Here is a 54,467-nt window from a genome sequence, read left to right as displayed (position 1 = left end):
AGGACCCGGCCCGCGCCGAGCACGCCCGGCAGCGCTGGGTGACGGCCCCGCCGACCGGCTGAACCACCGGCGGCGCCACCCGGCGACCCGGCGGATGCCCGGGAGCGCCCTCCACCTAGGGAGGATCACTTGCGGGCGGCCCCGGGCCACTTCTTGCACATCTTTGGCAATTGCGGAATGCTGGCGGCAGCGGCGCTGGAGATCATCTGACCGCGCGGCGGGCCGTTCCCGTCGCGCGGCACCGATCCGGCCCGCCGCCGGCCACGCCGCACGCCATCGGCCGCGGTCACGGCCGGCCCACCTCAGGGCCCCGGCGCGGCGAACGCCGGGGTCGTGCGACGAACAGACCGGGAGCATGTGATGGGTACGCCGGTGTCCGTGCGGGTGGCGGCGATGGCCGTCGGCGCTGTCCTGGCCGTGGCGGGCTGCTCGTCCCCGACGAGCACGTCGACGGGCCCGGGCGCGGCCGGCACCCTCGTCGTGGCGACGGCGGGGGAGCCGGAGGCGTTGAACCCCGTGCTCAACTACGGGGTCGACGGCGGCTCGCTGATCTTCGACGGGCTGGTCGAACGCGACGCGCGCAACCAGTTGGTGCCGGCGTTGGCGCGGGAGCTGCCGGCCGTCTCCGCGGACGGCAGGACCGTCACCGTGAAGCTGCGCGACGGGGTGCTGTTCCACGACGGCAGCCCCCTGACCGCCCAGGACGTGGTCTTCACCTACCAGGCGGTGCTGGACCCGAAGGTCGACTCCACGCTCCGCTCCGACCTCGACATGCTCGCCTCGGTCACCGCGCCGGACCCGTCGACCGTGGTGTTCTCCCTGAAGTACGCCTACGCGCCGTTCCCGCAGCGGCTGGCGTTGGGCATCGTGCCGGCCAAGGCGCTGGCCGGGCAGGACGTCAACAAGGCAGAGTTCAACCGCAGGCCGGTGGGCACCGGACCGTACCGGGTGACGTCGTGGACCCCGGGCGACCGGCTCGTCCTCGCGGCCAACGAGAAGTACTGGGGCGGCAGGCCCGCCAACTCCGGCGTCGTGGTCGCGTTCGTCCCCGACGACAACGTCCGCGCGCAGCGGATGCGGGCGGGCGAGTTCGACGCGGCGGAGCTGGCGCCGAAGCTCGCCGCCGGTTTCGACGGGCTGGCCGGCCACCGGGTGGAGCGGGTGCCCACCGCCGACTACCGGGGCGTGGTGCTGCCGATGGGCAACCCGGTCACCGGCGACCCGGCGGTGCGGCGGGCGCTGAACGCGGCGGTGGACCGTGCGGCGATGGTCACCGGCCTGCTCGGCGGAGCGGGTGAGCCGGCGTTCGGGCCGGTCCCGCCGTCGTCGGAGTTCGCCGAGCCGTCGATCGTCGGCAAGCCCGCCGCCGACCCGGCCGCCGCGACCGCCGCCCTCGACGCCGCCGGCTGGAAGCCGGGCCCGGACGGCATCCGCGCGAAGGACGGCCGGCGCGCGGCCTTCGCGCTGATGTACCCGGCCACCGACAGCCTGCGCAAGGAACTCGCCCTCGCGGTGACCGCCGACGCGAAGAAGGTCGGCATCGAGATCACCCCGGAGGGCCTGACCTGGGACGCGATCACCCCGCGGATGAAGAGTGACGCGGTGGTCATGGGCTTCGGCACCCCGTACGACCCGGACTTCCTCTCCTACAAGCTGTTCCGCTCCGACTTCGCCGGCCAGGGCTTCTTCAACCCCGGCTCCTACCGGTCCGCCGTTGTGGACAAGGCGTTGCAGGACGCCCGCGACAACGCCGACCCGGCCACCCGCAAGGCCGCGTACGCCACCTTCCAGAAGCAGCTCGCCACCGACCTGCCGTGGGTGTTCCTCACCTACCTCCAGCACACCTACGTCGTGAAGGACGGCCTCGCCGGGGTGACGCCGCGGGTGGAGCCGCACGAGCACGACGTGGCCAACAGCCTCTGGTGGAACATCCACACCTGGACGAGGAAGTGACCGCACCGGCCACCCCCGCCCGCCGCCGACGGCTGGCGGGAGCCGGTGCCGTGGTCCGCCGGCGCCTGCTGGTGGCCGTGCCGATCCTCGCCGCCACCAGCGTCGGCATGTTCGCCCTCGGCGCGGCCTCGCCGATCGACCCCGCCCACCAGTACGCGGGCGCGGCGGCGTTCACCACCAGCGAGGAGAACCTGGCGCAGATCCGCGCCAACTGGGGGGTCGACGACCCGCTGCCGGTGCAGTACCTCCGCTGGGTGGGCAACCTGCTCCAGGGTGACCTGGGCTGGTCGACCAGCCGGCACGAACCCGTCACCTCCGTGCTGGCCGCCCGCGCCGGCTGGACCCTGCTGCTCGTCGGCGCCGCCCTCGCCCTCGTCCTCGTGGCGAGCCTGCTGCTGGGCACCCTGGCCGCGTACCAGCGCGGCGGCTGGTTCGACCGGGTGCTGCGCGCCGGCGCGTACGCGGTGCAGTCCATGCCGGTCTTCTGGATCGGGTTGGCCGCGATCGCCCTGTTCGCCCTGACCCTCGGCTGGCTGCCGGCGGGCGGGCTCACCGACGTCACCGCCACCACCACCGACCCCGCCGACGTGGCCCGGCACCTGGTCCTGCCGGTAACGGTGCTGGCGGTCGCCCAGGCGCCGTGGTTCGTCCTGTTCATCCGCGACGCCGTCGCCGAGAGCCTCCGCGACGACCACGTCCTCGCCGCCCGGGCCCGGGGCCTGCCCGGCCGCACCGTCCTGTTCGGCCACGCCCTGCGCACCGCGCTGCTGCCGTTCCTCACCCTCGTCGGCACCCACCTGCCGGAGCTGATCGGGGGCGCCGTCCTGGTCGAGACCGTGTTCTCCCTGCCCGGCCTCGGCGCGGTGACGGTGCAGGCCGCGCTGGGCAGCGACTTCCCGCTGCTGGCCGCGACCACCCTCGCCACCACCGTCGTGGTACTGGCCGCGAACCTGGCCACCGACCTCGCCTACTCCGCCGCCGATCCCCGGGTACGCCTCGATGACTGACCTCGCCCGCCCCGCCCGCGTCCGGCGGCCGAAGCCGCGGGCCGGCCGCGCCGGTACCGCCGTCGCCTGGGCCGTGCTCGTCGGCGCGGTCGCCGCCTGCCTGCTCGCCCCCGTCCTGTGGCCGCTCGACGAGAGCGCCGTCGACCTGGCGCGTACCCGGCTCGCGCCCTCGGCCGCGCACCCGGCCGGCACCGACGACCTGGGCCGCGACGTGGCCCACCGCGGCCTCTACGGCCTGCGTGTCTCCCTGCTCGTCGGCGCGGTCGCCGCGCTCGTGGCGACCGTGATCGGTGGTTTCGTCGGGGCGGTCGCCGGCACCCTCGGCGGCTGGGTCGACCGGGCGCTGATGCGGGTGGTCGACACCATCGCGGCGCTGCCGCACCTGCTGCTGGGCATCTTCATCGTCGCGATGCTGCGCCCCAGCCTCGGCGCGGTGATCGTGTCGATCGGGCTGACGCACTGGCTGTCCACCGCCCGCATCGTCCGCTCCGAGCTGCTCAGCCTGCGCACCCGGCCGTTCGTCGACGCCGCGATCGCCGGCGGCGCCAGCCGCGCGCGGGTGATCACCCGGCACCTGCTCCCGCACGTGCTGCCCCGGCTGGCCCTGGCCACCACGCTGATGGTGCCGCACGCCGTCTGGCACGAGACCGCGCTGTCCTTCCTCGGTCTCGGCCTGCCCCCGCACCTGGCCTCCATCGGCAACATGATCAACGACGGGCAGCGCTCCCTGCTCACCGGCGCCTGGTGGGCCAGCCTCGTCCCCGGCCTGCTCCTCGTCGTCGTCACGCTGGCCCTGGCCACCCTCACCGGCCGGTGGCGCGACCGCCTCGACCCGCGCGTACGAGCGGAGCTGAACCTTTGACCACCACCCGCGAGCCCCACGCCGCCACGGCCGGCACCGCCGCCACCGGCGACGCCACGCCCGTCACGGTCGGCAGCGCCGCCTCCACGGTCGGCAGCGCGGCCGGTCCTCGTCCCGCCCTGCTGGAGGTCGACGGGCTGACCGTCCGCTTCCAGCTCCGTGACGCCGTGGTGCGGGCCGTCACCGACCTGCGCCTCACCGTCCACCCCGGCGAACTGGTGGCCGTGGTGGGGGAGTCCGGCTGCGGCAAGTCGGTGCTCGCCCACGCCCTGCTCGGCCTGCTCCCCGGCAACGCCACCGTCTCCGGCCACGCCCGGCTGCGCCCGCCCGGCGGGGACCAGGTCGACCTGATCGGCTGCACCGAGCGCCACCTCGCCCGCGTCGTACGCGGCCGCGCGGTCGGGCTGGTGCCGCAGAGCCCCGCCACCGCGCTGACCCCCGTACGCACCGGCCGGCGGCTGCTGGCGGAGACCCTGCGCGCCCACGGGCACGCCCGCCGCGACGCGCCCTCGGCGGCCGAGCGGGTCGCCGCCGACGTCGGGCTAGACCCCGCCGACCTCGACCGCTACCCCCACGAGCTCTCCGGCGGCATGGCGCAACGCCTGGCCACCGCCCTCGCACTCGCCCCCGACCCGCCGCTGCTGCTCGCCGACGAACCGACCACGGGCCTCGACCGGCCCCTGGTCGACCACACCCTCGACCTGCTGCGCCGCCGCTGCGACGCCGGCAACGCCGTCCTGCTCATCACCCACGACCTGGCCGCCGCCCGCCGCGTCGCCGACACCGTCGCCGTCATGTACGCCAGCCGGGTCGTCGAGCGCCGGCCCACCGAGGCGCTGTTCGCCGCGCCCGCCCACCCCTACACCGCCGGCCTGCTCGACGCCCTGCCCGAGCGGGCGTTCCGCCCCGTGCCCGGCCACCCGCCGATGCTCACCGACCTGCCCGCCGGCTGCGCCTTCGCCCCGCGCTGCGACCGCGCCACCGACACCTGCCGCACGCCGCCCACCCCGGTCGTGGACGGCTCCGGCCAGGTCGCCTGCCACCACCCGCTGCCCGTCGGAGCGCCGGCATGACCACGACCACGGCCACCCGTCGACACCTCGGCCCGGAGGCGACCGCCACCGCGCTCGCCGCCCACCAGGTCACCGTCGCCTACGGTCGGCAGCGCGTCCTCGACCGCGTCGACCTGCACGTCGCCCCCGGCGAGACGGTCGGGCTGCACGGGCCCTCGGGCAGCGGCAAGTCCACCCTGGCCCGGGTACTCGCCCTGCTGCACGCCCCCGACGCCGGGCACGTCACCCTCGACGGCCACCGGGTCGCCGGAGTCCGCCACCGGCTGCCGGCGGCCGTCCGCACCCGCGTCGCGATCCTGTTCCAGAGCCCACGCGCCGCCACCGACCCGCGGCTCAGCCTCGCGGACATCGTCGCCGAACCGCTCCGCGCCACCGGCGTACCGGCCGAGCAGGCCAGGGCCCGCGCGGCCGAGCTGGCCGACCTCGTCGGCCTCACCGCGGACCTGCTCGCCCGCCGCCCGCACGCGGTCAGCGACGGGCAGCTGCAACGGGCCTGCCTCGCCCGGGCGCTCGTGCACCGGCCGGCCTACCTGCTCTGCGACGAGGCCACCGCCATGCTCGACGCCTCCACCCAGGCCCACCTCGCCGCCGTCATCACCGACTACCAGCGGCAGCGCGGCGCCGGGGTCCTGCTGATCACCCACGACCCGGCCCTGATGGCCCGCTGGGCGACCCGGGTCGTCGACCTTCCGCCCCCGCCGGGAGCGTGAACCGCCGCGCGCCGCACCGTCCACAGTGGTGAAGAAGGCCGCTCCATGGCATTCGTCACCGTGGCATTCGGGGCCGGGCGCAGGCTAGGGTGACGCTGCCGTGGTGTTCGGGAAGCCGGTGGAAGACCGGTGCGGCCCTCGCCACTGTGATCGGGAAGTCCGCGGCCCTCGTCGTCAGAGGTCACTGGGCGTGTCGCACGCCTGGGAAGGCCGGCCACGGACGCACCTCCCGTCAGCCAGGAGACCGGCCACGGCACTGCGATGACCCGTCCACGAGGTGCTGGAAGGCGGTCCCGATGCGCGTGCGCGCTGTGCGGTCCACCCTGTCCCGGCGCGTAGCCGCGCCCCTGTCCGTCCTCCTCGTCCTGCTCGGCGCCTGCGCCACGGACGACGACCCCGCCCCGGCATCCGGCGCGCCGGCCACCCTGACCAACTGCGGCACGCCGGTCACCGTCGCCGCCCCGCCCCAGCGGGCGGTGACCCTGAACCAGCCCGCCACCGAGATCATGCTGGCGCTCGGCCTGGCCGACCGCATGGCCGGCACGGCGTACCTGGACGACGCGATCCTGCCGGAGCACGCCGCCGCGTACGCATCGGTGCCGGTGCTGTCCGGAAAGTACCCGGCCAAGGAGAAACTCCTGGAGACGGCGCCGGACTTCGTCTACGCCTCGTTCCACAGCGCCTTCGGCGACGAGGGCGTCGGCGACCGGGCCGCCCTGGCGGGGCTCGGCATCGGCACCTATCTCTCACCCGCCGGGTGCCCGAAGCCGCACCGGCCGGGAAAGCTCACCGTCGAGGACGTGTTCGCCGAGATCCGGGACGTCGCGGCCGTCTTCGGGGTGCCGGAGCGGGCCGAGACGCTCATCGCCGACCACCGCGCCCGGATCGCCGCCGCTGCCGCCAGGCTCGACGGCACGCGGGACGTCTCCGTGCTCTGGTGGGACGCCGGCACCGACGCCCCGAGCGTGGGCGCCTGCTGCGGCAGCCCCAACATGATCATGTCGGCGGTCGGGATCGGCAACGCCTTCGGCGACCTCGCCGGCGGCTGGGCCGACACCAGTTGGGAGAGCGCCGTCGCGCGCGACCCCGACGCGGTCGTGCTGGTCGACGCGACCTGGGACCCGGCCGCCGCGAAGCAGGCGTTCCTGGCCCGGCACCCCACCCTCAAGGACCTGCCCGCGGTGGCCGGGCAGCGGTTCGTCGTCATTCCGTTCTCGTCCACCACCGCCGGGGTGCGGGCGGTGCTCGGCGTCGAGGCGCTCGCCGCGGGGATGGCGCAGCTTCCCGCCCGAGCGGGCCGCTGACCGCCGTGGCGCGCCGTACCGCCGTGGCCCGCCGTCTCGCCGTGGCCCGCCGTCTCGCCGTGCGCGGTCGGGCCGGCGCGGATCCCGGCGCCACTGCCTCCGGGGTCCGGCGCGGCCGGCCCGTCCGTCCCGTCGGCACCGTCGCGCTGCTGGTCACGTTGCTGGCGGTGCTGGTCGTGTCGATCGGGGCGGCCGTCACCGTCGGGCCGGCCGACATCCCCGTGTCGACGGTCTGGGCCGTCGTGGCCGACCGCCTGGGCCTGGCCCACGCCGACGTGCCGCTGCTGCGCGAGCACATCGTCTGGCGGCTGCGCCTGCCCCGGGTGCTCGGCGCCGCAGTGCTGGGCGCCGGGCTGGCGGCCGTCGGGGCGGTGACACAGACCGTCACCCGCAACCCGCTGGCCGACCCGTACCTGCTCGGGGTCTCCTCCGGGGCGTCGCTCGGCGCGGTCGCGGTGCTCGTCCTCGGCGTCGGCGGCGGGGTCGCGGCGCTCACCGGGGGCGCCTTCACCGGCGCGCTGGCCGCGTTCGCCGTCGTGGCGGCGGTGGCCGGCCGGCGGGCCGCGCTGGCGCCCACCCGGGTGGTGCTGGCCGGGGTCGCCGTCGCGCAGCTGTGCGGGGCGGCGACGTCGTTCGTCATCGTCTGGGTCGCCGACCCGCACGCCACGCAGAGCATCACCTTCTGGCTCTCCGGCTCGCTGGCGCGCGTCGACTGGCCCGCCCTGGCCTGGGTGGTACCGGTGCTGGCCGCCGTGCTCGCCCTCGTGGCGGCGCACGCCCGCACGCTCAACGCCTTCGCCTTCGGCGAGGACGCCGCCGAGACCCTCGGCGTGCCCGTCACCCGGGTCCGGTGGCTGCTGCTGGTCGCCACCGCGCTGCTCACCGCGGCGCTGGTCGCCGTCAGCGGCGCGGTGGGTTTCGTCGGGCTGATCCTGCCGCACGCCGCCCGGTTCCTCACCGGCGCGGACCACCGGCGCCTGCTGCCCGTCGTCGTCCTCGCCGGCGCGATCTTCATGGTCTGGGTGGACACCGCCGCGCGGACCCTGTTCGCGCCCCGCGAACTGCCGGTGGGCGTGCTGACGGCGCTGCTCGGGGTGCCCGCCTTCGTGGTCCTGCTGCACCGGGCCCGGCCGGCAGAGTCGCGGCGACCCCGGGGACGGTGGGCCGGGTGCCGGAAGGCGGGCGACTGATGCTCGCCGTCACCGACGTGTCCTGGGCCGTCGCGGCCCGGCGGATCCTCGACGACGTCACCTGCGCCGTGCCGGCGGGCAGCCTCGTCGGGCTGCTCGGCCCCAACGGCTGCGGCAAGACCACCCTGCTGCGGATCGTCGCCCGGCTCGTCGCGCCCGACAACGGGCGGGTCACCATCGGCGGCGACGACGTCGCCACCCTGCCCCGCGCGGCGCTGGCCCGCCGCGCCGCGCTGCTCGCCCAGCACGCCGACACCGACCTGGACCTCACCGTCGAGGAGGTGGTGCTGCTCGGCCGTACCCCGCACCGCCGCTCGCGATGGTCGGACAGCGACGCCGACCGTGCCGCCGCGGCCGACGCGCTGGCCCGGGTCGACCTCGACGGGTACGCCGGCCGCCGCTGGCACACCCTCTCCGGCGGCGAACGGCAGCGGGTCCAGCTGGCCCGCGCGCTCGCCCAGCAACCGCACCTGCTGCTGCTCGACGAGCCCACCAACCACCTCGACATCGGCCACCAGTTGCAACTGCTGCACCTGGTCCGCCGCGCCGGGGTCACCACCCTCGCCGCGCTGCACGACCTCAACCTGGCCGCCATGTTCTGCGACACGGTGGTCGTCCTGGCCGCCGGCCGGGTCGTCACCGCCGGCCCGCCCGCCGAGGTCCTCACTCCCGGGCTGCTCGCCGACGTCTACGGCGTCCAGGCCGACGTGGCGACGCACCCGGGCACCGGTCGGCCCACCATCACCTACCACCCGCCCGCGTCGTGACCCGGCACGTGCCGCCGGGCTCGACCGGGACCAAGGAGTCGGACATGACCGCCACACCGGGCTGTCTGGTCACCGTGTGCCGCGACTGCTGCTGTGGCAGCACCCGCAAACACCCCGCCGTCGACCACGACGCGCAGCTGCGGCGACTGCGGGCCGCGCTGCCGGCGCCGCACCGGGTACGCGTCAGCGCCTGCCTCGACCTCTGCGCGCAGTCCAACCTGGTCGTCGTCCACCCCGCGCCGTCGGCGCGACGGGCCGGCGCGCGGCCGGTCTGGTTCGGTCTCGTCCTGCACGACTCCGTGGTCGACGACATCACCGACTGGGTGCGCGCCGGGGGGCCGGGCGTCGCGCCGCTGCCCGCCACCCTGGAGCTGTCGGTGGTCACCCCGACGCTCCCCACCGGCGGGTGAGACGGCCGGGGCTGCCCGGGCCGTCGTGCCGACGACCTGACTTTCGGCAGTAACGACGCAGGTGGTGGCTTTGTAACCTGGCCCCGTGGCAGGTTGGTGGCGCGGCGGACGGCAGCGGTGGATGCCTTTTCCCCGCTCCGGAGGGCCGCCTTCCGGTGGGCAGGCCGGATCGTGGGTGAAGGTCCTGTCCGACGTGTCGCTCTGGGCGGTCCTGTCGGCGCCGATCGCCTGGGACCTGGTCGTCGCCCCGACCGGCCCGTACGCCGGCTGGCGGCTGGTGGGCTGCCTCCTGCTGATGGCCCTCGCGGTGGTGGTCAGCCGGCACCACCCGACGGTCTCCCTGCTGATCGTCGTGGTGCCGACCGCGTTCGAGGGCAACTTCGTGTTCGCCGTCCCCGTGATGAGCTACCTGGTGGGCCTGCGGATGCCCCGGGCCCGCCCGGCCGCGTATACGTTCGCCGTGATCGCGGCGGGAGGCACCGCGCTGACGGTCGGCGTCCTCGGCTCGGGCGTGACCACCTGGTTCTTCCTCACCACCACCCTGCTTTTCGTCGGGGTGTTCCCCTGGCTGGTCGGCCGCCACCGCCGCCAGCAGCGGGCGCTCGTCCACGCCGGCTGGGAACACGCCGATCTGCTCGAACGGCAGCAGCGCGCCGCCGCCGAGCGGGCCCGGATGCGGGAGCGGGCCCGTATCGCCCAGGACATGCACGACTCCCTGGGCCACGACCTGGCCCTGATCGCGTTGAAGGCCGGCGGGCTGGAGGTGGCCACCGACCTCGACGAGCGGCACCGGCGGGCGGCGGGGGAGCTGCGTGCCAGCGTCACCGCCGCGACCGAGCAGCTCGCCCAGATCATCGGCGTGCTCCGGGAGGACGGTGCGCCGGCTCCGACCCGGCCGGCCGCCGAGGGCGTCGCCGACCTGGTGGGGCGGGCCCGCGACGCCGGGATGACGGTCCGGCTCAGGTGGGACGGGTCCGAGGCGCCGGCACCGCCGATGGTCGAGCGGGCGGTGCACCGGGTGGTCCAGGAGGCGCTGACCAACGCCACCCGGCACGCGCCGGGCGCCGCCGTGACCGTCCTGCTGACCCGCTCGGCCGAGCAGACGGTGGTGAGCGTGGCGAACGAGCCCCCGCCGGGCGGTCTGCCGCCCGGTGTGGCCTCGACGGGTTCCGGCCTGCTGGGCCTGCGGGAGCGGGTACGGCTGGCCGGCGGCGCGCTGAGCGCCGGGCCACGAGGCGGCGGTTTCGAGGTCACCGCCCGCCTGCCCCACGCCGCCGGCGCCGTGTCGGTCGACGCCGACGAGGGCGTACGCCCGGTCCGGCCGGCGTCGGCGACCCGGTTGCGTGAGGCGCGGCGGCGGGTGCGGCGCAGCCTCGTGGTGGCCGTGGCCGCCCCGGTGGTGGCCGCCGGCGTGCTGTCACTGGCCTACTACCCGTTCGCCACCTTCGACGCGGTCCTCGAACCGGCGGACTTCGACCGGATGCGGATCGGCCAGCACCGCACCGAACTGCGGGGCCTGCTGCCGGAGCGCCAGGTCGTCGAACGGCCGGACCCGACGGGGTGGTCGCTACCCCCGGGCGCCTCCTGTGAGTTCTACACCGACGGCAACTTCCCCCTCGGCCAGGCCGCCTACCGGCTCTGCTTCGCCGAGGGCCGGCTGCTGACCAAGGACCGGATGTCCGACTGACGGCGGTCGGCGGCCGGCGACGACCTGGCTCGGCTGCCGGGCTCGTCATTCACGCGATGCGTTCCCGCGCGGGCCGAATGCCGTCCGCGCCCGACCCCGAGGAGATGCGGTGATCCCGGTCCTGCTGGCCGACGACGAGGCGATGATCCGGGCCGGGGTGCGCGTGATCCTGGCGGCGGATCCCGAGATCGAGGTGGTGGCGGAGGCCGCGGACGGGCGGGCCGCCGTCGACCTGGCCCGGGCGCACCGGCCGCGGGTGGCGCTGCTGGACATCCGGATGCCGAAGCTGGACGGGCTCGCGGCCGCCGTGGAGATCCGTCGGCTCGTGCCCGACACCGCGGTGCTCATGCTCACCACCTTCGGTGAGGACGACTACGTCGCGCGGGCGCTCGGTGACGGGGCCAGCGGTTTTCTGCTCAAGGCCGGAGATCCGCGTGAACTGCTGGCCGGGGTGCGCGCGGCGGCCGACGGCGGCGCCTACCTGTCGCCGCGGATCGCCCGGCGGGTGATCGAGCTGGGCGGCGCGCGGATGGCCCGCGGCCCGGCCGCCTGGGCCCGCATCGGGACGCTCACCGACCGGGAACGTGAGGTGCTGGCGCTGGTCGGGGCGGGGCTGTCCAACGCGGAGATCGCCCGGCGGCTGTTCCTGGTGGAGGGCACGGTGAAGAGCTACCTGAGCACGATCTTCGCCCGGCTCGGCGTGCGGAACCGGGTGCAGGCCGCGATCGTCGCGTACGACGCCGGCCTGGTGGACGACGCCGGGTGACGGCGGTCGTGTCGGACCGCCGCCACCCGGCTCCGGATCAGGCGTCCCGGGACCGCAGCACCGCGTAACCGGCGAGCATCGCCGCGAGGGCCCACGCGGCGAGCAGGGCGAGGCCGGCCGCCGGCGGGTACGGGTCGGTGTCGCCACTCATGAAGTGGGATCCGGCCACCCCCGGCAGCCCGTCGACGAGCCGGTTGACGAACTCGATGTCGAGGGCGCCGAGCGAGATCGGCACCACCATGAGGATCATGAACACGGTGGTCAGCGTGCCGACCGCGCTACGCAGCACCGTCCCGAGCCCGAGGGTGAAGACGCTGATCAAGGAGAGGTACGCGGCCACCGCCAGCACGTCGCCGACGGTTTCCCCCGCCCGGAACCGGCCCCACCCACCGAGCACCGGGTCGGCGACGGCGGAGCCCAGCGCCCCGAGCAGCGCGCCCACCACGAACGTGACCACGGCGACCACGGCGGTCTTGGCCAGCAGCAGTCGGCCCCGTGACGGGGTCCACTGCAGCGTGCTCCGGATCGTGCCCGTCGCGTACTCGGCGGTGATCACCAGCATCGCCAGCGCGACCACCGTGAACTGCGCCAGGAGCACGGAGCTGATCGCGACGGTACCGACACCGACCACCCCCGGGTCGTCGGCGGGGTCGGTGTTGGTGTTCTCGTTGACCACGTAGATGGCCTCCTGCCCGGCCGCCGCCGCCATCAGCAGGGCGCTGGCGAGCAGGTTCCACCAGACCGAGCGCACCGACCAGAGCTTGGTCCACTCGCTGGCGACAGCACCGGTCAGGCCGCCGCCGGTCGGGTCGCCGCGTCGGGTCGACCGGTCGGCGGCGGGCAGGGTTGTCGTGGCCGTCGTCATCTCCGCGCCCCCGATCGGGTGGTCGCCAGCGCGCCATACTCGACGTCGTCGGCGGTCAGTTCCATGTACGCCTCCTCCAGTGACGCCTCGCGCACGCTCAACTCGTGCAGGCGTACGCCGATCTCGTGCGCCAGGTCGCCGACCCGCTCGACGCCGGCGCCGGTGACGACGAGCGCGCCGTCCGCCTCCTGCTGGACCGCGACGCCCGCCGCGACGAGCCGGCGCCGCAGCTCGGCCAGGCCGGCCGGTTGTGGGCTGCGGACCAGCACCGCCGTCGACGAACTGCCCCCGATGACCTCGGCTATCGGGGCGTCGGCGAGGAGCCGGCCCTTGCCGACCACCACGAGTTGGTCGGCGGTGAGCTGCATCTCGCTCATCAGGTGGCTGGAGACGAAGACGGTCCGTCCCTCGGCGGCCAGGGACCGCATGAGCTGGCGGACCCAGCGCACCCCGTCCGGGTCGAGTCCGTTGACCGGCTCGTCGAACATCAGCACCCCGGGGTCGCCGAGCAGGGCGCCGGCGATGCCGAGGCGCTGGCCCATGCCGAGGGAGTAGGTGCCGGCCCGCTTGCCGGCGACGGTGGTGAGGCCCACCGTGGCGAGCACCTCGTCCACGCGTCGGGTGGGGATGCCGTTGCTGCGGGCCATCGCCAGCAGGTGGTTGCGGGCGTTCCGCCCCGGGTGCACCGCCTTGGCGTCGAGCAGCGCACCGACCTCGCGCAGCGGGTGCCGCAGGGTCGCGTACCGCCGGCCCTCGATGAGCGCCTCGCCGGCGGTGGGCCGGTCCAGACCGACGATCATGCGCATCGTGGTGGACTTCCCGGCCCCGTTCGGGCCGAGGAAACCGGTGACCCGGCCCGGGGCGAGGTCCAGGGTCAGGTTGTCGACGGCTGTCGTCGCGCCGAAGCGTTTCGTCAACCCGCGTAATGTGATCATTGTTCTCCCGGTGAAGGTGCCATCTCGACGTCGACGCTAGGAATCGGCGGGGCGGGGCACAGCCGCCGATCGGCATCGGTCGGCCCTGACGAAAGTCAGGACCCGGGTGCGCCCGCCGTCGAGAAGCGCGGGGCCGGGCCCGTGACCGGCCCGACCTGCCGTCCACTGTGGTGTCTCCCGGCCCGAGGCCCGCCGCCCCTGAGATTTCTCAGGGCCGACATGGTTACTTCCGGCAGATGCCGTCGGCGAGCGCCCCGGGCGAGCCTTGCCGCATGCGAACGATTTCTCGACGATGGCTGTTGGGCGGCGCCGCGGTCGCGGTGTCGGCGGCGATGGTGTCGACCGCGCCGGCGGCTCCCGCCCTGGCCGCACCGGACCCGGGAGCAGGCTCGACCCCGCCGCCGGCCACGAGCGCGCCGCTGCGGTTGCGTCTTCCCGCACCGACCGGCCCGCACCCCGTCGCCGCCACCGAACTGCATCTGGTCGACCGCGGCCGGCCCGATCCGTGGGTGGCCGCCAAGCCGCGGGAACTCATGGTCACCGTCTGGTACCCGGCTCGCCCGGCGGGCGGCGAACCACTCGCGCCGTACCTGCCGCCGCTGGCCGCGCAGCGGTACGGCGAGAATCTCGGCGGCATGCTCGGCGTCCCCGCCGGGCAGGTCGACTGGGCGGGCATCACCACCCATGCCCGGGCCGGCGCGCCCGCCCGCGCCAGGCGCGGAGGATTCCCGGTGGTCGTGTACTCGCCCGGCGGCGAGCGGCCCCGCGCGGAGGGCACGGTCCTCGTCGAGGAACTGGCCAGCCGGGGCTACGTCGTGGTGACGGTCGACCACACGTACGAGGCGCCGGTCGTCGAGTTCCCCGGCGGACGCGTGGAGACGCAGCGCCTACCCGACCTGGAACCCGCCGACCTCATGCGCGCACAGATCCACACCCGGATCCAGGACACCCGGTTCGTCCTCGACCAGCTCGCCGTCCTCGCCCGCGGCGGCAACCCCGACGCCGGCGAGCGCCCGCTACCACGCGGCCTCGGCGCCGCGCTGGACCTGTCCCGCGCGGGCATGTTCGGCCACTCGGCCGGTGGCTTCACCACCGCCGAGGCGATGCTCGCCGACCGGCGGTTGGACGCGGGAGCGGACCTGGACGGCAGCATGGCGTACGGCAGGGACGACCTCGGCGACGTGGCCGAGCACGGGCTGGACCGCCCGTTCCTGCTGATGGGCGCCGGTCTCGTCGGCGGCAGGCCGTACACCCACCTGGACGCCCCGGACTGGCGGTCGTTCTGGGCGAACTCGACCGGCTGGAAGCTCGACCTGTACGTCCCCGAGGGCCAGCACTTCACCTTCACCGACCACCAGGTGCTGCTGCCGCAGCTCGACGCGGCGTTCCCGCTGCCGGAGGGACTCGTCACCGGCCTGATCGGCACCGTCGACCCGGGCCGGATCGTCGCCGCCCAACGCGCCTACCTCACCGCCTTCTTCGACCAGCACCTCCGCCAGCGACCCCGGGCGCTGCTCGACCGCCCGTCGCCGAGGCACCCCGACGTGACCTTCGTCCGCTGACCAACCGTCGAGGACGCCGCCGGCCCGTCAAGGCGGGCCGGCGGCGTCGTCGGCCCTACGCCCCAGCGCCTGCCAGGCGGGAGCGGCGTTGTCCGTCGTCGCTCAGGGCCGACCCACCTGGACCTTCGTCGACGTCGCCGCCGACGTCGCCGCGGGGCGTTGCGGCACCACCACGAGCCCGTAGTTGTAGTTGGCCATCAGCAGATCCTTCAGGCCGTCGTCGTTGATGTCGGCCACCGCGAGACCGCGCGGGGTGAAGGAGCTGGCGGGCGGCAGCTGGGAGACGCGGAACTCGTTGCCCAGCCAGCCGTCCGGCCGTTGCAGCAGGACGCCCGCCGAGCTCCAGCCGCCGTGGGTGACGGCGACGTCGTCACGACCGTCGTTGTTCACGTCGGCGATGGCGATCGCGTCCGGCACCTCGTAGACCGGGTAGCGGATCCACTGTCCGAGCACGCCTGCGCCGTCGTGGGTGAGCACCTGCACCTGGGCGTCCGGCGCGTTGCCGGACACGGTGACGACGACGTCCTTCCTGCCGTCCCCGGTCACGTCGCCGACGGCCATGGAACCGACCACGCGCAGGTACCCGGCGGGAGCCTGGTATCCCACCGGGTCGGCGAACGATCGAGGCGCCGTCTGGGTGCTGATCCGGATCAGTTGTCCGAGCTGCGCCACCAGGTCCGGCCGGCCGTCCCCGGTCATGTCGACCACGTCCAGCACGAAGCCGCGGTGCGGCGAGACGAGAGCCGCGGGGGCGAAGCCACCGGTGTCGTCGCCGTACCGCACGAGGACGCCGTTGTCGCTCACCGCGACGATGTCCGTCCGGCCGTCACCGTCCAGGTCGCGGAGCTTGAGGTCGATCAGGTCGTCGGCGAACGACAGGTGCTCGGCGGCGGAAAGCCCGGTCCCGGTACGGCGGAACACGTCGACCCCGTCGCCCGTCGCGACGACCAGTTCGTTGGCGCCGTCACCGTCCACGTCACCGATGACCGGGTACATGCTGCCGCCGGTGGGCGTCGACATCGCCACCTGCTGCCTCAGCATGAGCTGGTTCTCCGCTTCCTGCACGAACAGGAACGCGGAGTGGTCGTGGGCGTCGTCGGAGTACTCGGTCGTCGTGACCACCACGTCGGAGAGCCCGTCGCCGGTCAGGTCGCCGGCGGCGACGGCTTCCTCCCGGGAGCCGAGCTTCAGCCACGAGGGGCCGTCGAAGACCACCGAGCCGTACGGCTGGGTGACCACGGGCACGGCGTCGGCGGACGCGCTCGCCCCGGCCGGTTGCCAGTCGTACCCCTGGAACTGCGCGTAGACCGGCTTCGGGGTCCATCCGCTGCCGTCGACCATGGCGATCGCCGTGCCGTCGGTGCCGTGGACGCTGGCGAACGCGACCGCGCCGGCCGCGGACATGAACGCCACCTCACCGCTGGGAATCCGACCGTCCGCGTAGCGCACGCTCGCGATGAGCAGGATCCGCTGCCCCTGCTCCACCGAGCCCGGGGACACGGTGACCGTCGTCGTCGTGGCAGGGCCGGTGTAGACCCGTACGGCGTCGGACGTGGCCGTGGCGCCGCCCGCCGCGACCGCCCGGATCCAGTAGACGTAGCGGGTGGCGACCGTGAGGCCGGTGTCCACGTACTCCGTCGACGTCGTGGTGCCGACCACCGTCTCCACCGGTGCCGCGCTGCTCAGCCGGACGATCTCGTACCGCGCGGCGCCGGACACGCCCTGCCAACGCAGGGTCATGCTCGTCTCCGCCCCGGTCGCCCGCACGCCGACGGGCTTCGGAAGCGAGGTCAGCACCGACGCCTCGGTCGAGTAGCCCGACGCCCGCTTGTCGGAACGGGACCGCACGACGTAGTAGTACGTCGTCTCCGGCGCGACGGTGTCGTCGACGTAGGACGTCCCCGTGGCCGTTCCCACCGGCGCGTACGGGCCACCCGACACGGTTCCGCGCCGTACCTCGTAGCTGCTGGCACCGGCCGCGGCCTGCCAGCTCACCTCGACCCGGGACGCGGAAACCGCCGCCGCGCTGACCGAGGCCGGTGGCGTCAGGGCCGCCGCGAACGCCGGTGTGGTGGACGCCATCACCGCGAGCAGGGCCGTCAGCAGGGCCATCACGACACGGCCTGGCCTTCGCTTCTGCGACAACATGCACTCTCCAGATCCCGGGGATTCCGTCGTACGCAACAGCGCTGACGCATATGGGAACGTCACTGCCGGCACGGGTCCACCGCCGGCCGTCCGAACGCAGCGCCGGGTAGCGCCTCGCCCCCGCTGGAACGGCAGCCGACGAGAGAAGTCGGCTCAGATGATGATCTCTACACAGTCTGCGGGACCCAGTCAGGCGGCCGGGCGGGCTGGCCGTCCCGATCTTGTTCGACCGGTGGATGACCTCCGGCGAGGACAGTGTCGCGGCGTGACTCGGCACGCACGAGCCGGCGGCTGACCAGGTGCTCCCAGGCCCGCTGGGCGACCGACGCGGGCACGGCGGCCAGGGCCGACTCCGCCTCCGGCAGGGTGCGCGGCACGGTGAAGAGCTGGAGCAGCGGCACCAGACCGTCCGGGATGAAGTGCAACTGGCCGTCGACGCGGCGGAAGGCGAACCGGCCGGGCGGGGTCGCGCCGGCGGATGCAGACCACTGGAAGTAGTACCGGTAGGCCTGCGCGACCTCCGGCTCCGGCCGGGGGATCACCGTGCCGTTGAGGACGTAGCTGACCTCGCGGTCCGGCTGGGCGAGGCCCACCACGGTCATGATGTCCATGCCGTACCGGTCCTGATAGAAGTACGTGTGCGCGCAGTCCGTGCCGCCCACCCAGGGCCGCCCGAGGTCGTTGCCGGTCAGCGCCGCCTTGGCCTTCTCCAACTCGGCCAGCGCGCGGTCGCCCGGCGCGCCGCCGACCTGCTCGAAGCTCAGTGCCCGGGCGATGTCGTGGCCGGGATAGGGCACGACGTTGCGCAGCCCGAACCGTTCGGGCTGTTTGGCGACGATCGACCCCGAGGTGAGCATGAACGTGCCCAGCCCGCCGAACGTCCACTTGTCACGGTGCTCACGCAGGAAGTCGACGGACTCCATCGCCTCCTCCACCGTCTCGGAGGGGAAGCCGGTGAATCCCATCATCTGCACACCGATCCCGGCCCTCGTCATGGCGTCGATCGTCTGCGACACGCGGGCCGGCGTGGTGCCCTTGTCGATCAGGTCGAGGACGCGCTGGTTCGCGGACTCGAACCCCACCGAGACGGAGACGCAGCCACTGTCCTTCAAGGTGCGGCACCGCTCTTCCGTCCAGTACTTCTCCAGGCGGATCTCGGCACCCCAACGGAAGTCCAGGCCGATCTCGACCACCCGCTCGGCGAACCGCAGGATCGTCGCCGGCGCCAGGACGTCGACCGAGAAGTAGATGAACTTGGCGAACTGGGAGATGGCACCGACATCGGTGACCATCTTGTCCACCGGATCCTGCCGCCACGGGCTGGTCGGGCTGTCGCCGTTCAGGCCGTAGTCGCAGAACGTGCACTTGTTCCAGTAGCAGCCTCGGGTCGGCGAATAGTAGACGAACGGCTCCGGGCTGAGGTACTGCTCCCACGGCAGCGTCGAGTAGTCCGGCGTCGGCAGAGTGGCCAGCTGCTCGTACTTGAACATCGGCAGGGCCCGGCCGATCCCGTGCCTCGGGTGCAGCCGCACGTTGGGGTGGCCGCTGGGCAGCCGGCCGGCGTCGAGGGCGTCGAGGATCTCCAGGTACGCAGTCTCACCCTCGCCCACCACCAGCGCGTCGAACACGTCGAAGATCTGGAAGACCATGTTCTTGTCGAGGGCGTACTTCCAGACGTCGGAGACCTCGGTGCCGCCGGCCATCAGGAACACGCCCGGCAGCGCCCGGCGGATCAGCCGTGCCATCCACAGCGCGAACGGCAGTTGCGAGACGAAGGTGATGTTGATGCCGACGACGTCGTGCCCGCCAGCGACCAGCCGGGGCAGCAGCCGCTCCTGGTAGTAGGGGGTGAACGCGTTGCTCAGCCGGGCCAGCGTCGCCTCGTCCGTGAGGTCCCGGACCGACGAGGGGTTGAAGTGGTCGTACGGCTGGAAATCGAAGCCGTTGTGGAACTGCCCGGGCAGCCCGGCGGCACCCAGCGTGTTCATCCAGCCGGTGACGGTCTCGACGGCGTGCTGGTACCGCGGATAGTCGTAGAACCGCACCGGGTCCTGCAACACTCGCACCGCCTCGGCCGTCTGCTCGGGCGACACCTCGCCGGCCCGCAGCCGAATGGCGGCGGCCGCGGCGGCCGGCATCCGCCCGTCGAACACCGACGGCACCGACGCCTGGCGCATCAGCCAGTCGTACGGGACGTCGGTGTAAGAGTGGTGGAACGCCTCGATGTTGGCGTCGATGATCGTCGCGGCCGCCTGCCCCTGTGCCCGGGCGTACGAGTCGAGGTAACACAGCGAGTGGTACCCGCAGGTCGGATCGGTCAGGGGCGGATAGATCAGGGCCGGACGCATGTGTCCTCCTCGTCATGGCAGTGCGGAGCGGCCTCGGCGGTTCAGCCCTGGGGCGAGCCGGCGCGCTCCCGGATGGACCGGCTGGCGCCCTCGACGTCGTCCGTGTCGAACCGGACCTCGCCGGCGTGCACCGTTTCCCGGCCCCGGATCCGCACCGGCGTCTCCGGGGCCAGGGTCACCGTGAGCACGGTGCCGCTCATGCCCGGCACCGCCACGTAGTCGTCCGCGACGGCCACCAGCCCCTTGTATTTGGGGTGGTAATCGCGCCGCACGGAGCGGATGGAACCGACGTCGACAGAAACCGCCGCCAGGTGCCCCATGCGGATTACCAGACGACTCGAGTCGATGTAATGGGGCCTCGTGTGCAGGCCGGCGTAGAAACCGAACAACCAGATCGCGCTGTATATGGCGAAAACGAGGAGCACCGTCCGCAACCAGGCCCACGGTACGAGGAACTCCACCAGCATGACCTCCACCGGAATGATCACCATCATCACGATGATGAACACCTTGTGGGTCGAACCGTATTTGATGACGCTGGCGCCGGCCGGTACGTCCTTGCGCCCGCGGACGAGCAGAGCGATCGACACGAGTGAAGCGAGTTCCTGGTGCAGCAGCATGACTATGGGCCGGGGCAGCACGGTTGCGGCCGCCTGGAACAACGCCTCCCACCGGCTCTCACCCTCGCGGCGCAACTGGCGGTAGACCACCCGCGCGGTGACGGCGAGAGCGAGCGCCAGCACGCCGCAGAGCAGTTCGAGCCCGATTGCGATCACCACCGCGTCGCCGAGATCGAGCAGGCCGGTGGCCACCAGCAGCAACTCGACGGCGATCACCGAGACGGCCGTCCATTTCAACAGCTTCGGCATCAGACGCGGGGGATCGTGCGCAGGGGAACGACCGGCGCGTTTCGGCTCGTTCACCGGTCTACCTCCTTGAGACAGGAAAGCTCGGCCGGAACAACTTGGTCCTCGTCTCCGCCGCCTGACCGGCCACGGCGAACGGTCTCACCTTCCCCGATCATTCTGTTCGCCAATTGTCGCTCACCATCTCCGGGTCGAAGTGCCGCAGGGCCCGCCCGCAGCCGCACCCGAAGTCGAGGACCGACAGGTCCGGGCCGGTGAGCGGCCGGCCGGCGGCCCGTGCGCTTCGCCGCAGGTCGTCGCACGCCATCCGGCCGATCGATTCGAACACCGGCTCGCTCCCCGCGGCGGTCGCCCGAACCCGCGGCGGCGCCGGGGGCAGCAGAGGGCGCGACCGGACCGGGGTCTGCTGGTCAACCAAGGCGCTGCCTTCCGGTGAGGGGCTCCCCGACCGGCACGCTGGCCGGGACGGTCCAGCTGTTCTCGGCGACCAGCCAGCTGTCGCCCACCAGTCCCTGTTCGATGTAGGCGTAGGGCAGCACGCCGTAGCCCCGCTCGCCCCATTCCGGTCCCCAGCTGTTACGGACGCGGAAGTGCCGGCCGGCGTCGTCGAAGCCGGTCAGCAGGGCGATGTGCCGGCCCAGCGACCGTTCGTTCTCCCGCGGCATCGGGATGACGCCAGTGCCGATCGCGGCGAACTGCGAGACGTACAGCGGGAACTCGCACGCCACCGGGAGCCCGACGCGCAGCGCGTCCCGCAGCACTGCGAGGTAGCGGGACGCGTCGATCGAGTCCCGCCGGATGCGCCAGGAGGTGACCTCCGCCGGGCAGTCCGGCGACGGCGCGAGGTCCGTCGGCGGATCCGCGTTCACCGTCGAGGCGTCCCACGGCCAGGAGGCCTCGTCCGGCAGGCCGAACCGCTGCCAAGCGGCGATGCTCGACTCGATGTGCGCGCCGCGTCGGTCGGGCGTGCCCATCAGGCGGCGCGCCATCCGGTAGTTGAACAGTACCGACGGCTGGACCATGGTGTGCCGGGCGCGCCTGGCGAAGTAGGCGGCGAGCGCCGTCACCACCGCCGCGGTGCACAGCGGCACCGTGCCCTGGTCGATCACCGGAGGGAACCAGCCGTCCAGCGTCACCCGGCCCTCCGGTTCCGCCGGCCACGGTGGCGCGATGGCAGCGTCGTCCCAGTGGAACGGCGCCGGGTCGCGGCCGGCGCGACCCGGCGGCTCAGGCGCCGCCGACACGCTCGGTGACCCGCTCGGCGTGGACGACCTGCATGACCTTGGCCAACCGCTGGTCACGCATGAGGACCGCGTCGCGGAAGCCACGCAGGGCCTCGGGTGTGAAGTCGGCGGCCGGCCGCTGCTCGGGCAGGAAGTGGTGGTAACGGTCCTTGCCCTGCACGAGCAGGGCACTGTCCGGCCCGTGCAGCGGGCGGATCGACGGCGACAGATAGTCCACCGCGAAGCAGATCCGCTCCTCGTCGGTGGAACTCGGCCCGCTGCTGTGCACCGTGGTCGGCTGGTGGAGCGAGGCCTGACCGGGCCCGATCTCCACGGCCACGACGTCCTTCTCCTGGACGTCGTAGTCGGCCTGTTCGCCCTGCATCAGGCCGGCGATCGTCCGGTCGACGAACTCGTGCCGGACGAGACCGGCCTCGTGCGAGCGCCGGCAGTACAGCATCGTACCGTTGCGGCGGCTCGTCGGGGTCAGCGCCAGCCAGATGCGCACCACCTTGCCGTCGGCGCCCTCCCACCCGAAGTACGGCGCGTCCTGGTGCCACGCCAGCCGGCTGTTGCTGTGCCCGGCCCGGACGAACAGGTTCGTCGACCAGACCAGCAGGTCCGGCCCAACGAGGCTGGCCGCGATTTCGAGCAGCCGTGGGTGGTGGACCAGCGCGTCCGCCCACCGGGCCACCAGGTGGATCTTGGGATAGTTCCAGCGGCGGCGCAGCAGGCCGCCGACCCGACCGGTCACCGTGCGATAGGCGCGGTAGGCGGCGAGGGCCCGGTCCACCTCGGCCGGTGTCAGCACCTCGACCGGGAACAGGTAGCCCTGCTGCCAGAAGTGCTCGATCTCAGCCGGCCTGAGCCGCGAGGGGGACTCCGCCACGGTGCACCCCCAATGCACGCTCGACCTTCTGTCCCTGGTTGCCGGCGAGGTAGTCGCGCATGGTGCGCAGCAGCAGCCGGGCGTCGTCCGCCTTGGCGTCCGGCGCGTCCGTGGCGAAGTACCGCGACAGGGCAGCGTGCTCGTCCTCGGGCACCCTGCCGCGGATGGCGAGCAGCGTCGCGCGGGCGGTCCGCTGCGGGAAGTAGATGTCCTTGGCTGCCTGCAGGAACGCCTCGGCCGTGGCCGCACGCACGACGCCGGACTCCAGCGCCGCGCGGACGGCGACACGCAGGTTCACCATCGGTTCGGAGACGGGCGCCCCGGTCTCCTCGTCGAAGGCGATGGCGACCTCGTCGTCGGCGTCCACCTCACCCGTACGGTAGGCCTCGAAGATCTTGCCGACGCCGACCATGCCCCAGTGGTGGCACTCGGCCGCCCGCAGCGCGCCCATGCTCGAGGAGCCGAAGACCTTGATGCCGCGGTCGACGACTTCCAGCACCTCCTTCGGCGACACGCACAGGGTGGACAGGAACTTGCCGTCGATGATGCCGATCGCGCGGGGCAGCACCGGCCGACGCAGGATCTCCGCCAGGTCGCCACGGGCGATCGGCGGCAGATATTCGGCTTCCAGTTCCTCAGCTGCGGCCGGGACGGGAAGACTCGGGCCCAGATAGACAACAGCGCTCATCGGTGCGCTCCTCAGCGTGCGTTCGCGGTGGCGAGGGTGCGGTGCCGTGCCGAGATCTCCTGCACCGCGCGTTTCCAGGCGGCCGTCGCTCGGTCACCCAGCTTGCAGTGGTCGACCGCCCACGACTCGAGGCCGGGCACGATCATCCGGACGACGTTGACGGGGATGTGCGGCGGCGAGAAGTCGACCACCACGGCCCGCCGGATGCCGCTGCTGCGCAGCCGGCCGAGCATCAGCCGGACATCGTCCATCACGTCGTCGTGCTGGTACGTGGGGAGGTCGGCGGCGTCCAGCACCCGGCCCATCGGCTTCCAGATCCAGGCGCCCTTGTCGAAGGTGGACGACCGGCGTACGTGGTACATGTGCTTCGGCACGTCGCTGCCCGGAAGGCTGATGTCCTCGCGCATCGCCTGGATGTCCACCACCCGGCCCTGCGCGCACTCGGTGATGGCCCGGATGATCGCCACCTCGGCATCCGGGTGCGTGCCGAACCCGCCGTGCCCCTGTGACACCGTCGGGCCCATGTCCTCGGCGGTGGCCGCCATGAAGCTTGGGATGCCGAGGTCGCTGTTCAGCTGGATGACACGCATCTCCAGGCCGGCGGCGTGGATCTTCGCGATCAGCGACTGGGCGCGCTCCGGCAGCGAGCTCACGGCCACGTGCGGGTTGAGTTCGCGCAGAAAGCCCGTCACCTCCCGGGACTGGGCGGGCACCGACGACAGGCCCTTCTCCAGGACCTGGCTGAGTTGGCTGCTGAGGACCTCGCTGATCGTGATGGCGTCCCGTTCGATCACCTCACACAGCGCGTGGCAGATGGCCTCCTCGATGGTGTTGCCCGAGGCCAGGCCGTTCGTCGTGGTGATCTTGTAGCAGGGCGCCTCGTGGAACTTCGGGGAGTAGCAGGCGCCGTCCTGCGGGACGAGCACCTCCTCCTCGTTCAGCAGGTCGTACCCGAGGGTCCAGGAGATCGGCAGGTCGTCGGTGTAGTACGGGGCCAGCTCGAAGACATATTCGCTGGGGTGCATCACCGACCGACCCTGCGCGACCAGCTCGTTGTAGGTGGCGATCGCGTCGGGGCGGCGGGGAAGCCAGGCGGAGAAGCGCTCGATGCCCTCCATCACCGCGGAGGTCTTGGCGTCCATCGCGGTCAGGCCCTTGCCGTTGTAGACAGAAATGATGTCGTTCGAGCGCGGCGAGATGGCGTTGTAGACCGGGATGCCGATCCGGTCCAGGCCGGTGATGTCGGCGACCCGGGTGATGCCGGCGCGTAGCAGGTGCGGCTGTATCCTGGCGTACGTCTGTGCGCTGGTGATCTCCCGATGGGTGCCGACACCGTTCACCTTCGGTGCGCTGGTGCGTAGTTTCACAGCGTCCCCTCCCCGTCCAGTGCGATGCGGGCGCGACCGTCGCCCTCGTAGTGATAGGTCAGCGTCAGTTCGTCACCGGGCTTCACATGGTGCCCCTCGGCGAAGGCCCAGCCCGCGGTGAACCAGTGGCTGCGGTCGCCGCCGTCCCACGGTGCGGTGGAGAGATAGGTGGTGGGCCCGATCTTCCCCTTGAAGAACACGATCGCGGCGTTCACCACACCGGGACGGGACACCGGCACCGTCACCGTGTTCGAGAACTTCCGTACGTCGTTGTGCAGGCTCAGGTTGTACAGCGGCACCGGCTCGGACAGCGGCTCCCACTCCTGCACCCGTTCCGGACGTTCGTAGAAGCCGGCGACCCGCTTCATGTCCTCGTCAAGCATCGGCGAGAAGTCGACCCCGAACCGGTCCTGCCAGCGGCTGATGTGCTCAGGCAGCACGCGGTGCCGGGCCCGCATGTCCTCGGGCATGCAGGCGAGATAGACGTACGACTCAAAGGACTCCGGGATCAGCCGGGCGTCCGGGGTGAGTAGCCGCCGACGGGCGTCCTGCAGGTTCTCCCAGATCACCATGTCGAGGCAGTCGTTGCCGACGATGTCCGTGGTCAGTACGGTCGCCCGCTCCGGCAGTTCGGTCGTGGTGGACCAGCCACGGATCATGGTCACCCGGTCGGCGTAGCCGTTGTGGGCGATGACCTTGGCAGCCAGGTCACCGGAGCGGGCCGGTTCCAGGGCGTAGACGTGCCGGGCGCCGGCGCGGGCCGCAGCGATCGCCAGGATCCCGGAGCCGGTGCCGAGGTCCAGCACGACGTCGTCGGGGGTGACCGTCTCCTCGATCGCCTTGATGAACAGGTTCTTGCGCAGCGGGTCCTCGAGGATGGCGATGTTCAGGTACGCCAGCCCGTAACCGCCGATGGGGAACATCAGATCGGTGTAGCCGTCCGGCGCGTCCGTGGTGAGGATGCCGGAGTTCACCATCGCGGTCAGCGTGCCGATGAGCTCCTCCACAGCGCGGTGACCGGTGAGTCGTGGACGCAGCCGCTGGATCCCCTCGGCCACCGACCGCGGCTCGTAGAACACGTCGAGCAGCGACATCGCGTGCTGCCCGAACTCGAAGATCCGCCGGTCGTGGTGGATCCGCACCTGATGGGCGCTGTCGACCTCGACCAGGAGTTCGGGAACCCGACGGAGAACGGTGGTGGAGCCTACGGACATGTCAGTCCCCCAATGTGTTTGCTTCGGAGCGGTGATGGTCGTCCGGTGCGCCACCGGCGGCCCGGATCAAGGCGTGCAGCAACGCGGTCCGGTAGTCGCCCATGGAGCCGGTCTCCGACGTGTCGCCAGCGACCGCCAGGCCGTCCACGGGCTCGACCACGGTGAACCCGTCGTCCCTGAGTTGCTGGACGTTGCGGCGTACGGCCGGCTTCGCCCACGTGGTGGCGTTGGTCGAAGGCACCACGATCACCGGGGCGGCGACCGCCATGATCGTCGAGGTGGCGAGGTTGTCGGCGATGCCGTGGGCCAGCTTGCCGACGAAGTCCGCGGTGGCCGGCAGCACAATCGCCACGTCGGCCCACTCGGCCAGCGACACGTGCGAGCGCGCGTCGGCGGGCAGGTCGTCCCATTCGACGTACACCTCGCACCCGGCGACGCGGCGGATCGATTCGACGGTGACGAGCCGGGTGGCCATGGGCGTCAGCACGACCCGGATCCGGCTCAGCCGCAGCCGGTTCTTGAGCCACAGCAGGATGTGCGGCAGTCCGAGCACCGCGACGGATCCGGCTCCGAAGACCAGAAGGCGGATCTCGCTGAAGTCGTGACGCGTCCCGGTCACCGGTCACCCTTCGGGAGAAGATCGGCGAGTTCCCGCCACCGCCCTGTGGCGGCGGCCGCCACCTGCTCGACGTGGTCCGCCGAGCCGACCGCGACGACGCCCTGCGCGTAGTGCTCGAGCAGCCGGTCCGCGACCAGCGCCGGGAGCCGGTCGAGGCACGGCTGCCCGGCCACGGTGCGGTAGCCGGCGAGGAAGCAGCGCACGAGCGCCGGGAACCGCGCGGCGCCGGTCCCCACGGCGGCGGCCTCGATCAGCTCGGCGAGGAAGTAGGCCAGGTCGCGGTCCGGGTCGCCGACGCCGGCCTCGCGCCAGCCCATGACCACCGGGCGATCCAGCGGTACGACCAGTCCGGACGAGAACCGGCCGTGCACCAGGCAGTCCGGCCGTGCCGGGGGTCCGGCGGCGGAGGCGGCCAACGCGAGGACCCCGTCGCTGCGCCGGATCAGGTCGGTGCGCGCTGCGGCGACCCGGTGGGTGACGGCGGACGCCGCAGGTAGCCAGGCCGCCCGGCGCCGGCCCGGGAGGAACGACACCTCGGCGGCGGGTACGGCGTGCAGCCGACCGAGGAACGCGCCGAGTGCGGTGCACGCGCCCTCCCACGCTCCGGCGTCCGCGTCCGGCGGAGCCCCGAACAGGGGGTCGCAGAGCAGCATCGGAGTGGGAAGAACCGGCCAGGTCGCCAGGTCGGGCCGGACCAGCTCGGCCGGCGCAGCCGGCACGTCGCCGGCGGGCAGCGAGCCGGAGAGGCGCTGCAACTGGGCGGCGTCCAGATAGTCGCCGGGGGCGTGCGCCTGCTCGAACCACCGGTACCCGGTCCCCGAGCGCACACAGCGACGCGCCACGAACGGGCCCTCCATCGATCGCACCGTCGTCACCGTCGTGGCGCCGGCCGTCACGGCGCGGCTCCGAGGAGCTGGGGCGCCTCGTACGGGCGCTCGATGGACAGGCCCTCCTGACGGAAGCGCTCGGCAACGGCCTCGATTCGGCCCTCCAGATCCGTCACACCGCCGGCGTGCGCGGCGACCAGGCCCTCCGCCACCAGCGTGCACCGGTTCTCGCCGAAGCTGACCGTGCGCCCGCTCAGTTGCGGCTCCACCGCAAACGAGATGCCGGGCAGCAGCGGCTTGACGAAGCACGGCGGGTCGTCCCGGAGCCGGCCGGTGAGCTGCCCGTGTATCTCCGGCACCATGGACTCGTGATCGAGCCAGTCGGCCTCGCGCAGGTAGAGCACGCCGGCGTCGCGCCGGACGTAGGCGCTCGGATGGTTGGCCAGCTTGAAGCTGAAGGGGACCTTCCGGCGGTTCAGCTCGCCCGTCACCACGCGCATCACGTCCGGCGCCGCGTCCGGGCCGGCCAGGGTGAAGTAGACCCGGACCATGGTGGACTCGTCGGACTTGTGCGGGGGGCCCTCGTCGCCCACCGCCATGTACCAGCCGAGCACCGCGTAGCGCCGCCAGGGCGGCAGCACGACCGCGACCTCGTCGTCGGGCGCCAGCGGGCCGTCGTGTACCAGGTCATCGGCGGCGGCCAGCACCGTGATGCCGTCCTTCTCGATCAGCCAGGCATCGTCCCGGGGGGACCGGACGCGCCAGCCCGGAACCCGGTATCCGGTGCCCGTGTTCGCCGCGTGGATCTGCTCTGTGAACGCGTAGTCCTCGTGATCCACCAACGCGGCGGCCACCTTCCCGCCGCCGATCAGCAGGCGGGCGGCGGCGTCGTCACCGGCGTAGTAGGTGAGGTAGATGACGCGGGACAGATAGGACACCACGGGATAGTCGGACCGCGCCTCCATGTCCCGTGGCGGGGTGAGGCGCCCGAACCGGGGGTGCGAGAAGGTTCTCTCGTCGAGGATCACCACCTCGTCGGCGATGCGGCGGATGACGTCGCGGTACATCGTCATTTCATGATCACCTTTGGGGTCGGATCGGCGATGAGTCGCTTGCCGTAGAGCAGGCACAGGTGGCCGACCTGGGTGAGCATGCCGAGCTGCTGGAGCCGCATCGCGGCCTGGAGCAGCAGAGCGACGCCGGCATACCGCAGGATGCGCAGCTCGGTGTCGTCCGGGATGCCGGTCAGCGCGCGATAGGCGGACAGGAACGTGCGGGCGTTGCGCCGTGCCGTCCGCAGTGCCTCGACGTCGCCGTGCCGGCGGACCGACTCCACGAGGAACTGCCCGACCAGATAGCCGACGTCGTAACACGGGTCGCCGAAGCCGGCGAGCTCCCAGTCGATGAGCCGGACCGGGCAGTCACTGCCCGGGTCGCGCGGGAAGAGGATGTTGTCGTCCCGCAAGTCGTAGTGGACGATCGTGTCCGGCCGCCACTGCGCGTGGAGCTCCTGGAACTCGGGCTCGAGCTGCTGCATGACACGCAGGTAGACGTCGAAGTCGAGGCCGGCGCCACAGGCGTACTCGTACGGCGTAAGCAGCGTGTTGGTCGGCACCGGCGGGTGGAGCAGCCATTCCGGGTACTTCCGGTAGGCCTCCGCGATGGGCGCCTTGTGCAGGTCGGCCAGGGCGGCGGCCAGGTTGACCAGATGGGTCACGTCGACAGCCGGATCGCGCTGGGTCAGCTCCCGCAGGCTGTCGCAGTCCTTCACCACGTCCAGCGCGATGGCGCGGGTGCCGTCGCCGCACGCGGTGATGTGCGGCACCGCCTGCCGGGCCCGCGGCGACAGGTCGAGCTCCCGGAGCATGCCGAGCACGACCCGCTCGTAGTCGTTGTCAAGCTCGGTGTCGGTGTCCGGGAACTTCACCAGGCGTGCCGTCCCGTCGTCGAGCTCGACCATCAGGACGACGCGCCGGGAGGAGCACCGTTCCACCCGCACGATCCGCTCCTGCTCGAGGCCCAGCATCGCGAGCACCGCGTAATCGGGCCGGAAGTCCGCCAGATCGTTTCCAATCTGGCGGGGAGCCAGGCGCCGACCCGGGCGCGGGGTGAAAAACCCCAGCGCCCGGGCGCGCAGAAGCTCGAGTGCCCCTGTGCTTTCCGTCATGTCTGCTTGGTTCAGCAGTGGGTCGCAGGCGTCACGACGACCGAAACGAAAGTGCCCTGAACGCCCTCGTCCGGGTTCATTCCGACCTGCTCCTCGAGGAACTTCTGCAGTTCCTCGGAGGAGACGCCGGCCAGTTCGCTGAACGAGGCGTCGATTGAGTCGACAGCCGTGGCCGCGTTGGACTCGTCGGCCTGGATCTGGCTGATCAGATCCTCGATGCTCTCGGCTGGAGCAGTCATATTTCCTCCCAGGATAGAGATTTCGGCTCGTGGTGAGCCGGCAGGAGGAGCCTCGCACGGCGCCGCATGGCGAACGCGTCGAGCGAATGTTGGCCGGAGATCACTATTGCTTCTCCGGTCATCTGGTGCAGCCGAAACAAGCCGGCCGAAGGCGATCGTCGCCGTCGCACCGCAATGTCCTGATAAGGTCTTGTGGGCGCGTCACACCGAATCGTCGTCGCGGCGCAGAATTGACCGATGCAGTTGCTGGAGCATGGCGCCCGGCTGCACCCCGAGATCCCGGTCCAGAATGCGCCAGAATTCCTGGTAGGCGCCGAGGGCCCCGCCGATGTCGCCGGAGCGGTAGTAGGCGCGCATGAGGTGAGCCCAAAGTCCTTCCCGCATCGGGTGCTCGGCCAGCAGGGCGCGGATCTCCGGGATCATGAGCCGGTGCTCCCCGAGGCGGAACTGGAGCGACAGCAGATCCTCGTACGCCACCAGCCGCAGTTGATTGAGGGACTCGATCTGCGCCCGGAGGGCCTCGGCCACCGCCAGGTCGGTGTGGCCGGCGTCGCCCCGCCACAGTCCCAGGGCCACCCGCAGGGTGGACGCGGCGGCGGCCACCGCGCCGGCGCGGGCCTCTTCGTCGGCGTGCCGGACCAGGCGTACGAAGACGTCGGCGTCCAATTCCATGGGTTCCACACGTAACCGGTAGGAATTGCCGTCGGACTGCCCGCCCCGTTTGACCGACGACAGCCTTGGCGGACTTTCTTCGGCAATCGTGAGCGCCTTGCGCACCTGTGCCACGTAGGACCGGACGTTGGACCGCGCCGAGTCCGGCGGGTTGTCCCACAGCGAATGAATCAGCTGCGCCTGGGTGACGAACTGGTTGGCCCGTAAGAGCAGTACGGCGAGCGCGCTGCGGGCCTTGTTCTCGGAGAGCGCCTGCTCGACTTCCTTGTCACGGCCGGGGTCGGCGCTCCACGCCACGGTGGGCCCGAGAATTCCGAACCGTAATACCGATGAGTAACTTTCCCCTATCGCCGGTTTGGTCGCCCGAGCGTTCCAGGAATCGCGCATTGGTGCAGGTGACAAGGCCATTTGGTGCCAGCTCATGTGACTCCCCGTTGTCCCCATGATATGAGCGTCCAAGGTGGGCTTTACCCGTGACGCACGAGGTTACCAGGGTAAATGTGATCATGGGGGCCTGTCATCAAGGCGCTGGAGACATAACGGACGAGGCACCGAAAGCGATTCTGAAGGTTTCTGCGGCGCCAACAGTGCGCCGTGGGAGCCCCAACGTCTGCGACCGCTGTGGAGGCGAACCGTTCCAGCGCCACGACGACAACCCAGACCGCATCACCGCGGGCCTGCAGTCCTACCGACCAGCCGTGGCAGCCACACTCAGTCACTACCGCGCATCAGGCAAGCTGACCTCCATCGACGCCACCCTCACGCCGGCGGAGATCACCACCAAGGCAATCGCGTAGCAGCCGCATCGCTTCCTGATCGAGACGGCGGCCATCCTCACCCTGTTGATCAAGCCCTGCCATCACGACGCGAGACGCTACCTCGTCGACGTGTCACGGATCTGCGCCGTGGTCATCGCATCGACGCACAAGGCAAGCCGCGCGGAATCGTCGTCGGCCGCCCGGAACCACTACCGTCGGCTAACAGCCGGCCGTCCGCGCTCGTCTCGGTGGAGTACGCCGAGGCGAGCGCGGGAAGGATCATTCTGGAGGGCCTCTGGTGGAACCAGGCACGACTGCCGGCGGTCCAACCTGACATGCGCGCGGTCGTCTCCCTCAGCTCTGTCCTGCTGGGCCTGTTCGTCGGCGCTCTCATGCTGCGTTCCGGCTGGGAGCTGCCGGTGCGAACCTCCTGCTCAGGCGACGTATGCACGTCGCAGTCGTGGGTCGACGTCGACTGGGACCGCGTCAACTGGGAACTGAAGCCAACCAGGATCGCCTGCTTCGAGGCCAACCCGGCCAACCACGATGTCCTGATCGGGCCCGGCGACGAATGCGTACGGTCCCGCGGCGACGTCATCGAACACCAGGCCACCTACGAAGAACTACGTGAAGAGATCCAGCAACGGCGCACCCGGGCACTTGCGTTCGCCGGCGCCGCGATCGCGCTGCCACCGATCCTCGTCGAGGTGTGGTGGCGGGTTCGCCGCAGGCCGGCACCGACGACACACTGACTCCACGCTCCCCACCCTGATCGCGGCATGTGCGCTGGGCAGATCCATCTCTGTGTCATGCCGCAACTGCGCGACCCAATTGCGCGGGGGGTCTCGTGGTTGACGCCCAATTCACGGCCCACGTCACGGATCGTGCGGCCGGAATCCAGCACCAACGCCGCGGCCTGACGCCGGAACTGCGACGGGTACCGAGCTGATGCCGGTTCGGCGTGTCGCGTCGATGAAATCGCTCGGTTCCATCGGCGAGCGCGTGGTGCCTCGTCAGCTCGAATTCAGCTTCGACACAGGCGTGGCTGGTCGCTGCCGAAGATTGCTAGAGGCCGAGTTGGACCGGATGCGTCGGCGTGCCGGTGGTGAGAAGCGCCGTCAACGGTGTGGCGAGGTCACGGGGCGAAAACAGATCATGGCCGGCGTAGCTGACGATCTCCGAGAGCTGCCACCAGCGGAACGCGGCCAGGTTCTCGGCGGCGAGTTGGTCGTCGGTCAGCTCGCCCCGGGGCTGGAAGTGGCTCGCGCGGATGAGGAAGTAGTCATTGATGATGCCGTCGAAACCGGACGCGTGGTCGGCGGCGACGACTTCCTGGTGCCAGACGTGCGGCGGGTCCACGGTGATCGTCAGACCGGTCTCCTCGCGGAGTTCGCGACGCAAGGCCGTCAGCGGCTCCTCGCCGGGTTCGATGCCGCCGCCCGGTGCCGCCCACACGGCCTTCGCCTGGCCCGGCACTGCCGGGTGAGGGGAGACGAACTGGCACAACAGTATGCGGTCGTCCTCGTCGAGCACGATCGCGCGGACGGACCGACGCAGGTTCGGCGTCATGGTCTGTCGAACGCGGCGGCGCGGCGAACGATGATCGACATATCCGGAGACTATCAGCCCCCCACTCGGTCTTTTATGGCTTGCCGTTGGCGCTGTGCTGACCAACCTCGTTTCCCTGTCCCATTTGTGGTTCGGCGATGGGGCGGTCGGCGAAGCGGTTGTCCTCGCGGGCGGCGGCCAGTTTGTCGGCGAGGCTTCGGACCCCGGTTTCCTGATCGCGCACGGTGCGTTTGAGGGCGAGGTTCTCACTGGTCATACGAATTCGGTCGTCTTCGGCCCAGCCGGTATTCAGGTCGCGGATTTTGCCGAGGAGTTCGGCGATGTGCTCGCGCTGGCGCAGGATCTCGACGACCACGCCAGGGACACCCTTCTCGTGGCGTGGCGCAGGCTGGCTACGGTACCGACGGCGCCACTGCCGTGGTTGCTCGGCGTCCCAGGCAACCGTGACGGCGGTGCAGACAATTTTCTTCATGCGGGTTCGGGCCGGGGGTAAGTGGGCCGAGGGGCTCAGGCGTGTACGGGACGTGGGACACGAGCAAGCACAGTTCGCAGAGTTCTATCGGGTCCACCGGGCCGCCTGCGCGCGGGCGGTGGTGGCCAGCACGGGCGACCGCGAGGGCGCTGAGGACCTGGTGGCAGAGGCGTTCACCAGGGCTTGGATGTCCTGGCGGAAGGTCAGCAGGCACCCGGCGCCCCAGGCTTGGGTGGTGCGTACCGCCCTGAACGTGCGGGTGTCGGCCTGGCGGCGCCGCCGCCGCGAGGTCGCCCTGGCTGACGGGCACGACGTGGCGGTCGGCCAGGACGCCGGGGGCGTGGACGCGGCGCTGATGGCGGCGCTGCGACGGCTGCCCGCCCGCCAGCGAGAGGTGATCGCGCTGCGGGCGTTTTTGGACCTGGACACCGAGACCACCGCTCAGGTGCTCGGCATCGCTGCGGGAACTGTCACCGCTCACCTTTCCCGGGCCGTCGCGACGCTGCGCGGCCAGTTGGTACCCGCCGAGACTCAGGAGATCAAGCAGTGAGAGACCAAGACGTACTGCGTGCGGTGGCGGACGGCCTGTCCGGCCTGGACATGGATCGGCCGGCGGAGGACATCATCGCCGCGGGCAATACGCGGCGCCGACGGCGGCTGGCCGCAGTGACCGCGGCCGGGGTGATGCTCGCCGGGCTGGCCTTGGCCGTGCCGGCGCTCACCGGCCCGGGACCCGCCTCGCCGCCGTCCGCGGAGCGGCCGGCCAGCATGGCTCCGACGCAGCTGGTCGCCTTCTCCGTGGCCAGCAAGCCCAACGGGACGGTGCTACTCACCCTGTCGAAGAAGCAGGTCGCCGACCCGGACGCGGTTCGAAAGGCGCTGTCCGAAGCCGGCGTGCCGGCGGAAGTCAGGGTCGGCTCGATCTGCTCCTCCGTGCCCGCGCCCCGACTTAATGAAAGGATCTTCCCCTCGCATAGCGAGGCGGACGCGAACACTCTCCTGGTGATCAACCCGTCGGCCATTCCGAAGGGCGCGGTGGTGAGCATCGGGTACAAGGACTCCCACGGCCCGGTCGCGTTCGGCCTGGCCTGGAAGAACCGGATGACCTGCAGCAACATGTGATCATCCTGGCCGCCGTACCCCCTCGTCGAGCAGCTCCGGCGGCCGCGAGCCGCACGACAGAGATCGCATACCCGCCACCGCTGAAGACGCTCATCGGCGTGCGGTGCGGACCGCTCAGGTCCGCACCGCACGCGCCAGTTCTGCGCGCCCGAAAATCCGGCGTGTTCAGTCGGGAACGAGGAATCAACACGCATCGCCGAACCCCCGGGTACGGCGCCGGAGAAAAACGCGACGATGCGGACGCCGCGCCGGTGAGCGGGCGCGCACCAGGTCGATCACCTCGGGCTGGACGGCTGTTTCCGAGAACTCCTACTCGGCAGTCGGCTTGCTGGCGCATGCCGGCCGCAGTGCGCTGGCGCGCGCGGCGGCCAGCGTGATCCGCACCGCCTGGTCAGCGGTCGCCTCGTCGACTGGCTCGGCGGTGATGAGCAGGCGCAGGTAGATCGGCGCGGCAAGGGTCTTGAGCAGTTCGGCCGCGTCGGTGTCCCGGGGAGTTCGCCACGCTCGATGGCGCGGGCTATTACCGGTTCGGCTCTCGTGAGCCGATCGTCGAACACCTGCCGCCTTGCGGCGGCGATCTGCGGGAGATGGGCCGCCCCGGTGAACATGGCTGCGAGGATGGCCCGCCCGGTCGGACTGGTGAACGTTTGGACAAGCGAACGCGCCAGCGCTGCGATCGCTTGCCGAAGATCAGCTAGAACGCTGTGGGTCCTGCGTATACAGGCTTAACGCTGCCGCGAGTCGGGAGCCGAGTCATCCTTCCTCGTCGTCGAGCAGTTCGCGGCGCCATTCGGCGAATCGGCTTCGGAGTTTGTCCAGCGCTCGGCCGGTGACGCCGTACTGGGCGAAGTCGTCGGGATCGAGCTGGGTGGCTTGTCCGAGAGCGTCGGCGAAGATGCGCCGGTCGAAACCACGGTCGGCGCGCTGCGCGAGGCCGAGGAGGGCCTGGCGCGTGTAGCGGCCGGATCGGAGCGCGGCGTCAATGTCGATGAAGTCGCGAGCGAACGCTCGCCCGTAGAGGGCACTCATCTTGTTCGCGACCGCGTCGTCCGGGTGCAGTACCGGCCCGATCGCCATGAGGATCGGTTCGTTGGCACGCCAGTCCACGCCGAGTTCGACCGTGGAAATCCGCATGCCGTCGGTGACAGCCAGCCGGGCGAACGTGTCGTACTGCCGCTCGGTCTCGATGGTCAGGCCGTCGTCCCGGTAGGCCTGTACGACGGCGGCGACCGCAGCGGTGAACTCGTCGCGGCGGTCCCAGGCGGTGAACAGGTCGACGTCCTCACTGGGCCGCTCGACAAGTCCAGCGGCCTGCACGGCGTAGCCGCCGGCCAGCGCGAAGCCGTATCGATCGGCGGCCGCGAGCCCGGTGCGGGCAAGGCGTTCGTGGAAGGGGTCCACCTCTTATCCCGCGTTGCTGCGGGTTGCGGTGAGTTCGGGGAAGGCGTCCTCCCAGCGTTGGCGGAGCTGGGGTGGCAGCCACAGGGTGGGCCAGAGCCGCCGGAGAAGGTCGGCATCGAGCCAGGTGTTCAGGTCCTCGACGGTACTGGCTTCGGTGAGTACCACCTTGTACATGCTGGCCAGGCGTGCGGCCCGGTTCAGGTCGTACTCGGCGTGGCCGGACCAGTCGAGATGACGCGGAAGCGTCACCGTGCCTCCGGTGGGACCGTGCAGTTCGGCGAGGGTTTCGGCGACCACGTAGGGCTTCCGGTCACCGTAGGGCCGGTAGTCCGCCGGCGGCCGGGGGGATGTCCGGCGCCGGCTGAGGTTGGTCGCCCGCCGGACTTCCGGTCGGAGCGCCTGACGGATCGTCTCTCGGCTGTACCCGGTGACCCGCTGCAGATCCACCGGCCGCCAGCCGGCCGCATGAAACGCTCGCAGCTGCTCGTCCCGCTCGGTCAATGCGGCCGCACGCGTCGCCTCGTACCTGGAGACAACCGCATGCAGCTCATCCTCGGAGAACCGATCCATACCGTCAGCCTACTACGCTAGGCCCAGCACGCTTGGCTTTCTGTCATATCCCTGTAACCGGCGGGACCAGTCTTGGTGACCGCGATGGGATGCGCTCATGGGGTCGAGGGTCAGGTTCGCGTGCTGGGCGCCGCTGTTCTCGTGCACCGCGACCGGGTAGAGCAACTCGGGGCTGAGCTGTCCCGCATTCAGGACGAGCAGCCGGCCGCCCGGATCCGGTTTCTGGGCCCGTGGCCCCCCCGTACTCCTTCAGCGCATTGCCCGCAGAAGCGGCGAACCTCGTCGGCGTGTTGCTGCGACTCGATCGCCGACCGCTATCTCGCTCTGGGTCGTCTCGATCCGCTGCCTGAGCTGCTCACGCGACTCGGTCTGCGCGGCGAGCACCTCTGCCCTGGTGAAGGCCAGACGCTGCTCGAGCGTCTCCAGCCGTTGGACGAAGTCCATGGTTTCTCCTCCACAACCGGTTCGGCGGGTGTAGGTCTCACGCACAGCGTGACGTGGCCCGGATGAGTCCGTCTCACCCGGGACGGGTGACATTGCGACCGGGCGCACGACGCGCGAAAAGCCCGCCACGGAGGCTGGCGTTTCATCAGCCTCGCGCCCGGGAAGCCGCGCGCGATGAGCGAGGTCGACGACCGAACCACGGCCCGACAGGTGTTGATCGCCATCGGCCTGGTCCTCGCCACCGCCGCCGGACTGGCGCTGGTATGGCAGACGCGTAGGGTGCTGGGCTGGACAGTGGTGGCGGTGTTCCTGGCGGTGGCGCTGAATCCGCTGGTGGAGCGCGTGCAGCGGCGATGGGTGCGACGGCGGGCGGTGGCCACGCTTGTGGTGTTCCTCGCCTTCCTCGTCGTGCTCGGCGCGCTCGCCGCGTTGGTCCTGGTCCCCCTGGTAGAGCAGGTGGGCCGCTTCGCTGAGCGGGCGCCGGAGCTGCTGCGGGAGACCCGGGCCGGTCAGGGCCCCGTCGGTACGCTGCTGCAGCGGTTGCACCTGCGGCGGTCCGCCGGAGCGCACATCGACCAGCTGCAGCAATACGGCGGCCGAGTCGGACGGTCGACGGTCGGGGCGCTACGCGCGACGGTGCAAGGTGTTGCGGGAGCGTTGACAGTGATGGTGCTCGCATTCCTGATGGTCGTGCAGGGGCCGCGGCTGGTCGCCGGGGCGCTGGCGGTGGCCGGCGAGGGCCGGCGGGAGCGGCTACGCCGTATCGGGCGGGAGTCATCGCGCACGATCACCGGCTACGTGAGCGGCAACCTAGTGATCAGCGTGATCTGCGGGCTCGCGACATTCGTGGTGCTGGTTCTGACCGGGGTGCCGTTCGCCGGCGTCATCGCCCTCGTCGTCGCGGTGGCCGACCTGATTCCTCTCGTAGGGGCGACCCTGGGGGCGATCGCCGCCGGCGGTGCAGCATTCCTGCACTCGCCCACCGCCGGGATGGTCGTCCTGGTCTTCTTCGTCGCCTACCAGCAGGTGGAAAACCACCTGCTGCAGCCGGTCATCATGTCCCACACGGTGCAGCTCAACCCCCTGGCCGTGCTGATCAGTGTGCTGATCGCCGCGGAACTCGGCGGGCTGGTCGGCGCGCTGCTGGCCATACCGGCGGCCGGCATCATCCGCATCATGCTGCGCGAAGTCGTCCCCGTCACCCAACGCGATTCCTGGGCGGAACCGGGCGAGACATGACGGCGACGTTCCTCGTGGCTTGGCGCCGCCGCGACGTCCGACTGGTGGACGGCTCGGCGTTGCCGTGGTTGCTGGTCGTCGCCACCAATGCGGTCCGCTCCGAGTGGCGGTCGGCCCGCCGGTGGCTGGCGCTGCTCCGACGCCTGCCAACGGAGCGGCACACCGATGGCGACCTCGCCCAGTGGAGATGGAAGATGTCTTGAGCGGGAGGTCCCAGGTTGAGCCGCACCGTCGTCCCGCTGGCACCGAACGCAGCCTTCACCGCCTGCGTCGTTACCTGAAGCGCAGCCAGCATGGGTGCCGCCTTCTCGGGCGGCACGTCGGCGATGCCGCCGAAGTGACCTGCCGGAACGAGAAGCATGTGACCTCTGTTGTTCGGTCGCTGGTGCAGTGCCGGAAAGACAACGAACTCGTTGTTGACGGGCCCTACGAGGGTGGTCTCCAGTTTTCGGCGTGGGTGAAGCCGAGGGCTGACAGCGCGCCGGCCACCGCCGTCCGGTGTTCGGTCTCTACGTCGGCGGCCAGCGTCGGCGCACTGTCGGTGATGGTGACTGGGTATGCCGTGAGTGGGGCGGTGCCGGAGTGGGCGACGGTCAGCTCACCTTCGCCTCGCCCCATGGTGAGGTCGAGGTGGGTCAGGTGCAGGGCGTAGGACGGCACCTGACCGGTGGCGTAGCCGTCGAACGGCGAGCGGACGGCGATCGTGCCGTCGAGGCACCACCATGGTGCCGGCGGTCGTCCCTGCCAGTGGTGGTCGGCGAACAGTTCGTGCCGCACCGACCGGTACTGCCAGGCCAGCACGACCGCGCGTCGCACGCGGGCGTCCATACTGCCCAGCCCTTCCGCCCGGTCTGTGGCGGCCAGCAGCGCGGCGAGCCGCTGGCGTACCCAGGGGGCCAGGACCTGCTGCAGCCGGTGCGGCCAGGCCTGCTCGGCGGCCTCGGCGGCGAAGCGCAGCGCCGAGGCCAGTCGGGCCAGGCGGTCATCGACGTCGGACCAGTGTTCACCGGCGCGACCGGTGTGGTCGGGCAGCGCGGTGGCGTGACGCCGGGCGACGTACTCGACGGTCGCGCGCAGCGCCCCGCCGGCGGCAAGGTCGACATCCTGCCGGTTGTCGCACCACGACCAGTCGCTCTGATACCTCAGCATCTCCCGCGCGTAGGGATCGCGCAGCACCTCCTCGCCGTGGTCACCGTGTGGGGGGCGGGTGGCCGCATCGACCACCTCGGCGGCGAACAGCAACGCTTCGGCGTACCTTGTCGGTGCCGACGACACATCCACCCGCGTCACCTCCCCCTTGCGGTGACACGATGCCACAACCATGCGACTCACCACGGCGCTGCCGGCGGCATTCGCATTCTGCAAAGGGGATGCGGCCCTACTCTTCCTACGTGATGGAACTACCCCTGGACTCCGCGTTCGCGGTCTTCGACGCCCAGGACTCGGGGTGCGTCTCCTACGGCGTCGAGGCGTCCGGACGCCGCTGGTTCGTCAAGACAGCCACCACCGCGCAGAGCCGCCGTTCCTTGCTGCGGGCCGCCCAGTTTCACGCCGCGGTCCGACACCCGGCGATCGTGCGCCCCGAGCATGTCCTCGACGGGCCGACGCTGGTCTACCCGTGGCATAACGGCAGCGTGCTGAACCATGCCACCACCCACGGCTCGGACCGCAGCGCACTGCACCGGTTCCAGCAACTACCCCTGCGCGACGTCGAAACGGCCATCGACACCATCCTCGACGCACACCTGGCCATCACCGCCGCCGGCTACGTCGCGGTCGACCTCTACGACGGCTGCTTCCTCTACGACTTCCACGCCCGCCAACTACGTCTGATCGACCTCGACGAGTACCGTCCCGGCCCGTTCACCCTCGACACCGACGCCTCCCCGGATCCCGCCGCTACATGGCCCCCGAAGAATTCGTCCGCGGCGCCGTCATCGACCAGCGCACCACCGTCTACACCCTCGGCCGCACCATCCACCACCTCCTCGACTCCCCACCCGGCTGGCGCGGCTCCCACCACCAACAACAGGTAGCCGTACGGACCACCACCACGACACCCGCCGACCGATACCCCGACGTGGCAGCACTTGCCGCAGCCTGGCGCAGCACCCTGCCGAACCCGTAACGCGCGCCGAGGCCTGTGACAGTGGTGGCGCACCTCCTGAGCGGAAGGATCCCGACTCAGGGGACTCGCGGGAGGGCAAGCTGCGAGAGCGGGTCCAGCGCAGCCCGTGACTGATCCGGGCGCTGAGCGTCGTGCGGGACTCATTCCGAACGCTGACCCTGCGTCGGCGTCTGACCTGAGCCTGTGAACGAAGCTCGCGGAGAGTTGCCGCCGCGCCGCGCTACTGCCGCGGGTCCAGGGCCGGGGGAGCGCACACCATGATCTTCGATGATGTGCGCGGTGTGTGCTCTCCAACGGATGCCAACCCGGGTCAACCGGTGCCAACGCGGGTCACCGCGGCGACCGCCGGTCGCAAACCGGGGTTCGTGTGCTCGGGGTGTGGCCCTGGGCTGGGAGAACGGGGGCCCGGGTGACGTGGGTGAACATGGGCCACTCCCTGCCACCCCAGGTGAACCCGCAGGTCGCTAGACTAGGCCCTCGCGCCCTCGTAGCTCAGGGGATAGAGCAACGGTTTCCTAAACCGTGTGTCGCAGGTTCGAATCCTGCCGGGGGCACCTCGAAGATCGGCAAAGAACGCTACCTGAGCTGGCAATACGCGCAGCGCTCGATTGGTCGGCTGGGCAGTCGTGGGCCACTGGAAGCCGCCGTTTGCCGCAGGTCGCGGAACATGCACGGAATGATCTTGGAGGCATCTGACCAGGTGGCCGAGGTGTCCGAGGCAAGATCCGGAATGGCGACCGTCATACGGGCAAGGCCACGCCGGTCAGGGCCTCATCGATCCGGCCGTTGACGGGGCCTCTTCCCCGTCGATGCACTTGGCGTAGACCTTGAGCAGGATGTCAACAGAACTCCGGCGGGGCGCTCCGCCTCAGGATGGCCGGGGCACCGCCGGCGGCTCGCGGTCCGTGAGTGGTTGCGGTGGGGGAGCCATCCCGCCCACCGTCGACCCAGGCGAGCCGAGCAGACCACTGCCCGCCAGCGTCCGTACGAGCCGTCAAGGCCGTCTTGACGTGGCGGGCCGGGCGGAGGCCCGCTCCCCAGGAGGCGGGTTGCCGGTAGACGGTATGGCAGTAGGGCTTCCGGTGATTGGGCCAAGCTCAGTCGAACCCGGGAAGCCAACCAAGATCGCCATCGTCATCTTGAGGTTGCGGCGGCAGGATCGATGCGAGCTCTTCATCGACTTCTAAGTCATAGGCTTGGGCCAGGATGGCGATGTGGATGCCCATCATGCTGCGAAGGCCACCGAGAGCAAGCGAGAATGGGTCCGCCTGTCCGTAACGCTCTCCATAGCTGAGGTAGCTGCCGTTTGGCCCTGCTGCTTCGATGAACCGCCTGCAGGCGGCGCGCATGGCCCGGAGGTTCTCGAAAAGATCGCTCTTGGGCTTGACTAGAACGAGTTGCTCGGTGAGGAAGGCTCTGATCTGGAGCGCCGAGGAAATGCAGTGGCTCTTGTCTTCTCGATGTCGCTGGCCGAAAAGAAGCCGACGGTCTTCAAGGAAGAGCAGGACCCGTCGAGCGACGTCCTTGTCGCCTTCGGCCTTCTGCCACTGAGCGCCGAACCCTCCAGGGATCGATAGCCCGGTCAAGCGAATACCCATGCCTCGATGGTCCCATGCCGGTGCGTCAATGCGCTCGTTCATCCGGCTGCGCTCTCCGTCGATGCATCTCGCGTACACCTTGAGCAGCAGGCCGACCGAGTGTACGGCCCGCTGCGCGACCTCCGGCGTCGGCAGTCCGGCGTTCAGCCAGAGCGACACCCCGGCGTGCCGCAGATCGTAGGCCGCCCGGCCAGGGGAGAGGCCAGCCGATCCGGGGTCAGGCTCAGCGTCCGCGCCTTCCCCCCAGGCGCGGGAGTATGTCGAGGATGACACCACGTTGCCGCGGCCGCTGCGGAACCATCAAGGGCGCGTCGCTACGCGACGGCCTGCGGGAACCCTTGACCCCTGTGCGCACAGAGACTGGTGGTCTCCGGGCCACGGGTCGGGTTGACCTCAAGCGCGGTTGAGGTAGTCGGATGGGGGCATGCGTGCGATTCAGCTTCACGAGTTCGGTCCCCCCGGAAACCTGGTGCTCGACGACGTGCCCGACGTGTCGCCCGGCCCCGGCCAGGTCCGGATCGCGGTGTCGGCGAGCGGTGTGCACCTGCTCGACACGAGCCTGCGCCGGGGCGAGGCCGGCGGCCCGATGCCGCTGCCCGACCTGCCCACCATCCCCGGGCGAGAGGTCGCCGGCGTCGTCGACGACCTGGGCGAGGGCGTCGACGGGTCGTGGCGCGGCAAGCGGGTCGTCGCGCACCTGGGCATGGTGCCGGGCGGGTACGCCGAGCAGGCGGTCACCACGGTCGAGTCGCTCTACGCCGTACCGCGGAATCTGACCTGCGCAGAGGCGGTGGCGGCGGTCGGGACGGGCCGGACGGCGCTCGGGATCTTCGACCTGGAGACGCCGACGGCGGACGACGTCGTCTTCGTCCCGTCCGCGGCCGGTGGGGTGGGCTGGCTGCTGGTGCAGGCCGCGCGGACGACCGGTGCCACCGTGGTGGCGGCGGCGCGTGGCGCCGACCGGACGGCGGCGCTGCGCGACCTCGGCGCGGACATGGTGGTGGACTACGGGCTGCCGGACTGGACCGATCGGGTGCGGGAGCAGGTCGGCGGCCTGAGCCTGGTCTACGACGGGGTGGGCGGCGCGGTGGGTCGGGCGGCCCTGGAGTTGTTGCGGCCGGGCGGCCGGTTCATGATGTTCGGCTGGTCGGCCGGCGAGGCGACCCGGATCGGGACGGACGACGTCATCGGGCGCGGCCTGACCGTGGGCTGGCTGGGGCAGCGGATGCGCGCCCTGCCCGGCGGCATTCCGGCGCTGGCCGCCCGGTCGCTGGAACTGGCCGGGAAGGGCTGGTGGCGCCCGTTGGTCACGACCTATCCGCTGGCCGACGCCGCCGCGGCGCACGCCGACCTGGAGGGGCGCCGGGCGCTGGGCAAGGTGGTGCTGACCGTGGAGCGTTGACCGGGCACCCGGCCGCCCCGCGCGTCGTCGGCGGGGCGGCCGGGTGGGCGGTCGTCAGAGCGCGGCGCGGATCGCCTCGGCCAGCGTGGTCGGCTGCCGGCCGATCAGCTTCGCGAGGTCGTCGCTCTCGACGTGCAGGTCACCCTGGGCGACGCCCCGGTCGCCGTCGGCGAGCACCTCCGCGTACGCCTGCGGCACGCCGGCGCCAGTGAGCACCTCGGCGTACTTCTCGACGGTGAGGTCGGTGTAGCCGACCTGGCGACCGGTTTGCCGGGACAGCTCCTCGGCCAGCTCGGTCATGGTGATCGGCGCGCCGGCCAACTCGTACACCCGGTTGGCGTGGCCCTCGGTGGTGAGCACCGCCGCCGCGGCCTCCGCGTAGTCGGCGCGGGTGGCGGCGCCGATCCGGCCGTCGCCGGACGCGCCCACGACGCCGTGCTCCAGGTAGGTCGGGAGCTGCGGGAGGTAGTTCTCGAAGTACCAGTTGTTGCGCAGGAGGACGTACGGCAGACCGGAGGAGCGGATCTCCTGCTCCGTCGCGCGGTGCTCGGTGGCGAGAATGAGGCTGGAGGTGTCGGCCTTGGTGATGCTGGTGTAGACGACCAGCCCGACGCCGGCCTCCTTGGCGGCGTCGACGACGTTGCGGTGCTGCTGCACCCGCTGCCCGACCTCGCTGCCGGAGACGAACATCAGCTTCTCGGCCCCGGCGAGGGCGGCGCGCAGCGAGTCGGGGTCGCTGTAGTCGGCCTGCCGCACCGTCACGCCGCGCGCGGCGAGGTCGGCCAGCCGGTCGGTGTCCCGGCCGAGCGCGACGACCTGCCCGGCGGGTACGCCCCGGCGCAGCAGCGAGTCGACGATCAGTCGGCCGAGGTGGCCGGTGGCGCCGGTGACGACGATGGACATGGGCACTCCTTGCGTGCGTGCGGGATGGTGTCTGACGTCATCGGCAACGGGAATGCCACCGCGATACTTCCCGTTGGAGAGTAGGCACCTTGAAGTGCGTGACTTACCGATGGAGAGTTGCCGTGCACCCGAACGTCTACGCCCGCAACTGCGGCAGCCGGCAGGTGCTGGACCGGATCGGCGACCGGTGGAGCGTCCTGGTCGTGCTCACCCTCGCCGACGGCACGAAGCGCTACGGCGAGCTGGCCCAGCGGATCGAGGGGGTGAGCCAGAAGATGCTCACCCAGACCCTGCGGGCGCTGGAACGCGACGGCCTGGTGACTCGGACGGTGCACGCGAGCGTCCCGCCGCGGGTCGACTACGCGCTGACCGACCTCGGCCGCAGCCTGCTCGACCTGGTCGCCGGGCTCGAGTCCTGGGCCACCACCCACCTCGACGAGGTGGAGGCCGCCCGCGCCCGATACGACGCCGAGCCTCACTAGACCGGAGGACGGGGGTGCGGGCGTGTGTCGGGGAGGGCAGCCGACGGCCCGGGCGACAGCCAGAGCCGGTGTTTCGTCGGCGCCGCGAGAAAGGCCAGCCCGTCGGGAAGGCCGGCCTCCGGATGTAACGAGATTCGCTGACAAGACGCTGCGCTTGCAGCCCGCGAATATTCCCACCTCCGGGAATAGGCTCCGCGTATCGACGGCCGCCACCTGCGGCCATCGCGTACCGCGGGTCGGACGCGGATCGAGGGGGCGCGTCCGGCGCCGGTGCCGCTTTTCGATTTGACACCGGAGGACCCTGTGCGTCGTACCGCACTCTTCGCCACGCTGACCACCGCGGCGCTCGCCGCGGCCGTCGTCGCCGCCACACCGGCATCCGCGATCAACACCTACAACGCCCTGCCGGCCCCGGAGCGCACCGAGGTCGGCGCCCTGATCGTGCAGTGGGACCGCGACGGCGATCCCGGCACGCCGGACGTCGTGGACTGGTACTGCTCCGGCACCATGATCGACCGCGACGTCTTCCTGACCGCGTCGCACTGCACCACCGACTGGTCGCCGGGCGCCCGCTTCTACGTCTCGCTCGCCCAGGACGTGGAGGCGGAGCTGGCCGCCGCGAAGGCCGCCGGGCTCAGCCCGGCGCAGGTGGCCGCCGCCGTCGGCGTCGAGGGCACCGAGCACGTCCACCCCGACTACCCGGGCAACTCCGCCGACTCGCACGACATCTCCGTGGTCACCCTCGACACCGCGCAGGCCGCCGAGCTGGACCGGCGCTGGGACTTCACCCCGGCCACCCTGCCGACGGCCGGCCAGCTCGGCGCGCTCGGCTCCCGGGCGCTCGACGCGGCCCGCTGGGAGGTCATGGGGTACGGCACGGCGGAGGCCCAGCGCGAGCCCGGCGGGCACGTCCACCCGGGCGGCGGGGTGCGGATGAAGGCGGAGGTCGGCTTCAGCGCGCTCAACAACACCTGGGTGCGGCTCGCCATGAACGAGAGCCGCGACTACGGCGGGGCCTGCTACGGCGACTCGGGCGGCCCGAACTTCGTCACCACCGGCGGGCAGCGGCTCCTCGCCGCCACGACGATCACCGGCGACGGCCCCTGCTACGCCACCAACGTCACCTACCGGCTGGACAGCGACAGCGCCCGCGACTTCCTGGACGACTTCGTCGACCTGCCCTGACGGCGGAACGCGGCGGCGGCCGGCGGGACCATCGCCGACTGCCGCCGCGCGTCACCGCCCGGCCGCCCCCCGTCGCCGCGGTGCCGGCCGCCGGGGGCCGGCCGATCCGGCTGCCGTGCCGGCTCGGCCCCGCTCGCCCGGCCGCCGCCCGACCCGGCCGGCCGGTCAGCTTTCGGGCAGCTGGGCGACCTTGGTGAGCACCTTGTCGATCAGGCCGTACTCGCGGGCCTGCTCGGCGGTGAACCACCGGTCCCGGTCCCAGTCCTGCTGGATCTCGTCGAGGGTGCGCCCGCTGTGCCGGGCGATCAGCTCCTGCATGGTCCGCTTCACGTGCAGCATGTTCTCGGCCTGGATGGTGATGTCCGCAGCCGTGCCGCCCATCCCGCCGGACGGCTGGTGCATCATGATCCGCGAGTGGGGCAGCGCGTAACGCTTCCCGGCCGCCCCGGCGCAGAGCAGGAACTGCCCCATCGAGCCGGCCAGGCCGAGCGCCAGGGTGGCCACGTCGTTCTTGACGTAGCGCATGGTGTCGTAGACGGCCATCCCCGCGCTCACCGAGCCGCCCGGCGAGTTGATGTAGAGGAAGATGTCCCGTTCCGCGTCCTCGGCGGCGAGCAGCAGGATCTGGGCGCAGATCCGGTTCGCCGACTCGTCGGTCACCTCGGTGCCGAGGAAGATGATCCGCTCCCTCAGCAGCCGGTTGAACACCTGGTCGTCGAAGGACGGATGCCCACCGTCCAACATGCGTACGCCCGTAGCGATCATCGCGCGCCCTCCCACAGTGCCGGCGGGCGACCGGAGGCGCCCGGGGGACCGGCCCCTTCAGACTGCCCGCCGGACGGCGCGTCGCCGTAACAATTCTGCCCGCGGCAGATCCGCTGAGGGCGGAAGCGGCCGGGCCTAGACGACCGCCAGCCGCCGTCGGCCCGACCGGCACCGTCCGCAGCCGAGCACGGCACTGGTACGCGGCCCGGGGCGACCGCCGCGCGCGGAGGCGGAGCGTCCGACCCGGACGGTCGGCCCACCGGCCCGGGGAGCCAGGTGGAGCAACGGCCCGCCGGTCCGGAGACCGGCTCGCGCGACCGGCGTGGAATCGGGGGCGTCCGCCCGCTCCGGCTCGACCGGGTCGGGGCCGGCCGGAGCGGCCGCGGCGGAGGCCAGTTCCGCCCGGGGCGCCGCCGGGATGCGCGGCTCGACACGGCGCAGGTCGTCGCGCGCCTCCTCGAGCAGGTCCGACAGGTGGATGCCGAGCGCCCGGCAGATCGCCGCGAGCACCTCCGAAGAAGCTTCCTTCCGACCGCGCTCGACCTCGGACAGGTAGGGCACCGACACCCCGGCGGCCTCGGCCACCTCGCGCAGCGTGCGACCCTGCCGCAGGCGGAGCCGGCGCAGCACCCCGCCGATCACTCGTCGCAGCAACGACATGCGGGCCTCACTCTCGTGGTCGCCGTCGGGGACACCACCCCCATCATGCCCTGTCCCGGCCCCGTGGACCGGCCCGGTCGGCGCGCCACCGTACGGGAGCCACCGCGGCGGACCAGCGCGTCCAGGCTGCCCGCCCGCTGCCACTGCCGCATCCGGGCGCCCGACCGGTTGCCCCGTCGGCGACCCCGCCGTGCGGATTCCCGTCGGGCCGCTATGTTGTGGGCGTGCAGGCGACGACGGAGTCGGGGCAGGTCAACAGGTGATCCACTTTCCCGCGCAGCGACGGGGCCCACTGAGCGCGCTGAGCCTCCGCCTTGCCGCCGCCATCGGCCTGGTCTTCGCCACCGTCGCCGTGGTCTACCTCGACCGCGACGGCTACCGCGACGTCAACGAGGACGGCATGACCCTCCTCGACTGCTTCTACTACACGGTGGTCACCCTCTCGACCACCGGCTACGGCGACGTCACCCCGGTCAGCCAGACGGCCCGGCTGGTCAACGTCGTCTACATCACGCCGGCCCGGGTGATCTTCCTGATCATCCTGGTCGGCACCACCCTGGAAGTGCTGACCGAGCAGTACCGCACCGGGCGCCGCCTGTCGCGGTGGAGGAGAGCCGTGAAGGACCACGTCATCATCTGCGGCTACGGCACGAAGGGCCGCAGCGCGGTCTCCGCCCTGCTGGAGAACGGGCTGGACAAGTCCCGGATCGTGGTGGTGGAACGCAGCGGCCCGGCCCTGCGGCAGGCCACCTCGGCCGGCCTGGTGGCGATCGAGGGATCGGCGACCCGCTCGTCGGTGCTGAACGAGGCGCACGTCCGCAACGCCAAGGCGGTGATCATCGCGACCGACAGCGACGACGCCTCGGTCCTGGTGGCGCTGACCGTACGGCAGCTCACCGCCGGCCAGGTGCGGATCATCGCCGCCGCCCGTGAGGCGGAGAACGCCCCGCTGCTCAAGCAGAGCGGCGCGCACCACGTGATCGTCTCCTCGGCCACCGCCGGCCGGCTGCTGGGCCTGTCCACCTCGGCCCCGCCGCTGATCGACGTGGTGGAGGACCTGCTCACTCCCGGCCAGGGCATGGCGCTGGCGATGCGCTCCGCCGAGCGGGCCGAGGTTGGCCGCTCCCCCCGGGAGCTGGACTCGCTGGTCATCGCCCTGGTCCGGCGCGGCAAGGTGGTGACGCTGGCCGACAAGGCCGGCGCGGTCATCGAGACCGGCGACATGCTCGTCCACGTCCGCGACGACCGCCCTCAGGCGACCACCGCGCCCTGACCGGCCCCGCGCGGGCCGACGCCGGAGCGGCTGACTGTGCCGGCATGGCCGGCGGTCGTCGCTGGACGGCCGCCCCGGTCCGGCCCTTTGGGCTGACCAAGAATCGTCTTCGCGGATCTTTTTCCGCGCCGGCTTGTTTGCTACCGTTTGGCGGCTTGGAATTGCCGGGGAGCGTTATCGACCGCAGTCGACGCGCCGTCAATGGCACAGGCACGACGGGGGCTTCATCTTTCGCACGTGGGCTGACGCCCGCGCGTCGATCGTCGTCTTCTCGTCCGGTCGGGCGCATCTTCGCCGAGCCGTTCCGAGCACCTCGTTAATCGAACGACGGGAAATCAATCAGTGGCTGAAGTGGCAACATCCGCAGGAGCCAGGCGGCGTTGGTCGGCCGGCGTCGTCGGCCTCGCCCTCGCCGGTGCGGCGTTCGTCGCACCCGCTACCGTCGCTCAGGCCGCCCCCGCCGGGGACGGCGTGTACGACGCGGCCAGCGAGTCCGGGACCAGGAACCTGGACAGGCTGCCGAACCTGCACAAGGGCAAGCTGGAGCTGCCCTCGCCGGGCGCCAAGGGACCTCGGTTCCAGACCGGCACGGGTCCGTCGCCGCGCATCGTGAAGGGGGAGTTCGCCAGCGCGTCGGAGTTCCCCTACATCGTCGGCGTCGTGACCAGCTTCAAGTACGCCGGAGATTTCTACTGGTACTGGTGCACCGGCACGATCATCGCCCCCAACAAGGTGCTGACGGCCGCGCACTGCACCGCCGACGGCCCGGGCACCACCCGTGTCATCGCCGGTAACGACCAGCTGGTAGACAGCAACGGCAACATCCTCGACGGCAGCGGGTTCGTCGCCGAGGTCGGTTCCACCTGGACCCACCAGAGCTGGAACATCAGCGCGGTCTACAACGACCCGACGATCCCGATCAAGCACGACGTCTCGGTGCTGACGCTCAAGCAGAACCTGCCCGCCGAGTACACGCCGGTGACGCTGAGCACGCAGGGCGACTCGACGCCGTACCAGGAGGGCACCAGCGCGGTCATCGCCGGCTACGGCGTGACCGGGGAAGAAGCCGAGGGCGAGGGGGGCGACAGCCGCCTGCGCAAGGGGACCGTTCCCATGCGGTCCGACTCGGTCTGCAGCACCTACGGGTACGACCCGAACGCGATGACCTGCGCCGGGGCGGGCACGCCCAGCGTGCCGAGCACCGACACGTGCGGCGGCGACTCCGGTGGTCCGCTGATGGTCGGCGGCAAGCAGGTCGGCATCACGAGCTGGGGCTTCGAGCCGTGCGGCGAGAGCCCGGGCTACTACGTCCGGCTGAACAACTACGTGAACACGGTCAAGGAGGACCTGACCCGTCCGCCGCTGATCAACGCTGACTGGGCCGGTGACGGTCACACCGACCTCATCGCCCGGGACACCGCCGGCAACCTCAAGCTCTTCGAGGGCGCCGGGTTCGCCAACAACGGGTACGGCGGCTTCTACTACGCGCCGAAGCAGCTCAACTCGGGCTGGGGCAGCTTCAAGCGGGTCTTCCGCGTCTACAACTGGAACGGCGACAAGCGGCCGTCCATCATGGCGATGAAGACCACCGGTGAGCTGTACATCTACAACACCGACGGGGGCGGCAACTTCGTCGGTGGCGGCAAGCTGATCGGCACCGGCTGGGCGAACTTCACCGCGCTCATGGTGACGAACAACTGGATGGGCAACAACCGCCCGAGCCTGCTGGTCCGCAAGTCCAACGGTGACCTCATCCGCTACACCAGCAACGGTGCGGGCGGCTGGGAGAACCCGTCGGGCACCCGGATCGGCACCGGCTGGAACGGGTTCAACCTGTTCCTCACGCCGGGCGCCTGGAAGGGCGACGGGCTTGAGGTGATCATCGGTCGCACCTCGACCGGTTACCTCAAGATGTACCAGTCCGACGGCAAGGGCGGCTGGACCAACCCGGCCGGCACCCAGATCGGCAGCGGCTGGGGTGGCTTCAAGAGCATCATGACGCTGGGCGACTGGAACGGCGACAACATGATGGACATGCTGGGCGTCAACAGCAGCAACCAGATGCGGCTCTACACGACCAACGGCAAGGGCCAGTGGATCGACGCGAGCGGCAAGGTGATCTCCAGCGGCTGGGGCAGCTACAACCTGATCTTCTGATCAGGGAAGCCACTCCCGCGCAGTAACGAAGGGGCCCGCAACCGACCGGTTGCGGGCCCCTTTTCGTCCTGGTGTTGCGGCGGCCGGTCGCTCCCCCTCGCGGGGCGGCGACCGGCCGCGCCGGTCAGAGGATGGTCCAGGTGTCCCCGCTGGCGAGGAGACCGGCGAGCTGCTGCTCCGGGGTCTCGGTCACCGTCGCCCTCGCCGCGGAAAGCTGCCCCTGCACCACGCTGTCGTAGGACGGGCGGTCGACCGAGCGGAACACCCCGATCGGGGTGTTGCGCAGGTCGAGGCCGGGCAGCCGGGACAGCGCGAAGGCGTACGCCGGGTCGGTGACCGTCGCGTCGTGCACGACGATCTCCCCGGGGCTGACCGAGGCGGTCTCCCGGACCTCCAGGCCGAACCCGCCGGGCGGGTGCACGACGCAGAACTGCCCGTCCTTGCCGAACGTGATGGGCTGCCCGTGCTCCAGCCGGATCAGGTAGTCGTCCCGGGTGGCCGGCTCCTTGAGCTGGTCGAACGCCCCGTCGTTGAAGATGTTGCAGTTCTGGTAGATCTCCACGAACGCCGAGCCCTGGTGCTCCGCCGCGGCCCGCAGCACGGACTGGAGGTGCTTGCGGTCGGAGTCGATGGTGCGGCCCACGAAGGTGGCCTCGGCACCGAGGGCGAGCGAGAGCGGGTTGAACGGGGCGTCGGCGGAGCCGGCCGGCGTCGACTTCGTGACCTTGCCGACCTCGGAGGTCGGCGAGTACTGCCCCTTGGTCAGGCCGTAGATCCGGTTGTTGAACAGCAGGATCTTCAGGTTGACGTTGCGGCGCAGCGCGTGGATCAGGTGGTTGCCGCCGATGGAGAGGGCGTCACCGTCGCCGGTGACCACCCAGACCGACAGGTCGGGGCGGCTGGCCGACAGGCCGGTGGCGATCGCCGGGGCGCGGCCGTGGATCGAGTGCATCCCGTAGGTGTTCATGTAGTACGGGAAGCGGGACGAGCAGCCGATGCCGGAGACGAAGACGATCCGCTCGCGCGGGATGTTCAGCTCCGGCATGAACTGCTGGATGGCGGCGAGGATCGCGTAGTCGCCGCAGCCGGGGCACCAGCGCACCTCCTGGTCGGACTTGAAGTCCTTGGCGGTGAGCTTGAGGGCGACGGGCTCAGACATTCTTCAGGACCTCTTCCAGCATCGTCTCCAGCTCGTTGGCCGTGAACGGCAGGCCGCGGACCTGGTTGTAGCCGATCGCGTCGACCAGGTACTTGGCCCGGATCACGTGGGCGAGCTGGCCGAGGTTCATCTCGGGGACGACCACGCGGTCGTAGGAGCTCAGCACCGTGCCGAGGTTGGCCGGCATCGGGGCGAGGTGCCGCAGGTGCGCCTGGGCGATGGAGTGGCCGCGCTGGCGCAGGCCCCGGCACGCCGCGCCGATCGGCCCGTACGTCGAGCCCCAGCCGAGCACCAGCACCCGGGCGTCGCCGTTCGGGTCCTCGACCTCGACGTCGGGCACCGGGATCGTCTCGATCCGGGCCGCCCGGGTGCGCACCATGAAGTCGTGGTTCGCCGGGTCGTACGAGATGTCGCCGGTCTTGTCGGCCTTCTCCAGGCCGCCGATGCGGTGCTCGAGCCCGGGGGTGCCCGGGACGGCCCACGGCCGGGCCAGGGTCTCCGGGTCGCGCAGGTACGGCAGGAAGGTGGTGCCGTCCTCGCCGTTGGGCTTCGTGGCGAACTCGACCCGCAGGTCGGGCAGCGACTCGACGTCGGGCAGCAGCCACGGCTCGGAACCGTTGGCGACGTAGTTGTCGGACAGCAGGATGACCGGCGTGCGGTAGGTCAGCGCGATCCGGGCCGCCTCGATGGCCGCGTGGAAGCAGTCCGCCGGCGACCGCGGCGCGATGACCGCGACCGGAGCCTCGCCGTGGCGGCCGTAGAGCGCCATGTTGAGGTCGGCCTGCTCGGTCTTCGTGGGCATGCCCGTGGAGGGGCCGGCCCGCTGCACGTCGACGATGACCAGCGGCAGCTCCAGCGCCACGGCGAGGGAGATCGTCTCGCTCTTGAGCGCCACGCCCGGGCCGCTGGTCGTGGTGACGCCGAGCGAGCCGCCGTAGGACGCGCCCAGCGCCGCGCCGACCGCCGCGATCTCGTCCTCGGCCTGCATGGTGAGCACGCCGAAACGCTTGTGCTTGCTCAGCTCGTGCAGGATGTCCGAGGCCGGGGTGATCGGGTAGGCGCCCAGGAAGACCGGCAGCCCGGAGCGCACGCCGGCGGCCACCAGGCCGAGTGACAGGGCCGCGTTGCCGGTGATGTTGCGGTAGGTGCCCGGTTGCATCTTCGCCGGCTTGACCTCGTAGCGGACCGCGAAGTCCTCGGTCGTCTCGCCGAAGTTCCAGCCGGCGCGGAACGCCGCGACGTTCGCCGCGACCAGCTCGGGGCGGGCGGCGAACTTGCGCTCCAGGAAGCGCAGCGTCGACTCGTAGGGCCGGTTGTACATCCAGGAGAGCAGGCCCAGGGCGAACATGTTCTTCGCCCGCTCGGCGTCCTTCTTGGACACGTCGTGCTCGGCGAGCGCGCCGACCGTCATCGACGTCAGCGCCACCGGGTGCACCACGTAGCCGGCGAGCGTGTCGTCCTCGAGCGGGTTCGCCTGGTAGCCGACCTTGGCCAGGTTGCGCTTGGTGAACTCGTCGGTGTTGACGATGATGTCCGCCCCGCGCGGCAGGTCGACGAGGTTGGCCTTGAGCGCCGCCGGGTTCATCGCCACCAGCACGTTCGGCGCGTCGCCGGGGGTCAGGATGTCGTAGTCGGCGAAGTGCACCTGGAAGCTCGACACGCCCGGCAGGGTGCCGGCGGGGGCCCGGATCTCCGCCGGGAAGTTCGGCAACGTGGAGATGTCGTTGCCCAGCTGCGCGGTCTCCGAGGTGAACCGGTCGCCGGTGAGCTGCATGCCGTCGCCGGAGTCGCCGGCGAACCGGATCACCACCCGGTCCAGTTGACGGATCTGCTTGGTCACGCCTGCACCTCGCTTCGCTGTGCGCGGTCGCGCGGGCGGCTGAACATGATGGTGACCTCGCCTAGCCCGGCCACGTGACCTCCTTGACGCACCGCTGCACCGGACCCGCGCGGGGCAGGCCCGGTCCGCCGTAGTTCCTCACCTGAGAGCCTACGTCGGATCGCCCTCCCAACTTTCTCGTAGGCCGCCCTCTGGGATGCGATCGGGCGGGGTTCCACACCGGTTTGCGGTGTTTCCGCCCGCCCGCCGTAATCCAGATCACCGGGGCGCCCGTCGATCCGGGCCGGGCGGCCGGCTTCCCCGGGTCAGTCCGTCGGCGCGGGCGCCGTCGTCGGCTCCGGCACCGGGGCGCCCAGCCGCCGCCGCAGGGAGGTGGTGGCCAGCGTGAGGGCCAGCACCACCAGCAGCGTGGAGACGGCGATCAGGATGATCGCGGTCTGCCGCACCGAGCCGCCCCCGCCGGCGCGCAGGGCGGGGGAATCGGCGGCCAGCACGCCCTGCGACCCGGTCGGGGCGGGCGGCGAGGCCACCGGGGTGGCCAGGGCGGCGGCAGCGGTGATCCGGAAGCTCATCTGCACCTGCCGGGCCCGGCCGCTGCGCGGGTCGAGCTTGCCGAGCACCGCGCCGGCCAGCGGGGCCGTCCGCTGGGCCTCGGGCGTCGCGGACACCGGCAGCCGCAGGTGGGCGGCGCGGCCGGCGGGGACGGTGCCCAGGTCGCAGCGGGTCCGCGTCGGGCCGGCGGCGGTGCAGCCCGGCGGGGGCGCCGGCACGGTCACTCCGGCCGGCAGGACCACCTCGACCCGGCCGTCGGCGTCCACCCGGCCGGTGTTGCCCAGGCGTACGTCGAGCCCGCTCGCCCCACCGCTGATGTCGAAGGCGACCTCGCCGGCCTCCAGCCTGATCCCGGGCGCCGGCGGGCCGGGCGGGAAGAGCACGGCGAAGCCTTCGTCGTCGCGCGCCGGCTCCGCGCCGGGGGCGGTCG

The 54,467-nt window shown here is 71.5% G+C and carries 56 protein-coding genes, 1 tRNA gene, 3 pseudogenes and 1 riboswitch (1 of these 61 running past the window's edge); of the genes and pseudogenes, 26 read left to right on the top strand and 34 right to left on the bottom strand.

What is annotated here, in order from left to right:
• Positions 1 to 125: 125 nt before the first annotated feature.
• Positions 126 to 290, bottom strand: a complete 165-nt coding sequence (locus tag ACZ6Q9_RS25425) for a hypothetical protein (protein ID WP_396829800.1) — start codon at positions 288 to 290, stop codon at positions 126 to 128.
• Positions 291 to 360: 70 nt separating this feature from the next.
• Between ACZ6Q9_RS25425 and ACZ6Q9_RS25420 the strand changes: the two genes are divergently transcribed.
• The 11 genes from ACZ6Q9_RS25420 to ACZ6Q9_RS25370 all read left to right on the top strand — a co-directional run bounded on the left by ACZ6Q9_RS25420 (position 361) and on the right by ACZ6Q9_RS25370 (position 11,729).
• Positions 361 to 1,953, top strand: a complete 1,593-nt coding sequence (locus ACZ6Q9_RS25420; RefSeq protein WP_393258020.1) for an ABC transporter substrate-binding protein — start codon at positions 361 to 363, stop codon at positions 1,951 to 1,953.
• On the top strand, positions 1,923 to 2,960 hold the full coding sequence (locus ACZ6Q9_RS25415; RefSeq protein WP_393258023.1) for an ABC transporter permease: 1,038 nt from the start codon (positions 1,923 to 1,925) through the stop codon (positions 2,958 to 2,960). Before ACZ6Q9_RS25420 ends, ACZ6Q9_RS25415 begins: the two co-directional genes overlap by 31 nt.
• Positions 2,953 to 3,822, top strand: a complete 870-nt coding sequence (locus ACZ6Q9_RS25410) for an ABC transporter permease (protein WP_393258025.1) — start codon at positions 2,953 to 2,955, stop codon at positions 3,820 to 3,822. The genes ACZ6Q9_RS25415 and ACZ6Q9_RS25410 overlap by 8 nt, the downstream gene beginning before the upstream one ends.
• A complete protein-coding gene (locus tag ACZ6Q9_RS25405; protein WP_393453163.1) occupies positions 3,819 to 4,895 on the top strand; it encodes an ABC transporter ATP-binding protein in 1,077 nt (358 codons plus the stop codon). The genes ACZ6Q9_RS25410 and ACZ6Q9_RS25405 overlap by 4 nt, the downstream gene beginning before the upstream one ends.
• A complete protein-coding gene (locus ACZ6Q9_RS25400) occupies positions 4,892 to 5,605 on the top strand; it encodes an ABC transporter ATP-binding protein (RefSeq protein WP_393258030.1) in 714 nt (237 codons plus the stop codon). The genes ACZ6Q9_RS25405 and ACZ6Q9_RS25400 overlap by 4 nt, the downstream gene beginning before the upstream one ends.
• 84 nt (positions 5,606 to 5,689) lie before the next feature.
• Positions 5,690 to 5,872: riboswitch (cobalamin riboswitch) on the top strand.
• 29 nt (positions 5,873 to 5,901) lie between these two features.
• Positions 5,902 to 6,909, top strand: coding sequence for an ABC transporter substrate-binding protein (locus ACZ6Q9_RS25395; RefSeq protein WP_393453157.1), 1,008 nt, complete (start codon positions 5,902 to 5,904; stop codon positions 6,907 to 6,909).
• A gap of 5 nt (positions 6,910 to 6,914) precedes the next feature.
• Positions 6,915 to 8,099, top strand: a complete 1,185-nt coding sequence (locus ACZ6Q9_RS25390) for a FecCD family ABC transporter permease (protein ID WP_393453154.1) — start codon at positions 6,915 to 6,917, stop codon at positions 8,097 to 8,099.
• Positions 8,099 to 8,866 carry an ABC transporter ATP-binding protein gene (locus ACZ6Q9_RS25385; RefSeq protein WP_393258037.1) on the top strand — a complete coding sequence of 256 codons (768 nt, stop codon included), beginning with the start codon at positions 8,099 to 8,101 and terminating at the stop codon, positions 8,864 to 8,866. The genes ACZ6Q9_RS25390 and ACZ6Q9_RS25385 overlap by 1 nt, the downstream gene beginning before the upstream one ends.
• Before the next feature lie 44 nt (positions 8,867 to 8,910).
• On the top strand, positions 8,911 to 9,276 hold the full coding sequence (locus tag ACZ6Q9_RS25380; protein ID WP_393258039.1) for a hypothetical protein: 366 nt from the start codon (positions 8,911 to 8,913) through the stop codon (positions 9,274 to 9,276).
• A 175-nt stretch (positions 9,277 to 9,451) separates the two neighbouring features.
• Positions 9,452 to 10,963, top strand: coding sequence for a sensor histidine kinase (locus ACZ6Q9_RS25375; RefSeq protein WP_393453151.1), 1,512 nt, complete (start codon positions 9,452 to 9,454; stop codon positions 10,961 to 10,963).
• 142 nt (positions 10,964 to 11,105) lie between these two features.
• Positions 11,106 to 11,729, top strand: a complete 624-nt coding sequence (locus ACZ6Q9_RS25370; RefSeq protein WP_466021436.1) for a response regulator — start codon at positions 11,106 to 11,108, stop codon at positions 11,727 to 11,729.
• 37 nt (positions 11,730 to 11,766) lie between these two features.
• On the opposite strand, the gene ACZ6Q9_RS25365 is transcribed toward ACZ6Q9_RS25370, so the two are convergent.
• Entirely contained in the window at positions 11,767 to 12,594 is an 828-nt protein-coding gene (locus ACZ6Q9_RS25365; protein WP_393453145.1) for an ABC transporter permease, read from the bottom strand.
• Entirely contained in the window at positions 12,591 to 13,529 is a 939-nt protein-coding gene (locus ACZ6Q9_RS25360; protein ID WP_393453142.1) for an ATP-binding cassette domain-containing protein, read from the bottom strand. Before ACZ6Q9_RS25360 ends, ACZ6Q9_RS25365 begins: the two co-directional genes overlap by 4 nt.
• 272 nt (positions 13,530 to 13,801) lie before the next feature.
• Here ACZ6Q9_RS25360 and ACZ6Q9_RS25355 point away from each other — a divergent pair, with 272 nt between their 5' ends.
• Entirely contained in the window at positions 13,802 to 15,091 is a 1,290-nt protein-coding gene (locus ACZ6Q9_RS25355) for an alpha/beta hydrolase family protein (protein ID WP_393453140.1), read from the top strand.
• Between the two features lie 102 nt (positions 15,092 to 15,193).
• Here ACZ6Q9_RS25355 and ACZ6Q9_RS25350 read toward each other — a convergent pair whose 3' ends face one another.
• From ACZ6Q9_RS25350 to ACZ6Q9_RS25280, 15 genes are all read right to left on the bottom strand, one after another.
• The gene (locus ACZ6Q9_RS25350) at positions 15,194 to 17,203 is read right to left on the bottom strand and encodes an FG-GAP-like repeat-containing protein (RefSeq protein WP_393453137.1); all 2,010 of its coding nucleotides are present in this window, start codon (positions 17,201 to 17,203) and stop codon (positions 15,194 to 15,196) included.
• 203 nt (positions 17,204 to 17,406) lie between these two features.
• On the bottom strand, positions 17,407 to 19,587 hold the full coding sequence (locus tag ACZ6Q9_RS25345) for a B12-binding domain-containing radical SAM protein (protein ID WP_393258053.1): 2,181 nt from the start codon (positions 19,585 to 19,587) through the stop codon (positions 17,407 to 17,409).
• Positions 19,588 to 19,628: 41 nt separating this feature from the next.
• A complete protein-coding gene (locus ACZ6Q9_RS25340) occupies positions 19,629 to 20,510 on the bottom strand; it encodes a hypothetical protein (RefSeq protein ID WP_393258056.1) in 882 nt (293 codons plus the stop codon).
• Positions 20,511 to 20,607: 97 nt separating this feature from the next.
• On the bottom strand, positions 20,608 to 20,781 hold the full coding sequence (locus ACZ6Q9_RS25335) for a hypothetical protein (protein WP_393258058.1): 174 nt from the start codon (positions 20,779 to 20,781) through the stop codon (positions 20,608 to 20,610).
• An 82-nt stretch (positions 20,782 to 20,863) separates the two neighbouring features.
• A complete protein-coding gene (locus tag ACZ6Q9_RS25330) occupies positions 20,864 to 21,589 on the bottom strand; it encodes a C1 family peptidase (RefSeq protein ID WP_393258061.1) in 726 nt (241 codons plus the stop codon).
• Positions 21,590 to 21,680: 91 nt separating this feature from the next.
• Entirely contained in the window at positions 21,681 to 22,565 is an 885-nt protein-coding gene (locus ACZ6Q9_RS25325; RefSeq protein WP_393453125.1) for a phytanoyl-CoA dioxygenase family protein, read from the bottom strand.
• Positions 22,531 to 23,253, bottom strand: a complete 723-nt coding sequence (locus tag ACZ6Q9_RS25320) for a TfuA-like protein (protein WP_396829793.1) — start codon at positions 23,251 to 23,253, stop codon at positions 22,531 to 22,533. The genes ACZ6Q9_RS25325 and ACZ6Q9_RS25320 overlap by 35 nt, the downstream gene beginning before the upstream one ends.
• An 11-nt stretch (positions 23,254 to 23,264) precedes the next feature.
• Positions 23,265 to 24,620, bottom strand: coding sequence for a YcaO-like family protein (locus ACZ6Q9_RS25315; RefSeq protein WP_393258067.1), 1,356 nt, complete (start codon positions 24,618 to 24,620; stop codon positions 23,265 to 23,267).
• Positions 24,617 to 25,834, bottom strand: a complete 1,218-nt coding sequence (locus ACZ6Q9_RS25310; protein WP_393258069.1) for a 50S ribosomal protein L11 methyltransferase — start codon at positions 25,832 to 25,834, stop codon at positions 24,617 to 24,619. Before ACZ6Q9_RS25310 ends, ACZ6Q9_RS25315 begins: the two co-directional genes overlap by 4 nt.
• Before the next feature lies 1 nt (position 25,835).
• Complete coding sequence (locus ACZ6Q9_RS25305; RefSeq protein WP_393258071.1) at positions 25,836 to 26,453, bottom strand: flavoprotein; 618 nt, start codon at positions 26,451 to 26,453, stop codon at positions 25,836 to 25,838.
• Complete coding sequence (locus tag ACZ6Q9_RS25300; protein ID WP_393258074.1) at positions 26,450 to 27,319, bottom strand: phosphotransferase family protein; 870 nt, start codon at positions 27,317 to 27,319, stop codon at positions 26,450 to 26,452. Before ACZ6Q9_RS25300 ends, ACZ6Q9_RS25305 begins: the two co-directional genes overlap by 4 nt.
• Before the next feature lie 26 nt (positions 27,320 to 27,345).
• Positions 27,346 to 28,353, bottom strand: coding sequence for a T3SS effector HopA1 family protein (locus ACZ6Q9_RS25295; RefSeq protein WP_396829790.1), 1,008 nt, complete (start codon positions 28,351 to 28,353; stop codon positions 27,346 to 27,348).
• Positions 28,350 to 29,306, bottom strand: a complete 957-nt coding sequence (locus ACZ6Q9_RS25290) for a phosphotransferase family protein (RefSeq protein WP_393258079.1) — start codon at positions 29,304 to 29,306, stop codon at positions 28,350 to 28,352. The genes ACZ6Q9_RS25295 and ACZ6Q9_RS25290 overlap by 4 nt, the downstream gene beginning before the upstream one ends.
• Before the next feature lie 152 nt (positions 29,307 to 29,458).
• Positions 29,459 to 29,686, bottom strand: coding sequence for a thioviridamide family RiPP peptide (gene tvaA / locus ACZ6Q9_RS25285; protein ID WP_393258081.1), 228 nt, complete (start codon positions 29,684 to 29,686; stop codon positions 29,459 to 29,461).
• 201 nt (positions 29,687 to 29,887) lie between these two features.
• Positions 29,888 to 30,745: an AfsR/SARP family transcriptional regulator gene (locus ACZ6Q9_RS25280; RefSeq protein ID WP_396829787.1), complete on the bottom strand. Its 858-nt coding sequence runs from the start codon at positions 30,743 to 30,745 to the stop codon at positions 29,888 to 29,890.
• A gap of 86 nt (positions 30,746 to 30,831) precedes the next feature.
• Between ACZ6Q9_RS25280 and ACZ6Q9_RS25275 the strand changes: the two genes are divergently transcribed.
• A complete protein-coding gene (locus tag ACZ6Q9_RS25275) occupies positions 30,832 to 31,155 on the top strand; it encodes a hypothetical protein (RefSeq protein WP_396829786.1) in 324 nt (107 codons plus the stop codon).
• A gap of 209 nt (positions 31,156 to 31,364) precedes the next feature.
• Positions 31,365 to 31,868 (top strand): hypothetical protein, encoded by a 504-nt coding sequence (locus ACZ6Q9_RS25270; RefSeq protein ID WP_396829784.1) that lies wholly within the window; start codon positions 31,365 to 31,367, stop codon positions 31,866 to 31,868.
• A gap of 101 nt (positions 31,869 to 31,969) precedes the next feature.
• On the opposite strand, the pseudogene ACZ6Q9_RS25265 reads toward ACZ6Q9_RS25270, so the two are convergent.
• The 3 genes and pseudogenes from ACZ6Q9_RS25265 to ACZ6Q9_RS25255 form a co-directional block, all read right to left on the bottom strand.
• A pseudogene (locus ACZ6Q9_RS25265) lies at positions 31,970 to 32,095 on the bottom strand (transposase); the annotation flags it as partial.
• An 86-nt stretch (positions 32,096 to 32,181) separates the two neighbouring features.
• Positions 32,182 to 32,685, bottom strand: a complete 504-nt coding sequence (locus tag ACZ6Q9_RS25260) for an NUDIX hydrolase (protein WP_393258090.1) — start codon at positions 32,683 to 32,685, stop codon at positions 32,182 to 32,184.
• 73 nt (positions 32,686 to 32,758) lie between these two features.
• On the bottom strand, positions 32,759 to 33,040 hold the full coding sequence (locus tag ACZ6Q9_RS25255) for a hypothetical protein (protein ID WP_393453108.1): 282 nt from the start codon (positions 33,038 to 33,040) through the stop codon (positions 32,759 to 32,761).
• Here ACZ6Q9_RS25255 and ACZ6Q9_RS25250 point away from each other — a divergent pair.
• Together ACZ6Q9_RS25250 and ACZ6Q9_RS25245 are read left to right on the top strand one after the other, a co-directional pair.
• Positions 33,006 to 33,707 carry a sigma-70 family RNA polymerase sigma factor gene (locus ACZ6Q9_RS25250; RefSeq protein ID WP_396829783.1) on the top strand — a complete coding sequence of 234 codons (702 nt, stop codon included), beginning with the start codon at positions 33,006 to 33,008 and terminating at the stop codon, positions 33,705 to 33,707. The two genes, ACZ6Q9_RS25255 and ACZ6Q9_RS25250, sit on opposite strands and share 35 nt — an antisense overlap.
• Positions 33,704 to 34,279, top strand: coding sequence for a hypothetical protein (locus ACZ6Q9_RS25245; RefSeq protein ID WP_393258097.1), 576 nt, complete (start codon positions 33,704 to 33,706; stop codon positions 34,277 to 34,279). Before ACZ6Q9_RS25250 ends, ACZ6Q9_RS25245 begins: the two co-directional genes overlap by 4 nt.
• A 275-nt stretch (positions 34,280 to 34,554) precedes the next feature.
• Here ACZ6Q9_RS25245 and ACZ6Q9_RS25240 read toward each other — a convergent pair whose 3' ends face one another.
• From ACZ6Q9_RS25240 to ACZ6Q9_RS25230, 3 genes are read right to left on the bottom strand one after another with little or no spacing between them, the layout of a single operon-like run.
• Positions 34,555 to 34,998 carry a TetR-like C-terminal domain-containing protein gene (locus ACZ6Q9_RS25240; protein WP_396829846.1) on the bottom strand — a complete coding sequence of 148 codons (444 nt, stop codon included), beginning with the start codon at positions 34,996 to 34,998 and terminating at the stop codon, positions 34,555 to 34,557.
• A 34-nt stretch (positions 34,999 to 35,032) separates the two neighbouring features.
• Entirely contained in the window at positions 35,033 to 35,680 is a 648-nt protein-coding gene (locus tag ACZ6Q9_RS25235; protein ID WP_396829781.1) for a nucleotidyl transferase AbiEii/AbiGii toxin family protein, read from the bottom strand.
• A 3-nt stretch (positions 35,681 to 35,683) separates the two neighbouring features.
• Entirely contained in the window at positions 35,684 to 36,250 is a 567-nt protein-coding gene (locus ACZ6Q9_RS25230) for a hypothetical protein (protein WP_393258102.1), read from the bottom strand.
• An 84-nt stretch (positions 36,251 to 36,334) separates the two neighbouring features.
• Here ACZ6Q9_RS25230 and ACZ6Q9_RS25225 point away from each other — a divergent pair.
• Positions 36,335 to 36,478, top strand: a pseudogene (locus ACZ6Q9_RS25225) (hypothetical protein); the annotation flags it as partial.
• 21 nt (positions 36,479 to 36,499) lie between these two features.
• Here ACZ6Q9_RS25225 and ACZ6Q9_RS25220 read toward each other — a convergent pair.
• Positions 36,500 to 36,694, bottom strand: a complete 195-nt coding sequence (locus tag ACZ6Q9_RS25220) for a hypothetical protein (RefSeq protein ID WP_396829853.1) — start codon at positions 36,692 to 36,694, stop codon at positions 36,500 to 36,502.
• Between the two features lie 174 nt (positions 36,695 to 36,868).
• Here ACZ6Q9_RS25220 and ACZ6Q9_RS25215 point away from each other — a divergent pair, with 174 nt between their 5' ends.
• Both ACZ6Q9_RS25215 and ACZ6Q9_RS25210 read left to right on the top strand, forming a co-directional pair.
• The gene (locus ACZ6Q9_RS25215; protein WP_393258105.1) at positions 36,869 to 37,933 is read left to right on the top strand and encodes an AI-2E family transporter; all 1,065 of its coding nucleotides are present in this window, start codon (positions 36,869 to 36,871) and stop codon (positions 37,931 to 37,933) included.
• A complete protein-coding gene (locus ACZ6Q9_RS25210) occupies positions 37,930 to 38,136 on the top strand; it encodes a hypothetical protein (RefSeq protein ID WP_396829852.1) in 207 nt (68 codons plus the stop codon). Before ACZ6Q9_RS25215 ends, ACZ6Q9_RS25210 begins: the two co-directional genes overlap by 4 nt.
• A 35-nt stretch (positions 38,137 to 38,171) precedes the next feature.
• Here ACZ6Q9_RS25210 and ACZ6Q9_RS25205 read toward each other — a convergent pair.
• Positions 38,172 to 38,294, bottom strand: a pseudogene (locus ACZ6Q9_RS25205) (HIT family protein); the annotation flags it as partial.
• Positions 38,295 to 38,359: 65 nt separating this feature from the next.
• Positions 38,360 to 39,214: a hypothetical protein gene (locus tag ACZ6Q9_RS25200; protein WP_396829779.1), complete on the bottom strand. Its 855-nt coding sequence runs from the start codon at positions 39,212 to 39,214 to the stop codon at positions 38,360 to 38,362.
• A gap of 113 nt (positions 39,215 to 39,327) precedes the next feature.
• Between ACZ6Q9_RS25200 and ACZ6Q9_RS25195 the strand changes: the two genes are divergently transcribed.
• Together ACZ6Q9_RS25195 and ACZ6Q9_RS25190 are read left to right on the top strand one after the other, a co-directional pair.
• Positions 39,328 to 39,969: a serine/threonine protein kinase gene (locus ACZ6Q9_RS25195; protein WP_466021434.1), complete on the top strand. Its 642-nt coding sequence runs from the start codon at positions 39,328 to 39,330 to the stop codon at positions 39,967 to 39,969.
• 573 nt (positions 39,970 to 40,542) lie between these two features.
• Positions 40,543 to 40,615 (top strand) — tRNA-Arg (locus ACZ6Q9_RS25190).
• Positions 40,616 to 41,158: 543 nt separating this feature from the next.
• Here ACZ6Q9_RS25190 and ACZ6Q9_RS25185 read toward each other — a convergent pair.
• The gene (locus ACZ6Q9_RS25185) at positions 41,159 to 41,818 is read right to left on the bottom strand and encodes a DUF6650 family protein (protein ID WP_396829776.1); all 660 of its coding nucleotides are present in this window, start codon (positions 41,816 to 41,818) and stop codon (positions 41,159 to 41,161) included.
• 265 nt (positions 41,819 to 42,083) lie between these two features.
• Between ACZ6Q9_RS25185 and ACZ6Q9_RS25180 the strand changes: the two genes are divergently transcribed.
• On the top strand, positions 42,084 to 43,061 hold the full coding sequence (locus tag ACZ6Q9_RS25180; RefSeq protein ID WP_393258114.1) for a zinc-binding dehydrogenase: 978 nt from the start codon (positions 42,084 to 42,086) through the stop codon (positions 43,059 to 43,061).
• A 54-nt stretch (positions 43,062 to 43,115) separates the two neighbouring features.
• Here ACZ6Q9_RS25180 and ACZ6Q9_RS25175 read toward each other — a convergent pair whose 3' ends face one another.
• On the bottom strand, positions 43,116 to 43,964 hold the full coding sequence (locus ACZ6Q9_RS25175) for an SDR family oxidoreductase (protein ID WP_393258117.1): 849 nt from the start codon (positions 43,962 to 43,964) through the stop codon (positions 43,116 to 43,118).
• Between the two features lie 98 nt (positions 43,965 to 44,062).
• Here ACZ6Q9_RS25175 and ACZ6Q9_RS25170 point away from each other — a divergent pair, with 98 nt between their 5' ends.
• Both ACZ6Q9_RS25170 and ACZ6Q9_RS25165 read left to right on the top strand, forming a co-directional pair.
• On the top strand, positions 44,063 to 44,446 hold the full coding sequence (locus ACZ6Q9_RS25170) for a winged helix-turn-helix transcriptional regulator (protein ID WP_396829773.1): 384 nt from the start codon (positions 44,063 to 44,065) through the stop codon (positions 44,444 to 44,446).
• A gap of 303 nt (positions 44,447 to 44,749) precedes the next feature.
• Entirely contained in the window at positions 44,750 to 45,631 is an 882-nt protein-coding gene (locus ACZ6Q9_RS25165; RefSeq protein WP_393258123.1) for a trypsin-like serine protease, read from the top strand.
• A gap of 165 nt (positions 45,632 to 45,796) precedes the next feature.
• On the opposite strand, the gene ACZ6Q9_RS25160 is transcribed toward ACZ6Q9_RS25165, so the two are convergent.
• Complete coding sequence (locus ACZ6Q9_RS25160; RefSeq protein ID WP_393453081.1) at positions 45,797 to 46,396, bottom strand: ClpP family protease; 600 nt, start codon at positions 46,394 to 46,396, stop codon at positions 45,797 to 45,799.
• A gap of 135 nt (positions 46,397 to 46,531) precedes the next feature.
• The gene (locus ACZ6Q9_RS25155) at positions 46,532 to 47,056 is read right to left on the bottom strand and encodes a helix-turn-helix domain-containing protein (RefSeq protein WP_393258129.1); all 525 of its coding nucleotides are present in this window, start codon (positions 47,054 to 47,056) and stop codon (positions 46,532 to 46,534) included.
• A 259-nt stretch (positions 47,057 to 47,315) separates the two neighbouring features.
• Here ACZ6Q9_RS25155 and ACZ6Q9_RS25150 point away from each other — a divergent pair, with 259 nt between their 5' ends.
• Together ACZ6Q9_RS25150 and ACZ6Q9_RS25145 are read left to right on the top strand one after the other, a co-directional pair.
• Positions 47,316 to 48,329, top strand: a complete 1,014-nt coding sequence (locus tag ACZ6Q9_RS25150) for a potassium channel family protein (protein ID WP_357693958.1) — start codon at positions 47,316 to 47,318, stop codon at positions 48,327 to 48,329.
• A 351-nt stretch (positions 48,330 to 48,680) separates the two neighbouring features.
• Entirely contained in the window at positions 48,681 to 50,486 is a 1,806-nt protein-coding gene (locus ACZ6Q9_RS25145) for a trypsin-like serine protease (RefSeq protein ID WP_396829770.1), read from the top strand.
• Between the two features lie 124 nt (positions 50,487 to 50,610).
• Here ACZ6Q9_RS25145 and ACZ6Q9_RS25140 read toward each other — a convergent pair whose 3' ends face one another.
• From ACZ6Q9_RS25140 to ACZ6Q9_RS25130, 3 genes are all read right to left on the bottom strand, one after another.
• On the bottom strand, positions 50,611 to 51,645 hold the full coding sequence (locus tag ACZ6Q9_RS25140; protein ID WP_393258137.1) for a 2-oxoacid:ferredoxin oxidoreductase subunit beta: 1,035 nt from the start codon (positions 51,643 to 51,645) through the stop codon (positions 50,611 to 50,613).
• On the bottom strand, positions 51,638 to 53,485 hold the full coding sequence (locus tag ACZ6Q9_RS25135; RefSeq protein WP_393258139.1) for a 2-oxoacid:acceptor oxidoreductase subunit alpha: 1,848 nt from the start codon (positions 53,483 to 53,485) through the stop codon (positions 51,638 to 51,640). Before ACZ6Q9_RS25135 ends, ACZ6Q9_RS25140 begins: the two co-directional genes overlap by 8 nt.
• 305 nt (positions 53,486 to 53,790) lie before the next feature.
• Positions 53,791 to 54,467, bottom strand: the end of a protein-coding gene (locus tag ACZ6Q9_RS25130) for a hypothetical protein (RefSeq protein ID WP_393453071.1). 736 nt of this gene lie beyond the right edge of the window; only the last 677 of its 1,413 coding nucleotides appear in the window; its start codon lies beyond the right edge, outside the window; it ends in the stop codon at positions 53,791 to 53,793.

The organism is Micromonospora sp. NPDC049139 (genome assembly GCF_055586845.1).
Note: the sequence above shows the minus strand (reverse complement) of the source record. Positions and strands in the feature narration are given on the sequence as shown.

Excerpts from the sequence above, each read along its gene's own strand:
- ACZ6Q9_RS25180 (WP_393258114.1), top strand. The coding sequence starts at position 42,084 with ATGCGTGCGATTCAGCTTCACGAGTTCGGTCCCCCCGGAAACCTGGTG.
- ACZ6Q9_RS25210 (WP_396829852.1), top strand. The coding sequence starts at position 37,930 with ATGACGGCGACGTTCCTCGTGGCTTGGCGCCGCCGCGACGTCCGACTG.
- ACZ6Q9_RS25280 (WP_396829787.1), bottom strand. The coding sequence starts at position 30,745 with ATGCGCGATTCCTGGAACGCTCGGGCGACCAAACCGGCGATAGGGGAA.
- ACZ6Q9_RS25195 (WP_466021434.1), top strand. The coding sequence starts at position 39,328 with ATGGAACTACCCCTGGACTCCGCGTTCGCGGTCTTCGACGCCCAGGAC.
- ACZ6Q9_RS25370 (WP_466021436.1), top strand. The coding sequence starts at position 11,106 with ATGATCCGGGCCGGGGTGCGCGTGATCCTGGCGGCGGATCCCGAGATC.
- ACZ6Q9_RS25250 (WP_396829783.1), top strand. The coding sequence starts at position 33,006 with ATGTGCTCGCGCTGGCGCAGGATCTCGACGACCACGCCAGGGACACCC.
- ACZ6Q9_RS25350 (WP_393453137.1), bottom strand. The coding sequence starts at position 17,203 with ATGGCCCTGCTGACGGCCCTGCTCGCGGTGATGGCGTCCACCACACCG.
- ACZ6Q9_RS25365 (WP_393453145.1), bottom strand. The coding sequence starts at position 12,594 with ATGACGACGGCCACGACAACCCTGCCCGCCGCCGACCGGTCGACCCGA.
- ACZ6Q9_RS25215 (WP_393258105.1), top strand. The coding sequence starts at position 36,869 with ATGAGCGAGGTCGACGACCGAACCACGGCCCGACAGGTGTTGATCGCC.
- ACZ6Q9_RS25385 (WP_393258037.1), top strand. The coding sequence starts at position 8,099 with ATGCTCGCCGTCACCGACGTGTCCTGGGCCGTCGCGGCCCGGCGGATC.
- tvaA (WP_393258081.1), bottom strand. The coding sequence starts at position 29,686 with ATGACTGCTCCAGCCGAGAGCATCGAGGATCTGATCAGCCAGATCCAG.
- ACZ6Q9_RS25290 (WP_393258079.1), bottom strand. The coding sequence starts at position 29,306 with ATGCTGGGCCTCGAGCAGGAGCGGATCGTGCGGGTGGAACGGTGCTCC.
- ACZ6Q9_RS25410 (WP_393258025.1), top strand. The coding sequence starts at position 2,953 with ATGACTGACCTCGCCCGCCCCGCCCGCGTCCGGCGGCCGAAGCCGCGG.
- ACZ6Q9_RS25220 (WP_396829853.1), bottom strand. The coding sequence starts at position 36,694 with ATGGACTTCGTCCAACGGCTGGAGACGCTCGAGCAGCGTCTGGCCTTC.
- ACZ6Q9_RS25155 (WP_393258129.1), bottom strand. The coding sequence starts at position 47,056 with ATGTCGTTGCTGCGACGAGTGATCGGCGGGGTGCTGCGCCGGCTCCGC.
- ACZ6Q9_RS25395 (WP_393453157.1), top strand. The coding sequence starts at position 5,902 with ATGCGCGTGCGCGCTGTGCGGTCCACCCTGTCCCGGCGCGTAGCCGCG.
- ACZ6Q9_RS25380 (WP_393258039.1), top strand. The coding sequence starts at position 8,911 with ATGACCGCCACACCGGGCTGTCTGGTCACCGTGTGCCGCGACTGCTGC.
- ACZ6Q9_RS25355 (WP_393453140.1), top strand. The coding sequence starts at position 13,802 with ATGCGAACGATTTCTCGACGATGGCTGTTGGGCGGCGCCGCGGTCGCG.
- ACZ6Q9_RS25400 (WP_393258030.1), top strand. The coding sequence starts at position 4,892 with ATGACCACGACCACGGCCACCCGTCGACACCTCGGCCCGGAGGCGACC.
- ACZ6Q9_RS25260 (WP_393258090.1), bottom strand. The coding sequence starts at position 32,685 with ATGACGCCGAACCTGCGTCGGTCCGTCCGCGCGATCGTGCTCGACGAG.
- ACZ6Q9_RS25230 (WP_393258102.1), bottom strand. The coding sequence starts at position 36,250 with ATGGATCGGTTCTCCGAGGATGAGCTGCATGCGGTTGTCTCCAGGTAC.
- ACZ6Q9_RS25360 (WP_393453142.1), bottom strand. The coding sequence starts at position 13,529 with ATGATCACATTACGCGGGTTGACGAAACGCTTCGGCGCGACGACAGCC.
- ACZ6Q9_RS25160 (WP_393453081.1), bottom strand. The coding sequence starts at position 46,396 with ATGATCGCTACGGGCGTACGCATGTTGGACGGTGGGCATCCGTCCTTC.
- ACZ6Q9_RS25320 (WP_396829793.1), bottom strand. The coding sequence starts at position 23,253 with ATGAGCGCTGTTGTCTATCTGGGCCCGAGTCTTCCCGTCCCGGCCGCA.
- ACZ6Q9_RS25295 (WP_396829790.1), bottom strand. The coding sequence starts at position 28,353 with ATGACGATGTACCGCGACGTCATCCGCCGCATCGCCGACGAGGTGGTG.
- ACZ6Q9_RS25345 (WP_393258053.1), bottom strand. The coding sequence starts at position 19,587 with ATGCGTCCGGCCCTGATCTATCCGCCCCTGACCGATCCGACCTGCGGG.
- ACZ6Q9_RS25175 (WP_393258117.1), bottom strand. The coding sequence starts at position 43,964 with ATGTCCATCGTCGTCACCGGCGCCACCGGCCACCTCGGCCGACTGATC.
- ACZ6Q9_RS25140 (WP_393258137.1), bottom strand. The coding sequence starts at position 51,645 with ATGTCTGAGCCCGTCGCCCTCAAGCTCACCGCCAAGGACTTCAAGTCC.
- ACZ6Q9_RS25420 (WP_393258020.1), top strand. The coding sequence starts at position 361 with ATGGGTACGCCGGTGTCCGTGCGGGTGGCGGCGATGGCCGTCGGCGCT.
- ACZ6Q9_RS25310 (WP_393258069.1), bottom strand. The coding sequence starts at position 25,834 with ATGTCCGTAGGCTCCACCACCGTTCTCCGTCGGGTTCCCGAACTCCTG.